Consider the following 57,671-nt stretch of genomic DNA (forward strand, 5'->3'; position numbering starts at 1 on the left):
ACGGTTGGTTACCAAAAGATGCCCAAGAAATCAAAGATCCTGAAGCGGCTCTGAACAATGGGAAGATCGGTGCGATATGGTCGAATGTCCTTAAGATTTCCGAGCGTATCGATGCCTTCAAACAAACGATGCCGGATGGGAAGTTGGAGGATGTATTCTTAAATCCAGAGCAACCGAAGTACGTATTCGATGCAGCTTCTAATCTATTGTCCATCTTCTCAACAAGTAAGAATAGTGAAGGGGCTATGGCTTTTATTAACTGGTTCAGAAGCAATCAAGAAAACTATGACCTGTTCTCTTATGGGGTTAAGGATGTCAACTACAAGCTGGATGGTAATGCCGTGTCACTTGAAGGTATTGCAGATACCGCCACTTATAATCAAGTGTACTGGGCTTGGGATGATATTCGCTTGAAGCATTTCAGTAAGAATGTAGAGTCTAGCTATATTGAGAATTTGAAAACATGGGATTCAGATGCCATTGTCGCTCCAGTGCTTGGGTTCCGGTTCAATGCTGATCCTGTGAAGTCAGAGATTGCTCAGATTGATGCCGTAGGGCAGGAATATGTTGTTGCTGCTTATGCTGGATTTATTGATTATGACAAGTTTTATCCGGAATTCCAAAGCAAACTGAAGTCAGCTGGTATCGATAAAGTGGTAGCTGAGATACAGAAACAATTCATAGAATTCCAAGCCAACAACACAGCGAAATAGGGATTAGAGCAAAGTATAAATTGATCTAATTAAAGGCTGAGGGGGTCCATCTAGTATGAAAAGAGGAAGGAAATATTTCAATCTCTTTCTATGTTTCGCGATTATATCAAGCAGCTTTGTGTCGTGGGGCAATGGCACTAATGAAGTTTCAGCAGCTGTGGATACCGAAGTCGTGAACTTAGCTTTGGGTAAAACGGCGACAGCGAGTAGTTCGCTGTCACAACATTCGCCCGACTATATGGTAGATGGCTCTATAGATACGATGTGGTCAACGAGCGATACCGGTCAATGGACTAGTCCGATTACCGATGAATGGGCAACGGTCGATCTTGGCGAAGACAAAGATATTACTAGATGGGTTGTCAAGAGTGGTGGCCCTGGTGCTTTAGTGACGAGTGATTTCCAACTTGAGTACAGCACTGCTGAGGAGGGTGAGCCTTGGCATACGGCGGACACGGTATCGGGCAATACAGCTGATATCTCAGACCGAACGTTAACAGAGCCCATCCTTGCAAGATATGTTCGGCTTCATGTGACGAAGAAGTCTTCAGATGGTGTGGAATGGCCGGCGGTAAGGATAAGTGAATTCGAGCTCTATTCCACGACCACTGCTGTGGATATCCCTGCGTTAACGGCAGATACGGATTCTGGTACGGTCGTGAAGGGGACAATGGTGAAGCTTAACGCTTCACCACCTACGGCTGTCATCTATTACACGATAGATGGAAGTGATCCTACAACTTCGCTAACGAAACTTATGTATAGCGAACCACTAACCATTGAAAGTGACATTACAATCATGGCAGTCGCGATAGATGAGGCGAGCGGAGCTCAAAGCGAAATCAAGACCTTCACGTACAGTCTAGTTAAAGAAGAAGAAGTGTCAGCGGATAATCTAGCGCTCGGAAAGAGCGTGACCGCCAGTAGCTCACTTCCTCAGCATTCGCCGAGCTTGATGACAGATGGTTCTACCAAAACCATGTGGTCGACAAGCGATACGGGCTTCGGAACCAATCCGATTACGGATGAGTGGGCAGTCGTGGATCTTGGAGCTCAACATAATATAGCCAGATGGATTGTCCAGCACGCAGGTGGCAGCAGTTTGAACACGAGGGATTTCCAACTGGAATACAGCACTGGTGATGGGAATGGACCTTGGCTTACCGCAGATACCGTAATCAATAATACGATGATGGTTACGGATCGGATACTTACGACGCCTATTCATGCCAGGTATGTTCGGCTTCACGTGACGAAGAAAGCTGCAGAAGGGTCAGATTGGCCAGCTGTACGAATAGGTGAGTTAGAGCTGTATGCGACTACAGTTCTTGTACCTAAGCTAACGGCTTCGCCAGAATCGAGTACGGTGAACAAAGGGAAGAAGGTAACGCTTAGCGCAAGCCTTCCTTCGGCTTCTATCTATTACACGGTTGATGGGAGCGACCCGAGCATATCGCCTAGCAGATTACTCTATTCGGAACCACTAACGATTAATTATGATGTGAGCATCAACGCGATTGCCATCGATGAGATCGGTGGAAACCTAGGGGAGATGCAGAGCTTCATTTATAAGGTGCAAGAAGTAGAGGATTTAAAGGACTTTCCTAATCTTGCAAGCGGCGCTGTTGCAACGATGACTGTACCCGCGGGATGGGGCAATGTGGCAGGAAGAGCAATCGATGGGAGCCTGAGTACGTATGCTCAACCGGAGAAATTCGGCCTATGGGATCTGATCGTCGATTTCGGGAAGCTACAACCTGTCAATTATGCTGTTTTACGTAAAAACCCGGACCATCATAACTATATAACGCAATTCACAATTGATGTATCAGAGAACGGGACTGACTGGACCACGGTTGTAACGGAAAACAACAATAAGGATACCGATGATCAATTGTATAAATTCCCTGCACAGAACGCGAGGTATGTCCGATTGCATCAAATGGCTCACGTAGGTGGAGCGGCTGCAATCTGGGAATTCGAACTTTACAACACTTCAAATGCGATGCCAGTTCAAATCGAGATGCTGAACACAGATGTATCAGAGGGCACTCTGGTAGGTTTATCAGCTTCAGAGCCAAATGCATCGATTTACTATACGACGGATGGAAGCGATCCTCTCATATCCGATAGCAGGAAGTTATATGCAGGACCATTCCCGCTAATAGGGAATGCCGTAGATGCTGAAACTGCTGTAACACTCAAAGCATATGCCAAGGTGGATGGAAAAGCAGACAGCATTGTCACATCTCATTCCTATCAAGTAGTGGCTCTGTCTACAAATCCTGCTACGGGGACGGTTGAGGAGAACACGGAAGTTGCCTTGTTAAGTTCTGTTACGAATGCTGTCATTCATTACACGACAGATGGGACAGATCCCAAGACTTCGGCAACGAAACAGACTTATAGCCATCCAATTGTAGTTACGAACGATCTAGCGATTCGAGCTTATGTAGCTGTAGGTTCGACATCAAGCACAGTACTTACCTTTCCATTCAGCATAACGAAGTCAGTCACGAATGCCGCACTTGGAAAGCAGGCTACAGCTTCTTCCGAGGTAGCAGCCAATCCTGCGTCGCATGCGGTAGACGGCCAACTAGAGACATCATGGACTTCTAATAATTCAAACAAGAATAATTGGCTTCAAGTCGACTTGGGTCAGAGTTATGAATTAACAGGTACCGAAGTGACATGGAGAGAAGACAACAAGAATTACAAGTATAAAATTGAAGTGTCCTCCGATGCCTTGAATTGGTATCCAGCGGTTGACCGATTGAGTTATGCAGGACGCAGTGGAGTCCTTACCGATTCTTTCCTTGATGCGGCAAGGAGATACGTTCGCATTACAGTGACTGACTTTGAGCTTGGCAGTAAAGCAGGTATTAAGGAGTTTAAGGTGTTCGGCTATCCAAGTGATGCGATGCCTACTCTGCCTGTTGGGCCCTCAACCAATGGATGGGCAAGACCTGTCATTGCTCCATTGCCGCTTACGGTGGCAGGTGTAAACAATCCGATTATCAATTTGAGCGGAACTTGGAAATTCACACAGACACCCGCACAAGGGTTCTGGAAGAACAACGTAGAGCCTTCTGCTTGGGCAGACGCTAAAGTACCCGCTAACTTAGAGGTTATTGGGTTTGATATCCGTTCGCAGCAGGGCGGGGATTGGTTTCCAGATCGAAATGTTGAGAATGTGTACAAGAAATCTATATTGATACCTGAGGATTATCAGGGGCAAAAAACGATGCTGCGATTTGAAGCTGCCTTTGATGTTGCAAGAGTCTGGGTTAACGGTCATTTGGTTCGAACGCATCGAGGTGGCTTCACAACCTTCGATTGTGATATTACGGATTATGTGACGCCTGGCGAGAGTGCTTGGATTACGGTGGGCATTACCGCAGAGAAGGGTTTTGTTGAATACCAGCATGTTCGGGGACTGGTAGGAGAAGTGAAGATGTTTGCACTACCTGTCAATTATTTGACTAGGCTGCAAGCTGAAACAGAGTTCGATTCTACGTACACGGATGCAACCTTGAAGGTTTCTGCAGGAATGATACTCGACAGTTCACAAGAATCTCTTGTTAATCTTGAGCTTGTTGATCCCGATGGACATACGGTTCCGATTGCACCGGGTGTCATCCCATTAAGCGCACAAAGTCCAGATAGCATGATTAGCATACCCGTGAATAATCCTCAAAAGTGGGACGCGGAGCATCCGAACTTGTATAAGCTGACTGCCAACGTAATGGTAAACGGGGAAATCGTACAGACGGTTGTTCGCAAGATTGGGTTCAGATCCATTAAGGTCGATGGCAATAAAATGCTTGTAAACGGAAAAGAAGTCAAACTGCGTGGAGTCAATTGGCATCAATCATCCGCTTTGACCGGTGTTGCCGTTGATATTGAGCATGATAAAGAGTCGCTGCTGAAGCTGAAGGATGGCAATATCAATTACATCCGGGCTGCACATTGGCCGCAGTTCGAATATGTTCTCGATTATGCGGATGAAATCGGCTTATATGTCGAGCAGGAAAATTCAGTCATGTTCATTAATGATTCCCGATTGAGTAATTCTGATTATTTGAGTTATTTCATGGGGCAGTTCTCCGAGACCATCGAGAAGGATCGCAGTCATCCAAGCCTTGTCATTTGGTCGCTTGGTAATGAAAGCAGTTGGGGAAGTAATGTGGCGGCTACACATGATTATGTAAAAGAAATTGACCCAACAAGACCAGTGAAATTTAGCTTTGGCGTCAATGCACCTAAGCAATATAATGATCTATACAGTGTTCATTATGGAGAGAACGGTTTGAAGTTCGGCGGTGGTGATAAGCCAGATATTCGCGATGAGTATGCACATCTATTCATGTATTATGGTAGCTGGAATAGTAATGATCCTTCCTTCCAAGACTTCTATGGAGAGTCGATCAGACGTTATTGGGATCATATTGATGATTCAGAAGGAGCACTGGGAGGCGCGATTTGGCACTCTCGTGATATAGCTACCTTCTGTGAAGAGAAAGTATGCGGATTTAATGCGAAATGGGGACTTATGGATTCTTGGAATCGGGAGAAGCCAGAGTACTGGAATGTGAAGAAGGCCTACTCGCCTATCCGCATAGAGACCAATACCTTGCCTAACCCTGGCAAGGGACATGAACTCCAAATCCCTATAGATAATCGGTATAACCATACCAATCTGAATGAGATCACAGTCGAATGGACCGTGAATGGACAATCAGAAATGTTAACCGGGCCAGCTATTGAACCTATGAGCAGCGGAAGTTTGGTTATTCCTGCAAGGTCATGGAAGTTAGGAGATACGGTCCATCTGAAATTCTATCAGAGCGATCGGTACAAAACGGACCGATTGGTAGATGAGTATAACCTCACTATTGGTGAGAAGACATTCCATTTCAAGGAAGCGCAAGGGCAAGCACCTGATATTCAGAATAATGATTCTGCCATTACCCTGACAGGGGAGGATTTCAGCCTTACTTTCGACAAAGCTACGGGCATGATCCAAAGAGGCATTTATAAAGGAGAGACGATTCTGACTGGAGGCCCTTACTTGAATATGGGATTCACCTCCTCTCTGGATGATTGGAAGTTATCCAGCATTACCAGCACGAGCGCAGACCATGAGGCGATCGTGAACATAGCTGGAAATTATGGGAATACAGACGTTACTTTCACTCTTCATGTTGACGGGACTGGGTTGATTAAGACGACCTACACAGTATCCCAACTACCTACTACCTATGATGCAATAGGTGTAGCCTTCGACGTCTCTGCTGCTGCAGATCGGATCACATGGAACCGCAATGGCCAGTGGTCATACTACCCAGAAGATCAGATCGGCAGAAATGAAGGAACGGCCTTCAAGACGAGTAGTGAAGGTGTTGAATTATATGGGGTTAAGCCGACACGGGCCTGGTCGCAGGATGAGAAGGATTTCAACGCGCACGGTAAGAATGATAAAGGGCAGCGAGGAACGAATGATTTCGTCGCTTCTAAGAACAATTTCAATATTGCCTCCTTGTTGTTAGGAGAATCTGGCAAGAGACTCACCGTACAAGGAGACGGTAATGGTTCGGTTAAAGGGTCTCTACTTCCAAACGGAACCGTCAGGCTGGCAATCAATAATATATGGTCGCATCCAGCAGCATACCCTGGTTGGTTAGAAGCTAATTCAGTCAGTAAACCTATAACACTAGCGGCTACGTATACGAATAGCGTAAGTATGAGACTCGATGATCATGATGATTATACGGTAAGCTATTCCGATGCCGCTACCTACTTGAGTGATCTGAACTGGGTGAGTGCAACGACAGGGTGGGGCGAGGTGAAGACAAACGCCAGCATCCAAGGAAATGTACTGACGGTGTTCGACGGAATGGGAAGCAAGTCATATGAGAAAGGAATCGGAACCCATGCTAACTCTGAGATCGTCTATGATTTGGACGGAAAAGGATACGAGATATTTGAGTCCTATGTAGGCGTTGATCAGGAAAGTACGCAAGGGTTGGTTACTTTTCAGATTTGGGCAGATGGAGAAAAGTTGTTTGAGAGCGAAAAGATGGGCATTCGTTCCGCAGCACAAAAGGTGAGTGTGAATATTGCAGGTAAGCATGAGTTGAAGCTGATTGTAACCGATGGTGGTAACGGATCGAGCGGCGATGATGCTGATTGGGTTGATGCCAAATTGTTTAAATCACCAGTCGTCGTTGCTCCCAGCACGGATGCAACATTAAACGGTATAGTTATCGGTGATCAATCCCTAGCTGGATTCCAAAAGGACAAATTGACGTATAATATTGCTCTTCCGGCAGGGACAAAAGTGGTTCCATCCGTATCTGCAACGGTTGCAGATTCCAAAGCGGCTCTTAAGGTAACGCAAGCGATAGCTTTACCTGGAACGACAACGATCGAAGTGACGGCGGAAGATGGTATAACCATCCTCACTTACACGATTGATTTCACAGTCACGCCTGGAACGACTAATCCTGACACGGGTAATCCTCCAGACGGGAATACCAACCCTGAAGGCGGTAATCCTCCAGATGGCACGACCAATCCTCCAGCGGGTAATCCTTCAGGTGGAACGACCGATAATAAGTCAGGTGGATCGACCGCGGGACCGAAGTGGCCTTCCACAGAACAACAGGTTGTGGATAAGCTGAAGGTGACTAATGGAGAAGCTGTTGTGACGCTGCAGTTGGGGATCACTGAAGTGTTGATTCCTATTCCATCTGATGCACTGAAAGGCTTAGGCAAGCTTGTATTCCAGGGTGAGGATGTCTCCTTGGAGGTGCCTAGTGCTGTTATTGCTCAATTGATCGGTTTAGCGAGTGAAGGGAAGAAGGGCTATGTATCATTTAAATTCACCAAAGTGTCTGATACAGAAGCACAACGACTTTTAAATAAGGCTGCAAGTGATGCACATGCTGCTATTACACCCGTCGGAAATATCTATGATCTATCGATTGGAATCGTCGGGTCAGATGGGGAAACGTTGAAGTTATTAACGGAATTCGTAGAACCGTTACTATTGAAATGGAAGCCAAATGGAGCTGTTCATCAGAACCTAACAGGCATCTACTATGTGAAGGACAACGGAGAACTTGAGTATGTCGGTGGTCGGACATCTAGTGACCTGGTGGAAGCGCAAATTCATCATTTTAGTAAATATGGCTTACTGACGTATGACAAGAGCTTTACAGATGTCTCTGAACAGCATTGGGCATCAGATGTAATCAAAAGGATGGCCGCTCAACAAGTGGTTACGGGAATAAATGATATCGAGTTTGCTCCGAAAGCAAATGTGACTAGAGCGGAATTTGCAAGCATCATTGTTCGAGCTCTGGGATTACAATCGACAGGAACAACGCCATTTACGGATGTGAAAAAAGATAACTGGTACACATCGGCCGTTGAGGCTGCCTATAAAGCGGGGATCGTAACGGGAAGAAGTCAGACGCAATTTGCTCCTAACGCTACCATTACCCGCGAAGAGATGGCCGTCATGATTATCCGTGCTTATGAAGTGAAGACAGGGAAGCGGGTGGACACAACATCCAAACAAAGCCAGTTCGCAGATGATCAACTAATCAGTGAATGGGCAAGAGGATCTGTTCAAGCTGCCTTTGATCTGTTGCTTCTTAAAGGTCGCGGAAGTAATCAATTTAACCCACAAGGTGTAACAAATCGAGCGGAGAGCGTTCAGGTTATTGCCAATGTATTAGAGTAAAGTAGACGGACAGTTCAAATCCAAAGCGCCTGGCTCTTGCAATTAAAGATGTTCAGGTGCTTTAGATTTGTGCACTGTTCCATGTTCTGTATGGAGGTCCTAGAAATAACGGAGCTTGACGATCATAAGATAAAAAGAGTATATTCGGATAAATAAAAGTGGGACTGCTTTTTACTTTCATATGTTATGCAACCGCTTTCAATTAAAAATGGTAAAACTAGTATACCTATGACAGGGATGATTCTATGTTGATCAAGTCGAGATTGAGTTTCCTTAGTCGAATAATAGTGACCAATGTCGTTATTTTTATGTTCTCGATTATTATGGTTTCCGTTATTAGTTACTATTACAATACACAGATTATCGATAAGCATACATCGGATACGTACCAGCGATTGCTCTCGCAAACCGACTATAATATCGAGACCTTATATGAGAGAGTCTTTCAAATCGGCGAACAGTTTCTCAATGATCCTGAGATCATTAAGGGACTTTATTCAAATGAACTGAGCCCAGCTGATTCCATAAAGGTTGCCACGCGAATAAATGATGTAGTGAATTTGAACTCTTTTATTAATTCGGTCTATTTGTACAATGGGACTATGGAAAGGTTTATCCACTCGATCTCTAAGGATATTGATATCCGAACGATTGATAAAGAAGCTCCGGCATTAATCGAAGTACGCAAAACCATGAACAAAATGACGTTTCTCCCCCACACACAGAAATATACCTATCGATCCAAAGACTACAACGACGATATTCTTTCCTTAATATTCACCTACTCGGGTGGAAAGAATGGCAATGCGATCTTTATAAATTTGAAACTTGACGCCGTTCGAGATCTATTTAATACAATGGAAGGTTCCGAGTACTCCAACTTTATTATTGTAGATAAACATGGGCTGAATATTGTTAACGGCAAACATCCAGAACGATTCATGCAAGATAGTAAGGATCAGGCATTTATTAACCAAGTTATTCATTCTACGGAAGAATCAAATAACTTTATTGCTGACATATCGGGTGAGAAATCATTAATTACTTCGATTTACAATGACAAACTGGAATGGTATCTGATTTATACAACGGACTATACCTATCTTTCCAAAGATAGTTTCAACGTGCTGAAGAATATCATTATCGGCGCTATCATCATTCTATTGATAAGTGTTGCTGCAACTATTTTTATCCTTAATAAAATTTATATGCCCTTTGGTCAGTTCATTAAGATGATCCGATACAGTCATCCCTATGAGCCGCAGTCCGACCATTACGATGATGTTCAATATGTTAGTGATGTATTCAAGGGACTGATCAGTCAAGTGACTACGCTAGAAGATTCAGCCGTGAAGGATCGCAACAAGTTGAAGGAAGGGTTCCTCAAAGACTTGCTCAATAATGAAAGCCATATCGATCAGAGCGAGATAGAGAGTTATTTCAACAAGCTAGGCGTTCAATTGAGGCCAACCCATCTACGCACACTTGTGATAGAGATGGAAGGGGAAGGAGCAATCGTCGAGGGGGAAATTGACGCTAGGAGAGCTCTCGCAAAAGATGCTATGTATGAACTGGCACTTCGGATATTCCCTACTCATAACGATAATGAACTAGAGAGAATAGAAATAGGCAATCCTTCCTTAGTTCTAATCATGAATGATCATGAAGGAAATCCGATGGAAGATCAATTGAATGGATTTATCTATCAAGTCGAGAAATTCATGAGCATTCAAGTGAAGGTAGGAGTGGGCATACATGTCCATATGGCTCAATCCTTATCGCGATCTTTTGAGACGGCAAAAGAGGCACTACGTTATAAGTATGTAAGAAGCCATGAAAGTGTATTTTACTATGATGAGATTCAAGCACGATTAAAGATACAATTCACTAATCCCGTGGAACTCGAACAGACTCTAATGAGCCAACTTAAGATGAATAACTTGGAAGGGGCTCAGGAGGAAGTTGAGAAATTATTCAAGCAACTCAGAGGCTGCTCGATTAAAGAAATATTCGAGATATTAAGAAGAATAGGCGGGAAATTGGATACTGAGTTCAAGGATATCGTAGACTTTTTTCCACTGTATGCAAGTTATCAGAAGGATTCGCTGGTAGACACTATGACTAGCTTTGTTTATATCGAACAAGTATACGAATTTTCCTTAGAACTGGTTGAGTTTATTATTCGCGAATTAAAGGGGAATAGGTATAGAGACAGCAATGTTATCGTCAAAAATGCTTGTGATTTCATCCAAAATCACTACAGGGAAGGCAATCTATCCGCTGATGCAGTAGCTGCTTCACTCCAAATCTCAGTTCCGTATTTCAGTAAATTATTTAATGAGAACATGAAGGTTACATTCTCAAACTATGTAACAAACTTACGGTTGAATGAGGCGGAAGAGCTACTGCTTCATACACCTTTAAAAATTAAAGAAATCAGTGAGAATATCGGTTTCTTGAATAGTACCTATTTCATTACCGTTTTTAAGAAAAGACACGGGGTATCTCCCAACCAGTTTAGACAGATGAAAAAGGCGAATAAGAGTGAGCGAAGTATAAAAGGATAAAAGTAGATAAAGGAGGTCGATAACGGATGACTAATCCGATTTATGATCGATTGCTGCCTGCCCCAGTCAATGGAGGCTATCGTGAGGATGACCATTATATCTGGTGCGGGTCCTGTGTGCGTGGCGAGGATGGACGCTATCATCTGTTTGCTTCCCGCTGGAGCAAAGAGCTAGGATTTGGTGTGAACTGGCTGTTTAATTGCGAGATCGTGAGGGCATCTAGTGAAACGCCCGAAGGGCCCTATAGATACGATGAGACGGTACTTGGAAGGAGGGATAGAGCTTTTTTCGATGGAATGAACCAGCATAATCCCTATATCCAGCAGTGGAACGGAACGTATTACCTTTATTATATGGGAACTACCTACGGCGGACCGATTCCGGGTCCAGGGGATTCGGTTTCCTCTGAACGAGGAGCCGAAGTATGGAATAATAAGAGAATTGGCCTAGCCGTGTCACAATCCGTCTACGGACCGTGGAGAAGAAAGGATACGCCGTTGCTAGAGCCTCGTCCGGGGAAGTGGGATTGCACCATAACCACGAATCCTGCGGTCACGATCCTACCAGATGGAACCACCTATATGATATACAAATCAAGGGAGTATGCCGGGGCTACATTACAATTGGGCATTGCCATAGCGGATCATCCCGAAGGGCCCTTCCTGCGTCTGACAGATGATCCAATCTTGAATTTCTCCGATCCAGATCTGCATGTCGAAGATCCTTATTTATGGCATGCCGATGGTTTATTCCATCTCCTTATGAAGGATGATCTAAAGAATGGCAGTAGCGGTCTGACGGGAGAATGGGGAGCCGGAGTCTATGCGACAAGCGAAGATTGCATCCATTGGAGCATTCATCCGAGTCCAAAGGCGTACTCCCGTATGGTGAAGTGGGATGATGGCACGCAGAGAGAGATGTGTAATTTGGAAAGACCCTATTTATTATTCGAAAATGGCGTTCCGACGCACTTGTTTGCCGCTACAGGTACGGGCGAAGGACCATATTGTTTCGACCATACTTGGAACATGGTTATTCCGTTATCAACCACACAGGGTAAGTAAGACAATTGCTATTATTGTCGGATTTGATAGGGGAGGTTAATAATGTGATGACTTTTGGGATGAAGGCAGATAACGGGATTGGTTGATTGGGAAATAAGAGTAGCGGTAGGTGGAATTCTGAAGAATTTCACCTGCCGTGTTTTTGCATAAGAGAAGCTTACTCTAAATATAGTAGAGATGCAGTTCCCTCGTAAGGGTTACTGTTTTTTATCTTTATACATAAAATGTATTAAAAACGCGAATCTGTAAGAATGATTATTGACCACTGGAATAATTACAGATACAATAAATAATAGAAAAATATGGATTTTGTCGATTCGTTATTTTATGGGGGTGATCTAGTTGGAAGTGAACATCACGATCCGCTCGAAGATAGAGGAATATTTAAGAACGAACGGAAAGACCCTCCAAGCTTTATCAGAATCTATCGGATTGAACAAAGGAATTCTAAGTGCCATCATGAATCGTAATCCACCGAAAGCTATAGCAGTTAGACAGTTGGATCTCATTACAGCAGGTATGGGACTTCCAGAGGGGGCATTATACGTATTATATGTGGAAGAATGTCTCATTACGAATCCACCGAATTGGCGAAGATTAAGACCTTTCCTACAACGATGTGCTGAACTAGAAAAGTACGATTGTATTAAGGATGTACTGCAACGACTTATGGAAGACCTTTCATTTATTCCAGGTATATTCGATATGGCAGAGTTACTCTATCAACAAGGTTGGACTCGATCTGCAACATTGCTCTATGAATGTGTAGCTGAAGGTGAGAAATATCAACATTCTGAGAGACTGGCAATTTGCCAATATCGCTTATTTAAAGTAAAGCTAGGGCAAGATAATATCATGAATTTAAAAGTCGCTAGTCAGTTCGATCCTTACCTGAGTCGGCTTCCTGAAGACGAGCAACTCGATGCATTACGAGATTTGGGTAATGTGTACACGGCACTTCATGAGTGGGAGCGATTAGATGAGATTGCTGATCAACTTGGGATGCTAGTGACAAGTATATATAAATATGAATGCGAGTCTAACAGATACGATGAAGCGAATAGAAGGACGAAGTATCCTTTAGTTGCTTATTACGCGTATGCTTATGTCATGAAGCTAGATGTGTGTGACAGTCGAAAAGATTACAAGTCAGCGAAGCAATATAATCAACAGTATGCGGATTTGAATTGGTTTCAGGGATTAGGAGAAGAAGGGAAGACGTATGTAATCAAGTTTAAAGAGTGGTCACGTGCGAATGCCTATATGATTGATTTAAAAGCTGGATACACAGAGATACTTCCTGAATATGTATCCTATATTGAGAAAAAAGAGTATGAGATTCTTCCGGGCTTAGAAATTATTATGAAGGCTGCGAACCAATATCATTTAAATGTAGATCATATTCTTCAGAAGTTTCAATACAGTATTTCATCTTATGTGTATCTGGATTTTGAGGTCGGAGACTATAACTATCAGTTAAGTATGGATAGACATACCAATTTTTTCTATGAAATTGCCTATTACTATTTCAATAAGTCTAGCTATGTAACTGCATGTAGGTATATTTTGACAAGTCTGGCATCTTCTATTAAAATGAATAATAAGTCAACTATGATTTTGTGTATGAAACTGTTTGAAGAGTTTAGAGAGTTTGTATCGGTTGAATCTTTATATGAATACAAAAATTTAATTAAAGGAGTTTATGAAAATGCGGAAAATGATATCTTCGTTGTTAGCCATTAGTCTATGTCTTATTATTATTACTCTACCAAGTTTTTCAAATTCAGATCAAGGTACAGTATCTCCCTTCGCTCACGGTTCTGGTGGACTGAATTAAAGACATTTCATTTTTACAATGAAACACTAGTAAGAAGAACCACACGACAAAGCCACGTGCCAATGCCCCAATGGGGTCAAGGACGTGGTTTTTTGCTTTAGAGTATCAGACAATTCCATTATTATTATCGGGTAATCTGAAAAAGATGAATCCGTTCTAACTACAACTTATCACGATCCAGTCGCGTTAATATAAGTAATGAATACTATCTTTATCCAGGAGATGAGATGTAATGAGACGGAATCAATGGCTCAAATTCACGGTTGCTTCCGCTCTGATTGGAAGTGTCCTCTTCATGGGTTCATCTGCGTATGCAGCAGCTCCTTCTGTCTTCGTGAACGGGGAGCTTCAATACGATGCGATGATGGTCAAAGGGAATGCAATGATCAAATTACGTGCTCTGTCGGATTCGGCATGGCTTGTTTTTGCATATGATCCGAAGACGCGCGTTGTGATGTTTCATACGAAAGATAACAAGATAATGGTGAAATTACGGGAAGGGGAGAAGAAAGCGACTGTGAACGGCAAATCCGTTCCGATTGACGCCGCAGTCGTGAACAAGAACGGACTGACTTATGTGCCGCTCCGATTCATCAGTGAGACGCTTGGCGCTTACGTGAAGTATAACGCGAAAGACAACCGTGTCGTCGTGCGAACACCTACAGCCCAGCAAGAATATGAGACGCTGATGCACGGCGATCTTACGGAAGCACGCGAGATCGCGTTACAATTGCCAGAGATCTCGGGGGATGCTCCAATGTTGGAATGGGGTGAAGGGTATCATCATTATGCTTTCACGTTCCCCGAAGGAGAAGCCTTGCGATTTATTTTCGATAATGCAGGTTACGACTATGGGTATTACGAGGTCAATGAAGAAGGACTAGCGATCAAGAAATGGCAGTATGATGCTGTAGCTAAGCGTGAATGGGGCATGAAACCGCAATTTACAAGCTCAGTATATTTCTTGAATCACTGGATGGGCGGTGTATATACTTTCGGCAAGATCGATGCGCAAGGGAATAGTCAGGAGCTTGGCAAGCTTCTATCTGAAGAAGTTGCCGGAAGAGTCGTTCCGATTGAAGACGAGAAGCGCACGGATGATTAATAGTCAGGGAGCAGAACATTGTACTTGTTATCATAATATTCATAGGATTGGTAGTTGCCAGAGCCATTACATTACCCGAAGATGGAAATTATCGTATTTATGTTGAGAACAATTCTTTGGATGATGTAATTTTCATTTAATACTAGATAAGAAATTAGAAGGACCTATTGTTTAAGTGAAGAAGAAAATTACTCTAAGATAAAGAGAACTTATGAAGAAAGATAAGAACGAATAATCCCAACCTGTTAAGCTAATAGGTCACAATAGTTTAACTAATGTATCTTTTTCGTTAAAATGGTATAATGTGGGTTATTATCACGAAAAGGAGCTGATTTCCATTTCTGACTTTTTTGATCCTGGATTTAACTCGAACTCGAATATGACTGACCCTGGCGGTCATAAAGCTAATCATGATGTTAATTCGCAAAGATATCATTCAGATGGGGTTCCTGGATTTTGGAGACAGGCAACCAATCTGTTGATTGTAGTAGCAATTATTGCATTCATTATCCTGCTTTTTCGGATCTTTTTATGACGATGGTTGTCAGCTGATAGCTATTAAATCGCTGAATCGTTCGATTGAGAGTCGTTAACTTTGTTACATAATACATCCAGTCTAGTACTTCCTAGAACAACAATCAGGACCGTTAATTAAGGAGAACTCCTTAGTTAGCGGTCTTTTTATATTTATCTGATGGGGACATCACATCACGCTCAAGTATTTTGCAGATCATGAGATAGAAGGTTGTTCCGCCAATGTGGAATATTTCAAATCGAATATAATATTGTACTGGTAAACTATTTTAAATGCTGTCAACAATGTGATTGACAAAATTCCGTTTTCCTTTACTTGTTCAAATAGGTGCTATGCTTTACGCTTTAATCAAGAAATGAAAGCGCTATTATGGGGAGGTAATTAAATATGGCAGAGGTTCAGTTGAAGACTTCAACTCGCGGAGGCGTTCGAGTCAGCGTACAAAAGTTTGGACGTTTTCTCAGTGGGATGGTCATGCCGAATATCGGTGCGTTCATTGCTTGGGGGCTAATTACGGCACTGTTTATCCCAACGGGTTGGTATCCGAATGAGTACTTGGCTAAACTTGTGGGCCCAATGATCACGTACATGCTTCCGCTACTCATCGGATACACCGGTGGAACCATGGTACACAAACAACGTGGGGGTGTCATTGGTGCTCTGATGACGATGGGTATTATTATCGGCACAGATATCCCGATGTTTATGGGCGCGATGATCTGTGGTCCATTGGCAGCATGGGTACTGAAGCAATTCGATCGTTCGATTGAGGGGAAAATCAAACCAGGTTTTGAAATGCTAGTCAATAACTTCTCACTCGGTATTATTGGTGGGATTCTAACGCTAATCTCTTACTCGGGTGTCGGATTTGTAATTGAGCAGATAACGAATTGGTTGTCTTATGGCGTAGAATACCTGGTTAATCACAATCTGATTCCACTGGTGAATGTCCTTATCGAGCCAGCGAAAATTCTGTTCTTGAACAATGCTATCAACCATGGCGTACTGAGCCCGATTGCATTAGATGAAGCATCTAAAGTGGGTAAGTCGATTTTGTTCATGCTGGAGTCTAACCCAGGTCCAGGTCTTGGTATTCTCTTGGCTTACATGGTTGCAGGACGTGGATTAGCCAAACAATCTGCACCCGGTGCTGCAATCATCCACTTCTTTGGTGGGATTCACGAAATTTACTTTCCTTATATTCTAATGAATCCGCGTCTCATCCTTGCAGCCATTGCAGGTGGTGTAACAGGTACGCTTACGTTCACGCTTTTTGGAGCGGGTCTAGTAGGTCCACCTTCTCCGGGTAGCATCTTTGCTTACTTCTTGATGGCGCCTAGGGGCGGAATGCTTGCAGCACTTAGCGGTGTTGTGACGGCAGCAATCGCTTCATTTATTGTCGCTGCACTGCTACTCAGAACGGGTAAACAAGATGACTTAGATGGTGATGATCTGGGGGAAGCAACTTCTAAATTGAAGGAAATGAAATCGGCAGGGTCTCTAGCAGGGAACAACGCTATCGTAGGAAATGCAAGCGTTAATAACAACGCCACTGTGGTAAAGGCCACAATAGATGTGCACACCATTATCTTTGCATGCGACGCGGGTATGGGTTCTAGCGCAATGGGCGCTGCAATCTTACGCAAGAAAATGAAGGCAGCAGGTTCTGATATTTCCGTAATCAATTCGGCTATCAACGATATTCCGAGCGGTGCAGATATTATCATCTCACATAAATCGCTTACCCACAGGGCTCAGCTTAAGGCGCCTGATGCAGAACATATATCTATCGATGACTTCATGAAGAGCCCTGAGTACGACAAGTTGGTTGCTCGACTTACTTGATCAGACATAGTACGAATCTAGAGGCTGTTGTTGATACTAGCGATTTCATAGGTGACGGTCGATCCAATCTGTTGTGTTAGGAGAGTTACGCTAATGAGTGTGTCCAGTAGAACTCGTAACATATTGGAGCTATTGCTTCGGAGTGAGCGTGATCTTACAGCATCAGAAATCGCCACAGAAATCCATGTCAGTTCACGGACGGTTCATCGTGAATTAGCAGCAGTAGCGGATGTGTTACGTGAGCAAGGGATTGAGCTACTTAGGAAGTCTGGTACTGGTATCCGTGTACAGGGTGATAAGGCGAGCTTGGAGAATCTGCATCGGTTGGTCTCTACATCTAATGATATCGAATTCTCATTAGACGAGAGGCAATCTTATATCCTGTGTCTTCTTCTCCGAAATGATGAACCTGTCAAGTTGTTCACCCTTGCACATGAGTTGAAAGTAACCGTAGCGACCATTACGAACGATCTGGATGAGCTTACCGAATGGGTTCAGAAGTTCGATGTGGAACTTGTTCGCAAAAGGGGTTATGGCGTTGAATTATCTGGTAAGGAAGAGCGATTGCGGGAAGTCATTCGACAGCTAGTTAAGCTTAGGATTGACGATGCGGAGCTGATTGCGACCCGTGACGAACGTTCACTTCATCCACTTGACCGGGAGCTGTTCTTGCTTATAGGCAAATCGGAAATGGCGAATATCGAGAATATTTTGTGGAATTGGGAGGCGCATTGGGCGGATCGGATGAGTGAGAATAGCTATACTGATTTACTCATTCGGTTATCCATAGCAATACAGCGTATCCGAGCCGACAGAAGGGTGACTGAACTAATCGCGATAGATCAGACAGTCAATCTTGTATTGCAGGACGTATTGGGAGCACAACGCTTGACTGAAGAGTTGTCTGATGAGTTAGGTCTTCCTATTTGTCCAGCAGAGATAGCTTATATCCTAAGTCTTCTAGAACATGCACGTCAAGAAGATAGTGTTCCATTCCTAGGTGAAGATATAGTACTTGCTCAAATGGTGAGTGAGGTCATCCAACAGGTACAACATGCGATGGGAGTCGACTACAGTGGGGATCTTTCTCTTCGGGATGGCTTATTTCATCATATGAAAGTGAGCTTACAGAGAATCTACGATGGATTGAGTATCCGTAATCCTCTTCTAGACCAGATTCAGAAAGATTATATGGAGCTTTATGGGGTTGTCCGTAAGGCTGTCGATTGTGTATCCCCTAAGCTACATGTGCCTGATGAGGAAATTGGATTTCTTGTTATGCATTTCGGTGCATCGCAGGAACGGATCAAGCAATTACGGAGAGAAGTACGTGCCATTCTGGTATGTACCAGCGGAATCGGATCTTCGAAACATCTACAGATTCGGCTTCAAAAAGAGCTTCCACAGATCGCCATTGTTGATCGGGTTTCTTGGTATGAGGCATCCCGTATTTCGGAGGATACGTATGATCTGATTATCTCTACCGTCGATTTACCTCTAGATCCGTTGCAGTATATCAAGATAAGTCCATTACTTACATTAGCAGAAGTAGAGCAGCTAAGATCATTTATCAAGGTGACGACGCTGGGGAGACAACGCGAGGAGACCATGATTGAGGGGATTACGCCTACGCAGTTCGGATTCGAACAGTTATTGAGTCTGAAGACAACACTGGATGAGATCGTGCTCTTGGTCAAGCGATTTAAGGTCGTTGAGATTCGAGAGCATCAGGTCTACGATCTGACCACTCTATTTGATGAAGCATGCCTAGTTGAGGAAAAAGAGGGCGTACTTATATCTTCATCCTTAGTTGTAGAACGACTAATAGAACGGGAGCGAAGTAGTAGTCAAATGATAACTGGCACCTCTCTTGCTCTGTTCCATACTCGAAGTTCTCACATCCTACGACCCTCGTTGTCGCTTTATCGTCTGGTTCAGCCACTTCCGATGAAGACGACACCACCTAGCCAGTTAAGTCAGTTCTTATTCATGCTTGCCCCTCAGACATTGTCGCGTGAAAGTCTCGAAGTGCTTAGTGAAATCAGTGCCATGTTACTGGAGAGTAGCGTGATTGAATTACTTGAGACAGGTGACGAAATAGCGATTAGAAGCTACTTGACGGTCAGACTGAGAACATTCCTCAGTACTAAAATAGAGAAACGAGTGAGGTTGAAATGAATATTCTCTCCATAGATAAAGTGAAATTGAATGTCACTGCAAAAGATAAATATGAAGTGATTCGTCTAGCGGGTGAATTATTAGTTAACGCAGGACATGTTGAACCAAGTTATATCGATAGCATGATCGAACGAGAAGATTCACTGTCCACGTATATGGGTGGAGGTTTAGCCATTCCACACGGCACAAATACATCTAAAAGGTTCATTAAATCCACGGGATTATCCATCGTACAGCTGCCAGAAGGAGTGGATTTCGGAGAAGGCCATATCGCTAATCTGATCATCGGTATTGCAGCAGTAGGGAATGATCATTTAGAAATTCTGACGAATGTAGGTGTTATTTGTTCGGATGATGATAATCTGGAGCGGATTCTGAAAGCATCCACACCAGAAGATCTAATCGAAATCTTTAATATGAATTTAGAAGAATGAAGGCTGTACATTTCGGCGCAGGTAACATCGGACGTGGGTTTATAGGATTGCTGCTTTCACAATCTGGCTACGAAGTGATATTCTCCGATGTTAATAAGACGCTAGTCTGTGACTTGCAAGAGCGAGGCGAATATACGGTGACGCTGGCAGATGATACGAAGGAACAACTGCTAGTCAAAGGTATAACAGCTATTGATGGAACGGACTTGGAGAAAGTTGCTTCGATTGTTGCAGAAGCAGATATGATCACAACAGCTGTTGGTGTTAACATTCTGAAGCATATCGCGGTTGGTATAGCACGTGGAATTGAACAACGGATTGCGAATGGAGCAGGGAATCTGCATATTATTGCTTGTGAGAATACCATCGGTGGCAGCACCCAGCTGAAAGAGCATGTCTATGGACATTTAGATGAGGCTATCAAGGGGAAAGTCTCCGCAGTTGTAGCCTTTCCGGATGCAGCTGTAGACCGGATCGTTCCCATCCAACATAACGTGGATCCCCTTGCGGTCACGGTAGAGTCGTTCTATGAGTGGGTAGTTGATGCTTCTGCCATGTTGGAGGGTTACGAACCGGTGAAAGGCATTCATTATGTCGATAATCTTAGTCCATTTATTGAACGGAAGCTATTTACGGTTAATACGGGTCACTGTACCGCTGCTTATCTCGGTAACCTCAAAGGGTATGATACGATCCAACAGGCCATGGCAGATGAGTCTATTGTGGATGAGGTAAAAGCTACGTTACAGGAGACAGGAACTGTTCTTGTATCTCGACATCATTTCAACCAGGAGGAGCATGACAAATATATCGATACCATTATCGGACGTTTTGCCAATCCCTACCTTACCGATGAAGTCATCCGTGTAGGTCGATCTCCGATACGCAAGTTATCTCCGAATGATCGGCTCGTCAAGCTAGCCATGCATGCACATGAGTTGGGTATCGAACCGAAACGGCTGGCGAAGGTGATGGCAGCAGCTCTCTGTTTCGATCATGCAGAAGATCCTGAATCCGTTGAGCTTCAACAAGCAATTATGGACACAGGCATCGGGCCAACGATAACGAAGTACACATCCATTCCGGAAGATCATCCTGTATTTTTCCTTGTAGTGGATAGGTATGAACGAATTCTTGCCACACATGCTTAGGAAAGGCTAGAGAGAGGAGAAGTCAATGACTCACATAATGACAGGTGTTGCAGCATCTCCCGGAATTGCGATTGCTAAGGCATTTCGATTAGCTAGTACAGAGCATATTCCACAGAAGCAGACCATTACGGATACGTTAGCGGAAGTAGAACGATTCCGACAAGCGGTTGAGAGAGCGAAGGGCGAGATTGAGGGGATTCGACAATTGACAGTACAAAGGTTGGGAGAGCGGAAAGCGGAAATATTTGAAGCTCACCTGTTGCTACTGGAAGACCCTGATCTGGTTGAAGTTACAGAGGATAGAATCATCGACGAGAAGATGAACGCCGAATATGCGTTGTATGAAGTTACTGTAGGCGTTATGGAAATGCTCCGGGAGATGGATAATGAGCTACTTCGTGAGCGTGCGATTGATGTTAGGGACGTATCTGGACGGGTGATGAGTCAACTCATAGGCAAGCCATATGCTACATTGTCAGGTATTTCTGAGGAGACGGTCATTATTGCGGAAGACTTAACACCATCGGATACGGCACAATTAGATCTGACCTATGTGCTTGGATTCATTACGGAAGTGGGGAGCCGCACATCGCACTCTGCCATTATGGCGAGATCGCTGGAGGTGCCAGCTGTAGTAGGTGCAGACTCAGCGACAGTACTTATCCCCCATGGGGCTATTCTTATTCTGGACGCGACGGAAGGCAAAGTTATCGTGAATCCCTCTGAGCCAGAGTTGATGGAATACCGTGAGAAGAAAGAACGTTATGAAGAACGTAGAGCGCAGTTGAGGCTTCTGTCTAAGCAACCATCGGTTACCTCTGACGGAGTACATCTCGAACTTGCGGCGAATATCGGTAGTGTTGAAGATGTAGCAAAGGTATTAGAAGTCGGAGCTGATGGCATAGGGTTATTCCGTACGGAATTTCTTTATATGGGACGGAGTTCGCTACCAACAGAGGAGGAACAATATCAAGTATATAAACATGTACTAGAGCGATTGGAAGATAAGCGTGTCGTTATCCGGACGTTAGACATTGGAGGAGACAAAGATCTTCCTTATCTGACGTTGCCTAAGGAGAGCAATCCCTTTTTGGGTCTTCGCGCTCTACGATTATGTTTCGATCGACAGGATGTGTTTCGCATCCAATTGCGTGCACTGTTGAGAGCCAGTACGTCAGGTAAACTAAATATTATGTTCCCCATGATAGCGTTACTTAGCGAATGGCATAAGGCGAAGAGCATGCTGGAAGAAGAGCGTACGAAGCTACAGTATGAAGGGATCGCGGTGTCTGATTCTATCGAAGTCGGTATGATGATCGAGATTCCAGCCGCAGCGCTGAATGCCGATCATTTCGCGAAGGAAGTTGATTTCTTCAGCATTGGAACCAACGACCTCATTCAATATACGATGGCAGCAGATCGGATGAACACATCGGTAGCCTACTTGTATCAGCCTTATCATCCTTCTATCTTGAGGCTTGTTCATATGGTTATTAAAGCGGCTAAGCGAGAGGGGAAATGGTCCGGCATGTGTGGAGAAATGGCTGGAGATCCCATTGCGATCCCGTTACTGGTCGGTATGGGTCTGAACGAATTTAGTATGAGTGCTGGCGCTGTATTACCTGCTCGAGAGTTAATTACGCATTTGTCCAAGGAAAAATGGACTTCATTGGTAGAAGAAGTTCTTCTTATGGGAACACAGGAAGAAGTTGGACATTTCGTAGAACAAAGGAGTTTTTTATAATGCTATCTCAAGCCTATACAATTATTCATCCCTATGGGTTCCATGTTCGTCCATCGAAGGTATTTGTCCAAGCAGCAACGAAGTTCCCTTGCCAAGTTCATCTAATAAAAGGGAGTAAAAAAATGAATGGTAAAAGCTCCTTAGGGCTGATGGCTCTAGGTTTAGCAAAAGGCGACGAAGTCACGCTGGAAGTCGATGGAGAGCGCGAGGAGGAAGCACTCTTGGAACTGGGCATCTTACTGACTAGGATATACGAAGAATAGAATCTTAAATGTGAAGAGAAATATTCATGAAGGGTACTCCATCAGATACGTCATCTGTTAGAGTACCCTTTTTGCGTTAACCTGAATAGAAAGTCGATAAAAAGTTGAGATTTGTATACTATCGTCACATGTGAGGTGGTTACATTGCAGACGAAGATACTTATTGTTGACGATGAAGCAGATATTGTGAATTTGCTCCGAGATTATTTTGAGATCAATGGTTATTTGGTTCTAACCGCACAGAATGGAACGAGAGCATTAGAACAAGTAGTGAAGGAACCGGACATTATTCTACTGGACATTAATATGCCAGCAATGGACGGGCTTGAAGTCTGTAAACGAATTAGAAGTCACGTCTCATGTCCTATTCTGTTCTTAACAGCAAAGGTTGCAGATGTAGATAAGATTAACGGATTCCGAATGGGTGGAGATGATTATATCGTGAAACCTTTTTCAATAGATGAGCTTGGCGCAAGAGTGGCTGCGCATTTACGTCGTGAGACAAGAAATCAGAACAAGTCTAAGGTGAACTTTATAGGGGATTTGGTGATTGATTACGGGGAACGTACGGTGTCTTACAATAATGAGTTGATATCTTTTGCCAAAAAGGAATTTGATATCATTGAATTTCTTTCCATGAATAGCGGACAGGTATTTGATAAAGAACGTATTTATGAGTGCTTATGGGGGTTCGATAGCAAGGGAGACAGCTCGGTTGTCGCTGAACATATCCGTAGAATTCGTGCTAAGTTCGCCATGATCAACGAGTTGAATTATATTGAGACCGTCTGGGGAGTGGGATATAAATGGGTAGGATGAAGCGCATGTGGAATAACCTATCGATTCAAAAGACACTCGTTATATACACGATAGGATTTATGTTGTTGGCGACGTTGTTAAGTAGTATTTCTTTTAGTGGACTATATGAATGGAAGAATACGGCTTTGCGAAGCGAGTAATTCATATATATACAATCAAGACCGTTAATTGGGGAGTGATCCTTAGTTGACGGTCTTTATATTCTAATCATTTCTAGGGTAGTCCCTTCTTTTGAAATAAACCATAAAAAACCTAATAGTTAACGTTGACGTTAACTGTGATCAGTAATATAATTTATAAGAAGAGGGTAGAGGTGCGGTGAGTTGAACATATTAAAGATTGAAGATGTGGCGAACCAGACAGGTCTGACGAAACGGGCCATTCGCTACTACGAGGATATTGGGCTCATTCAGGCTGCAGAGAGAACGTCGGGCGGCATACGCATATATTCGAATGAAGATGTGGAGAGAATCAAGAAGATACTGCTCATAAAGGAAGCGCTGGGGTTTTCACTTGCGGAGCTACAGCAGTTTCTTGAATATCGTACGACACTTGATCAGCAGCGAAGCGAATACCGGTCATCTGCTGATCGGGAAGAAAGAAGAGTCAAGCTTGAGAATATGTTATCAAGCATGCGAAAAGAAAAAACGATGATCGATGAAAAGATCAAGCGGATGGAGGATTTTAAAGAGGAGCTGAACAGCATGGAGAAACGTGTGCTGGACGGGTTAGAGAAACTAAAGGAGTAGGAGCACAGTATGGAGACATCACGAGTACAAAGATCAACCTTCTGGACGATCCTAATTGCTGTATTTTTTGGTAACTTTATGGCGTCGCTCAGTACAACAACCATTAATGTGGCTTTACCTGTGTTTATGAAGGATTTTGATGCTAGTCTAAATACGGTGCAGTGGATGTTGTCCGGATTTATGATGGCTACCGGTATTATTGCGCCGATTATAGGTTTTATGGGGGATAGATGGAGCTATAAACGTTTGTACTTGTTTGCTTTAGCTGGCTTTACTATTTTCTCTGCACTATGTTCATTTGCTTGGAGCATTGAATCGCTTATCGCCTTTCGAATCTTGCAGGGGCTGTTCAGCGGGATTATAATGCCTACCACGATGACGATTATTTATCAGACGATTTCGAAGGAGAAGCAGGCGGTTGCCATCAGCTACTGGAGTATATCGGCCATGCTGGCTCCAGCGCTTGGTCCAACCATTGGTGGATGGTTAACCGAGTTATTTGGTTGGAAGTCCTTGTTCTTAATGAACATTCCAATTGGACTTATAGCGGTTATTGTCGCGCTGCGTTACATTCCGAGTTATAAGCTGAGCCGCAGCAGCACGCTTGATTGGATCGGTTTTGGAGCAGTACTGATTGGAACTAGTTCACTGCTCGTTGCCTTTAGCGAAGCTCATAGTTGGGGCTGGACAGGCTGGAAAACACTCGGACTTGCGGCTTTTGGACTGATTATGCTTGCCTATTTCGTGATGAGAACACTGCGTATAAGCAATCCGCTTCTGAATCTGCGCGTATTTATGATACCTCGGTTCACCTATGGGCTAATTATTAACTGTGCTGTTACCATATCTCTATATGCTGCTACGTTATTGGTGCCGATCTATATGCAAAATATTCAGGGCGCATCTAGCTTTACAACAGGGTTGGTTATGTTTCCAGGTGCGCTGGTCATGGTGTTGGTTTCTCTAGCTGTAGGCAGGCTTTACAATAAAGTGGGCCCTGCGCGGCTTATATTTACAGGGTTAATTCTGATGGTAGTGGCCACTTGGGCACTTACCCATGTTGGCTTAACATCGAGTATATTATTCGTTACAGTCTGGCTTGTCGTTCGATATGCAGGGATAGGATTCTGCAACATGCCGGTAACCAATGCAGCAATGTCAGCAGTACCTAGAGAAAATTCGGGTCATGCATCGGCTGTAATGAACTGGATTAGACAGGGAACCGCCGCATTATCGATCAGTTTGTTCAGTTCGATTCTGTCATCTCAGACTTTAGCACATCTGGAAGCAGACGAGGTGACGCTAAATGTTGCGCTTTCGCTCAGTATTCAAGATGTGTTCGTGATTGGAACGATTATTATCATTGTGACGATGCCACTGACGTTGTTGCTCCGTAAGCGCAAAACTAAGGAGCTAGAGGCAGTTTAGTAAGTTAATAGCATCAATCATGTGCTAAGTTATAATGAACAAGAGCTGTCCGGAGAGGTCTATGACCCTTCCGGACAGCTTTATTTTTCGTCGTGCGTAAGGGATTTATAGATTTACATCATTATCTCCAATAAATGAAAGTTGATAAAAAGTTGAGATTTGTATACTATCGTCACATGTGAGGTGGTTACATTGCAGACGAAGATACTTATTGTTGACGATGAAGCAGATATTGTGAATTTGCTCCGAGATTATTTTGAGATCAATGGTTATTTGGTTCTAACCGCACAGAATGGAACGAGAGCATTAGAACAAGTAGTGAAGGAACCGGACATTATTCTACTGGACATTAATATGCCAGCAATGGACGGGCTTGAAGTCTGTAAACGAATTAGAAGTCACGTCTCATGTCCTATTCTGTTCTTAACAGCAAAGGTTGCAGATGTAGATAAGATTAACGGATTCCGAATGGGTGGAGATGATTATATCGTGAAACCTTTTTCAATAGATGAGCTTGGCGCAAGAGTGGCTGCGCATTTACGTCGTGAGACAAGAAATCAGAACAAGTCTAAGGTGAACTTTATAGGGGATTTGGTGATTGATTACGGGGAACGTACGGTGTCTTACAATAATGAGTTGATATCTTTTGCCAAAAAGGAATTTGATATCATTGAATTTCTTTCCATGAATAGCGGACAGGTATTTGATAAAGAACGTATTTATGAGTGCTTATGGGGGTTCGATAGCAAGGGAGACAGCTCGGTTGTCGCTGAACATATCCGTAGAATTCGTGCTAAGTTCGCCATGATCAACGAGTTGAATTATATTGAGACCGTCTGGGGAGTGGGATATAAATGGGTAGGATGAAGCGCATGTGGAATAACCTATCGATTCAAAAGACACTCGTTATATACACGATAGGATTTATGTTGTTGGCGACGTTGTTAAGTAGTATTTCTCTTAACGGATTAGATGAATGGAAGAGCACGATCAATGGGGAATATGACTCAACTGAATTTAGTGACTTTTCGGATGCTAAAGGAAGAACGGTAAGGCTCTCAATGGGGAGAGAATTAGATGAAGAATTGATTACTCCCCAAGATAAAATACTACTGAAAAGCATAGATGTATCTTATACCTTGACGATTCCCTTATTCTTCGGTGGCTGCATCATTCTTGCGGCTTTTTTGTTCTATCGATATAAACTGAAGAAGCCGATTGAACTTATCAATCTGTCCGCGGCCAAAATAGCGAATAACGACTTGGACTTCTCACTAAGAGTTGAGTCCAAGGACGAAATGGGGCGCTTGTGTACTTCACTTGAAATGATGCGGAGTTCACTCGAGAATAATTCTCGTGACATGTGGCGTATGATGGAGGAACGAAGAAGGTTGAATGCTGTATTTAGCCATGATCTAAGAACGCCGCTTACGGTCCTACGAGGATACTCCGATTTTCTTAGCCGTTATGTGCCCGAGAATAAGGTGAGTACGGAGAAGCTACTGTCAACAGTATCCGCCATATCAAAGCATACAGAACGGATTGAAAGTTATGTGGAGACGATGACGGATGTACAGAAATTAGAGGATATTTCGATATCTGCTACCCAAGCAAGTACTCTTGATCTATGCGAGCAGATCACATCCATTGCTCATATGTTGGGCGAACAATCCACGATTCGTGTGGAGGTTGTGAACCGAATGGACGTTGATCGTATCGGCGTGGACACTAGGATGATACTACGAGTGGTAGATAATCTGTTATCCAATGCTCTTCGATATGCCAAGGAGCGCATAGAGATCACTTTACGAATTGTGGGATATGACCTAATCGTTGAGGTATCTGATGACGGTAATGGATTCTCACCAGAGGATCTACAGCAAGGATCGCAGGCATTCTACAGAAATGATACAAATGACAGTATTCACTTCGGGTTGGGACTCTATATATGTAAGTCATTGTGTGAGAAACACGGCGGAGATTTACAGATTTCTAATGGTGAACAAGGAGGAGCAAAGGTAATCGCAAGGTTTAACCTGAATTAGTTGATAAAAAATTGAAAAGTGGACTTTATACTTTCCTTGAGAGCCAAATGAGGAGGGTATTTTTTTTATGAATAACATGCAAATAGAGATTAAGAATCTGAATAAGTATTATGGAAATAAACATGCGCTGAACAATATTAACCTAACGATGGGTCAGGGAATGTTCGGGCTTCTTGGACGGAATGGTGCAGGGAAAACGACGTTGATGAAGACGCTCGCGACCTTGCTGAATAAAAAGAATGGAGATATCACCATATGTGGCGTTCCGATTGAGAATGCCAAAGAAATCCGCCGTATTACAGGGTATCTGCCACAGGAATTCTCGATGTATCCCCATATGGGGGTGTATGAGGCCATGGATTATTTGGGAGTATTATCGGGACTTAGCCTCCGAACACGGAAAGAGAGAATTCCGGAGCTTCTTGAGAAGGTGAATTTAGGTGATCATTATCGAACAAAGGTCAAGGCATTATCAGGTGGAATGAAGAGAAGACTAGGGATTGCTCAAGCTATATTACATGACCCGAAGGTACTGATCGTGGACGAACCAACCGCAGGATTGGATCCAGAGGAGCGGATACGGTTTCGTAATCTGTTGTGTGAGCTTGCTGAGGAACGAATTGTTATCTTATCCACGCATATTGTTGGTGATATTGAAGCGACCTGTGAAAGAATAGCCGTTCTTGACAATGGACAATTGTTATATAAAGGAACCGTCAGACAACTTACTCAAACGGCCGAAGGCAAGGTCTATAGTGCTGAAATAGCTAGAGCGGAGCTAGTTGCATTGAAGGAGAAATATATCGTGACAGGGATGTTAACGATGGGTGAACGTGTTAATGTTCGGTTGATTGCGAATGAACAGCCGACGCCTAACGCAACCTTGTGCGAACCCAACATCGAGGATGCTTATATGCTTCACATGTTTGAAAATGGTGTTGCAACGCACCAACTAGGAGGGATCTCCTAATGTTCTTGAAGGAATGCCGAAAAACGGTCAAAAGTGTCACCTTTGTGATCTATGTTGTTATTCTAGTGTTATTTGCTTACACGCAAATGGGGACAAGCTTTGAGCTAATCGAACCCCCACAGAAGGGGCTCGATAGTTATGGTGTGAAGCATGATGAACATCAAGAGATCATCATCCCAAATGCGGTTGATTCTTTGTATGGTGAATATATGGCCAATTCATTTACAGCATATCCCGTAGGATTCTATAAAGTTGTGAAGTTAAGTGACCAAGAGCAAGGTGAAATGGCTACTATTCTATCCGAATTAACTGGACTGTCGTCAGATGAATTGATGGCAGCTACTGGCATGGATGACTTAGGAATAACAATTAACGAGAACAATACGGTCATAAACGAAAAAGGTGAGATGACCATTGTAGTCCCGGAAAAGGGGGAAGACGTGTCACTTTCGGACGTTTCCATTGAGCCAAAGCTGACCTACGAACGTTTCCATGAGCTGATGAAGCAAGCAGACAGTCTCATTGGGGGCGGTTCAAAATACAGTGATATGTATTTGACTCAATTCGGTGCAGTACCAATGACATACGACGATGCATTGGCAGATTATAACGAAGTCGTTGGAAAAGATAAAATAACGGGGGCTTTAGCACGTTTATTCTGTGATTACTTAGGTATCTTTCTCTCGATATTTCCCGTTTTTATAGCCGTCGCTTTAGGTTTGAAAGATCGTCGAGCAAAAATGCAGGATTTAATGTATACGAGACGAGTATCTTCCTTTAGATTGATGTTTACTCGTTATTGTGCCATGGTAGCGGTCATGTTCTTGCCTGTCCTTCTGCTAGCATTGTATGCAACCGTTAGTACGGCAAATCAATATACGGGAGTTGATATAGATCTCTTTGCCTTTATCAAATACTCACTCGGATGGCTTCTGCCTTCCCTTATGGTATCAACAGCAGTCGGTGTTTGCTTGACTGTGTTAACAGATACTCCAATAGCTATAGCAGTTCAGGGGTTGTGGTGGTTCATTGGGCTTAACATGGGAATGCAACATATGGAGGGTGGTTACGGGATGGATCTTGCCGTACGACACAATAAGATCGGAAATACAGGGACTTACTTGGACAATTTTAATACGCTGGTGATCAATCGGTTCAGTTATGTACTTATGGCCATGGTTCTAATGATCGTATCCGTGGGCATCTATGAACTGAAAAGAAGGGGGAAACTCGATGTTCTCGGTCGTATTAAGAAAATATTCATTCATCGCTAAGTCGAATCTAAAACATAACTTTCTTATTCATATCATAGTGGCATTACTACTTCTATGTCTAACACCCTTGATCTTCGGAATAAGCAATCTGGACGCAGCAGCATCAGCGGGTCCTCTTGAGATGTTTGTTTCATTGATTGGAATCATGCTATTAACTCCTGTCTTTATGCCAGAACAACATAAGGATTTACGCGATCTTGTTGAGACGAAATACACCTCGCAGACGGGGATTTATTTCGTTCGAACGTTCACTGCAGTGGTCGCCATGTTGGTCATGATTCTCTGTTTTGTTGTCTTTATGAATGTTAATGGTAGCACATTTCCTTTATTCAAATACCTGATAGGTACCTTTTCCAGTGCTTTGTTCCTTGGTGCTGTGGGAATGTTCTTCTCTGGAATTAGTGATAATATAGCCGTCGGATACATGATTCCACTCTTCTATTATGTTTTTAATATATCGGCAGGAAGTAAGTACGTAGGGAATCTATATCTCTTCTCGATGTCTTCCAAGGACAGCTTCGAGGAGAAATATTGGCTTATGGGTACTGCTATATTACTTATCATAATCACGTTGTTCATCAAAAAGATGACTAGAAAGGCAAGATAACATTTACTTGGAACCAAAGCCCATCCATTACAAGATGGGCTTGAATTCCATCAATCTACAGGCAACTTTACCGTGAAGGTAGAACCTACTCCAAGTTCACTTTTAACCTCAATCGTACCGCCGCATAAGTTGATAATACGATAGACTAGGGGGAGCCCGAGTCCGTTCCCTTCAGCGTTGCGGGCATGATCTCCTTGATAGAACTTCTCAAATATATGTTTCCGAACACTCTTCGTCATACCAATACCTGTGTCGGTGATGATCACAGCTATACAGTGATCCGTAGTAGTAAGACTAACTGATATTTCTCCGCCTTCTGGCGTGAATTTAATCGCGTTTCCGAGCAGATTCAACCACACTTGCATCATAAGTTCTTCGTTTCCGTGATACATACACTTCTGGAGCTCAATGTTCAGTGTCAGTTGTTGTGGTGTCCATATCGATTCTAGTAGTAGTAAGGCTTGGCGGACTTGTTCATCTAATCGATACTCTCCTTTATTCGTGATCATTTCTTGGTTTTCAAGCTTGGATATTTTGAGGATATTACCAGACAAGGTTGACAACTGCCGAGCACTATTCACAATCATTCCGGTATATTCGTCATGTTCTTCCTTCGTAATGGTCTTATCTTGCAACAGCGTGGCATAACCTTCAATGGCTGCGATCGGCGTCTTGAATTCGTGTGACACGTTGACAACGAAGTCATTGCGAAGTGTCTCTATACTTTGTAGTTCTTGGACCATGATATTGAAATGATGTGCGACTTCACTAATTTCACGAACACGATGGGATTCATTCAGATCAATGTTAAAGTTTCCTTTTGCTATTTCTTTAGCTGCGTTACTGAAATCTGTAATAGGGGACAAGATTTTCTTTCCTACATACATAGTGATGATGTAACCCGTCACGAGGCTAAAAAACATCATGAATAGAATGGGTACAAAATGAGTATTACCATGAATAAATAAATTCCCGTAGCGGACATAGACAAATGCTAAGATGGCCATCAGGAAAGTGGATACTAGCATGCTAAAGAAGATTAAGGATACGAAAGACCACCATAGACTTCGATTATTTTTTTTGATCATGTCCATTTCACCGCTTTATATCCTAGACCTCTGACCGTAATGATCTCGAAATCGGGACATGCCTTAAAACGTTCCCGCAAGCGGTTGATATGCACAACCACGGTGTGTTCGTCCGATTCTGTATCCATCCCCCATATTTCATCCATTAACTGTTGTTTGGTGAAGATCTTATTCGGATAAGATAGTAATTTATATAACAGATAGAATTCTTTCTGCGGAAGAATAATCTGCTCTTCATGTTGAACGACCGTTAGTGAATCATATTCGAGTAGGCTATCGCCGCATATAATCTTGCGATCACTGATAATCTGGGCACGACGAAGGAGTGCGCTGACACGCAGAACCATCTCGTTCACATCAATGGGTTTAACCATGTAATCATCAATTCCAATGAGGAAACCTCGCTGCTTATCCGTGAAGCTTTCTTTGGCCGTTACCATTAAGATCGGAAGGTTATAGTTCGCTTCTCTAATGGTTCTAGTAAGGTCATAGCCATCCATACGAGGCATCATAATATCACAGATCATTAGATCCACGTATTCTTTATCTAATATAGCTAGTGCAACCTCTCCGTCTTCCGCAGCTTGTGCGCGGTAACCATTTCTGGTTAGAACAGTGCAGAATAGTTGGCGCAATGTAGGATCATCCTCGACTACAAGGATATTAAACATATCGTTACCTCCAGAAGCTCTGATATAGTAAGTTTCTATAAAATATAAGAATGCATAAGTTTCACTTGATAATTTTTTCCTTAAGTATAACCCATAAATATAAAGTGAATATCAACCAGATTAATTGCGTCATTTCAATGACGTTTAGATTCAGTTTAGGTTTAGTTTACAAATCGTTGATATACTTAGGGAAGTTAGTACATTAGATAAACTAATAAAGAGAGCCTACGTATTGGAAGGGGAGAGGTACCGATGTTGCAATTGAAAGATATCACCAAGAGTTATAAGACTGGGGATTTCACGCAGGTAGCACTGAACAAAGTAAGCCTTAATTTTAGAGAAAGTGAATTTGTAGCTATTCTTGGACAGAGCGGGTCTGGTAAGACTACGTTACTAAATGTGGTTGGTGGACTGGATCAGTATGACAGTGGAGAGCTAATCATTAACGGACAATCCACCAAACATTTTCAAGATAGCGATTGGGATGCATACCGTAATAATAGTGTTGGCTTTATATTTCAAAGTTATAATCTGATTTCGCACTTAAGTATCGTGGATAACGTAGAGATGGGGATGACACTGAGTGGTGTATCTTCATCTGAGAAGAATAAGAAGGCCATGGAAGTGCTAGAGAAGGTTGGATTGAAAGACCATGTACACAAGAAACCGAACCAGTTGTCTGGGGGACAGATGCAACGTGTGGCCATCGCTCGCGCGCTAGCCAATAATCCAGATATTATTCTCGCAGATGAACCGACAGGTGCCTTGGATTCAGAGACTAGTGAACAGATCATGGATTTAATCAAGACGATTGCGGAAGATAAGCTAGTTATTATGGTTACTCATAACCCTGAATTGGCGGAACAATACGCGGATCGCGTTATCAAGTTCTCTGACGGTAATGCGGTATCGGATAGCAATCCACTAGCTAATCAAAAGACAACGTCCAAATATACGCTTAAGAAAACAAGCATGAGCTTCTTCACGGCATTGAAATTGTCGGGCAAGAATATTGCGACGAAGAAGTGGAGAACGGGATTGACTGCTTTTGCATCCAGTATTGGGATTATCGGTATTGCGTTAATTCTATCCTTGTCTAATGGGTTTGATAAGCAGATCAGTTCTTATGAAGCAGGTGCAATGTCGAATTTCCCGATCACGATAAGCCAAAATGCGATGAGCGTTGATATGTCTGACCATGCAGCTATGAGTGGCACGAATCTTCCGACTTATCCGACAGAGAAGACATTAATTCCATATGATCCAACGGAGAATTCAATCATTCATAAGAATGTACTGACAACGGAATATTTAGCTTATCTGGAGAAGATCGATCCTAAGTTAATCGATGGCATTTCCTATACACGAACCGTGAATATGAATATGTTAACGTCCAACGGAGACAAGGCAACGACTGTCAATAAGGGGAATATTAGCTTTTCACCTTATCCTAGCAAACAAGGGGACGAATCTGGAAGTTACTTAGAACAGTACTATGATGTGCTCGAGGGAAGTTTCCCAACGAAGATGACGGATATCGTATTGATCGTGGATGAGTACAACCGGTTGAACAATGCGGCACTTGATGCGCTCGGTATTAACTACGATGTAGATAGTATCAATCTAACCGAGCTCATTGGACATGAATTGAAGCTCATAAAGAATAATGATTATTACGTAAAAAAAGACCAGCAGTTCGTAGTGAATGGAACAGCATCGAATTTAATGGATATGTATCATAGTGACGAAGCTATAACCTTAAATATTGTCGGGGTTATTCGTGGCCAGGAAGAATCCAAAATGTCTACATTACCTGCTGGAATCGCATACTCTGATGAACTTGCAACCATGTTCATTGAAGATGCTAAGAATTCAGAGATTGTAAAAGCCCAACAGACAGCAGACTATAACGTGTTAACAGGGCAAGTCCTGTCTGAAGGTATAGCTGGAAGTGGTATGGCAGGGATGAGTCAAGCGGGGATGCCAACGATGGATCCAAGTATGGCTGCTGCTATGGCATCAGTAACTCCAACGATGTCCACCAAGGATGATATTCTTGCCTCTCTAGGAGCAACCGAGATTCCAACATCGGTGTCTCTATATCCAATAGATTTCAGTTCGAAAGAATCGATTACTGCTTACTTAGATAAGTGGAATACGGACTTGGCAACGGAAGATAAAGTGTTATACACGGACTTGGCCGCTATTGTGACAAGTATTTCGGGAAGCATCATGGATGGGATTACGATGGTCCTCATTGCATTTGCTGCAATCTCTCTTGTGGTATCACTTATTATGATTGCAATAATCACTTATATTTCAGTCATGGAAAGAACGAAGGAGATTGGTGTTCTTCGTGCCTTGGGCGCAAGAAAGAAGGATATTACGCGAGTATTTAATGCAGAGACCTTTATTATTGGTACTTGTTCAGGAGTTCTTGGTATTGGGATCACGTATTTGTTGACAATTCCGGTCAATGCAATCCTGTATAATATGACGGAACTTTCGAATGTTGCACAGCTTAATCCGCTACATGCTCTAACACTTGGCATTATTAGTGTAGTACTTACGATGATTGGTGGGTTCATTCCTGCTAAGATGGCATCGAAGAAGGACCCTGTGTCCGCTCTTCGCAGCGAGTAATTTAAATAGACACAACAAAGACCGTTAATGGGGATTACTCCTTATTAGCGGTCTTTTTAACATATAAGAATTTATAAGTATTTCTCTTATAAATAGACTTATATTTCAACGCTAAACGTTTCTTCGCCGCTAAAGGACGGTGATGCCGTTTATGCTTGAATATCTATTCATTTAGTCCAAAAAAGTATGGATTTTGTCTAGAACTTCTCGGGTAACAGAGCTCGCAGCTTGGCCGACAATTTCACAACGCCTTGCTTTCCAATCAAGCGTTTTTATCTGATCGCTTAGTATCACACCCGTAATAGTATCCTCTTCCGTCAATTTCACTTCGAAAGGATATCCCTTTATATGATTCGTGATGGGGCAGAAGGCAGCAAATCCAGTAGCTTGATTGAATGCCTTCGGAGATAATACGATAGCAGGTCTTCGCCCTGCCTGTTCGTATCCTGCTTGTGGGTCAAAGCATAGATAAACCAAATCACCGCGTTCTGGAATACTCAAAGAGATTCATTCCCTTCAGATTTTCCGAAATCTATTTCGTTATGTCGATTCGTTGGAGTAATCTGAGATAGTAATTCTTCTAATGTCGGTTTTTGTTTCACAGGCATTAGGCTTAGCCCACCCTTATCATCGAAATCTAACTGCACTTCAGTACCTTCACCAATACCTAATTTCGAGGTGAATTGCACAGGAATTCGTAGAGCGAGACTATTCCCCCACTTCTGAACTTTAACAGACATGGCGCTCATCCTTTGTTCATTTGATTCCTCCATTATAGCATTACCTCCTTATCGGGTAGATACATAGTATATACATGAAAGGGAGATATATTCCCTTATATGACGCCTAAAACAACTAATGCAAGATGATCTAGTCTATGGTAACCTTTTACTAATTCTAATTTAAAGTATATTAGTAATCTCTATGATGAGTTATTTTCAGAGTAACATAGAAGAGGGAGTGTTATCATAACGGGATCTAAAAGTAGGTTGAAACGATATCTCTATGATTATCTGACGTTAAAGAAAAGGATCATTATCATTTTCCTGATTAGTTCATTGATTCCTTTTATTACGATCATTCTAATATCTTACTTTACGATCTACTCTATTCTCACCAATAAAATTCAAACCGGAATTCAGAATAATCTAAGACAAGTGAAGCTTTCTTTAGAGAATTCCATCAACAATCTAAATCATGTATCACAACAGTTTGCAATTGGAGGAATCGTTGGGAACAAGCTCGATAAGTTACAGTCCACTAGCGAGCCTTATGATCGATCGCAGTTGATTAGTGAACTGAAGGAAGAATTGGGCCTGATCACCTTTACGAACCCGAGCATAGGACTTACGCTATATTATTTTCAAAATGATGACAGGTATGAACTTGAGAATTCAGGTGTGAAGGATCATTTTTCTCCGAAAGACCTACCCCTACTAGCAGAATATAGTAAAATTTCTTATTATGGACCGCATGTTAGTAACAATCGCTTCGACAATCAGTATGTATTATCTGCACTGAGAAAAGTAGACTTATCAAGTCTTGAGGATGTTTATATTTATATTGAAACGGGGTTCAAGTTAACCCAGAACATTCTGCATAACGATGCGATTGGTGGTGCCACATCTCATATATTTTTAGATAACCATGGGAGAATTGCCTATAGCGATGCTACGGATGCTTTCCAGATGGGTACGTTCTTTCCACATTTCGATAAAGAGCAATTGTCAGGTACACAGAGTGGGTATTATTGGTTCAGAGAGGTAAGTAATCAAGGTTGGAGCATCATATCCCTCACCCCGAAGTCGGACTATAACAAAGAAATGAATCGATGGTTTATCCAGATCGCTTTGTTCTCCCTACTATTCCTTGGAATGGCTCTATTCCTGGCTTGGTTACTGTGGACAATGATATATCGACCTCTAAAAGGATTTAATAAAGAAATACAACTTATGGCGCAGAATAATGTTCAGGCCACAGTTGTGCAGACGAGAATACCGGAGTTTGATCTGCTATTGCATCAATTTCAACATATGAAGAACCAGATCTGGGACCTATTTGCTGAAGTCGAGACCAAAGAAAAGCGCAGAGCCGATCTTGAAGTGGAGAAGTTGTTATACCAGATCAATCCACATTTCCTAATGAATACGCTCGACACGGTGCATTGGCTAGCTGTCATGAATGGCCAAGATGAGATTGACCGTCTGGTCTCCTCATTAAACAAATTGTTACATTACAACCTAGGCAAATTAGGTCAATCCTCAACGATTCACGAAGAGATTGAAGCAGTCAAACAATACCTGATTCTACAGCAGGTTCGCTATGATTTTCAATTCGACGTACATATTCATGTGGATCAAGAAGTATTGGATATTCCTATTCCACGATTTATTCTGCAACCGCTTGTGGAGAATTCTCTCTATCACGGGTTAGATGATGATGGTTATATTGAAGTAGATGTTCGGCTAACCGATTACATTGACATCTCCATTCGGGATAACGGTTCGGGGATGTCTCAAGAGAAGATTCAGCATTTACTTCACACCACAGAGACGGAGAATCGCAAGGTCGGTATGGGAATTGGGATGAACTATGTGAAGCGTATGATTGAGGTCTATTATGGCGGACAGGCTGAACTAAGGGTAACTAGTGTCATCGGTACAGGAACAACCATTCACCTAAGCTTACCTATTGGAGGTGCAGTCCATCATGATTAGAGTGATCGTCGTTGATGATGATAAGCTGGTTCGCAAGGGATTGATATCGGCCATGCCATGGCAGAACTTCGGGATGCAAGTTATTGGAGAAGCGAGTAATGGGGAGAAGGCACTAGCTTTCCTCGCTGAGAATGAAGTTGAGTTAATGCTTACAGATCTGTCCATGCCTGTCATGTCAGGTATTGATCTAATGAGAGTGGTTCGGAAAGAGTATCCCCATGTGCATATTGTTGTACTGACACTTCACCAGGATTTCGAATATATACAGGAAGCTATGAGGCTTGGAGCTATCGATTATATTGCGAAGGTTCAGTTAGAGAAGGAGAAATTCGAAGAGGTTCTTGAGAGAATTCATAATCGAATGATGGAACAAGATCTGCTGAGCAGTAAGGGGAAACACGATATTCCTGATCACGAGGTTTTCACCATGAACGAAGGGTATGTGTTGCTCTCGACAAATCCTATATCTAGTAGTAACAGGGTAAGAACATGGATATCCTGCCATCATGGCCGCGTAGCGGAAGTGGGTTTTAATCTATTTTTTTGTCTACCTCCAAGTCATCCGGAAAGTGACATTTGGCTTGAGAGTCTATTGAAAGAGTTAGATACCTATTCGGATTGGGTGATGATGAGGCTGAGTGGAATTCAGAATGTAAGGAAGGAAGAAGTCTTTGCGTGGATTCGAGAATATAAGGAGAAGGATTTCTTCTACGATTACAATCCAAGGATGAGAATCTTGGACAGATCCATGGACGCTGTAGAATGTGCAGAACAAGAGCGTACACAAGAAATCTTGACGTTACTAAAGACCAATTGGCATGCTATGGAATGGATTTATCAGGATACTTTATATCAGACAAATATACAGGAACTGAAACTTCAACGGATGTCTCAAGCCAAGTTAATTGGGTTCATGTATGTACTTGTGGATCGTTGGAACCATCTCTTTGTCAAAATCATCCCTGTGTCTCTGCAACTCCAAGATTCTTTCGATTCCTGGCAACAAGTTGAACGCTGGATTGATCAGACACGTCATCATATTCGCCATGCCTTGGATAAGGTTGAATTCTCACCAGAGGTCATGAAGTGTATTATGAAGGCGGTTGATCTAGTCCACGAAGAGCTTGACCAACAGATAACAGCTACAGAGATAGCTAAAAGGGTCAATATGAGTCGCAGTTATTTCAGTCAATGCTTCAAAGAGATCGCTGGCGATAACTTCAATGTTTATCTACGACAAGTAAGAATGGATAAAGCGAAGCATTACCTTCATTACACGAATAGAACCATTACGTGGATCGCCAATAACGTTGGATATGAGGATGATAAATATTTCAGTCGTTCCTTTCGTGAGCACACAGGGATACTTCCTAGTGAGTACCGTGTGAAGGTGCAAGAAGGTAGACATATGTCTACAGATTAGGTAGGGGAATGTTGGGATATGAAATAGGGAGAAGCGACGGCTGAGGACATTCAAGGTCATCTCTCTATCTATAAATGTAACCGCTTTCTATCTAATGGGAGTTGAATTCTATGTTACCTTAGGGGTGTAAGAAATATATGGATGAAAGAAGGGGCGAATATGAAGAACACGAAAAAAGTCATGGTTGCAACACTAGCAACCGTCATGTTGATCCTGTCTGCATGTGGAAATGGTAATAATACTTCCAGTAAAGAGGACGTCGTTACCCAAGACCCAATCGACCCATTCGGTAAGTATAGTCAGCCCATCACGATTAATATTGGTAAAGAAGTAGACTCGGCGGACAAAAGCTTACCATCCGGAGACACACCTGAGAATAATACCTATACCAGATATGTGAAAGAGAAATTGAATATCGATACGAAGATTATTTGGCAAGCTGGCGTAGGGAAGGATTACACACAGAAGGTTAATCTATCGATTGCCAGTAATGATTTGCCAGACGCGCTTGTTGTCACAGACACCCAGCTAAGACAGATGGTGAAGAGCAATCAGCTTGCTGATCTGACGGAAGTTTACGAGCAATATGCTTCACCTACACTTAAGGGAATTATCGAAACAACCGAAGGACTCGCTATGAAATCCGTTACGTTTGACGGTAAAATGTATGCTCTACCTAACGTGACAGCAGAATCGGATATGCAGCATATCATGTGGATTCGTAAAGATTGGTTAGATAAACTAAATCTTGAAGTGCCAAGAAATTTGGATGATTTGGAAAAGGTTGCGAAAGCATTCGTTGAACAAGATCCAGATGGTAATGGCAAAGCAGATACGATAGGTATCACCGGTCCACAATCGGGAGGTCTACTTAATGCAGACTTTATTAATCCCAATAACAATAACTATGGTTTCGACCCAGTCTTTGGTGCTAATCATTCCTACCCAGGCTTCTGGTTAGAAGGTGCTGATGGCAAGCCAACGTACGGTTCGATTGAGCCGGAAACCAAGGTAGCCCTTGCCAAGTTGAGAGATTTATATGCGAAGGGATTAATTGATCAGGAGATGAGTATCCGTAAGGATGCACAGGAATTAATCAAGAATGGAACTTCCGGTATTTATTTCGGACTATGGTGGGCGGGTGGTTATGGTCCATTAGCAGATGCTATAAAGAACAATCCCGAAGCCAATTGGCAGGCTTACACTTTATTAGATAGTAATGGGGAATTCACCCCTCATATGGGGACACCGTCGAATCAATATCTTGTGGTTAGTAAGGACTATAAGCACCCAGAAGCAGCGATTAAGATGGAGAATCTCTTGTTAAGAGATGAATCCACATTTGATGTGAATGTAGGCATTGGTAACTATCCATTGCGTATTGTCTTTGCTCCAATGGATGAGATGTACGTTACCTATAACATGATGAAAGAAGTATTGGCAGGTACGAAGACCGCAGCAGATTTAGATCTTCCGGGCTATAAACTACTGAAGTCAGACGCTGAGAATATTAAGAAAGTTAAACTTGAGCCTTATGATAAGGTGGATATCCAGTATTGGGACCCTAATGCAGATAATGGGGCGTGGAAGCGACTTTATTCCACAATGGTCGGTATAGCACCACTTATGGAGCCGTATAAGAAAACCTACAGCTTAACATACTCGCAGACGAAGACCATGGAGAGTAAATGGGCTACGCTAGATAAGATGGAGAAGGAAACCTTCCTTAAGATTATTATGGGGGCAGCTCCGCTAGATTCATTCGATAAGTTCGTCGTGGATTGGAAAAAACAAGGTGGAGATGAGATTTTGGCTGAGGTAGCGGAATTAGCGAAGTAACATGGATTCAAGGTAGAGCTGGCATCAGAGAGTCTTGGCTCTCTGGTGCTCTTCTATCAACAGATGAGAAAGGAAGAGTGATGAACCATGGTAAACAAGGGATTCGCTAAACATTACTACCTCATGCTTCTCCCCGGCTTCATCTGGTTGACCTTGTTCAGTATTGTTCCTATGTTCGGGATTGTGATGGCTTTTCAAGACTATAATCCTGGACTTGGTATACTCCAATCGGAGTGGGTTGGACTGGATAATTTCAAATACATGTTCTCGCTTAACGATAGTGGGACGATTCTTTTTAACACAATCTTTATAGCCGTTATGAAGATTATCGGAAATCTATTCATTCCACTCCTTTTTGCGCTATTGCTGAATGAACTAAGGATCAACTATCTAAAAAGATGGATTCAGACGATCGTTTATTTACCTCATTTTATCTCATGGGTTATTCTATCAGGCATTTTACTAGATGTATTTGGATACACAGGACCGGTGAACCAGTTGCTTTCAGTGTTTGATATGAAACCAATCTTATTTTTTGGTAGAGCAGATTTATTTCCAGCCCTGGTGGTAGGGAGTGATGTCTGGAAGGAATTCGGGTTCAATACGATTATCTATCTAGCAGCCTTAACAGGAATTAACCCTTCTTTATATGAGGCTGCAGCCATCGATGGAGCATCACGGTTACAACGAATAAGAAATATCACGATTCCAGGGATCGTATCCGCTATTATACTTCTGTCCGTACTTAGTTTAGGGAATGTCTTGAACGCAGGGTTCGAACAAATCTTCAATCTGTACAACCCACTTGTCTATTCCAGTGGCGATATTATTGATACGTGGGTATATCGAACGGGGCTTGTGAATTTACAGTTCAGCTTAGCAACAGCAATGGGCCTACTCAAGTCGGTGGTCAGCTTCACAATGATTACTGTGTCTTACTACTTAGCAGCCAAGTTTGCCAATTATCGTATCTTTTAATATAAAGGAGCTACGTCTATGGTCAAAGATAATACAGCAGGCTCCAGGCTGTTCGATATCTTTCTTATCATCATTCTGGTGGCTATTGCGCTCTTATGTATACTTCCTATATGGTATACGCTTGCCGTCTCCCTTAGTGATAATGCAGCAGCAAGCTCAGGTAAGGTAGGATTGTGGCCGGTAGGTTTTAACTTTAGTTCCTATAAAGAGATTATGGGAGATCGCAAATTTTTCAATTCATTCTGGATTTCCATCCAACGCGTGGTCTTAGGATCAGGTCTGAATTTTGTTATTATTCTGCTGATGGCCTATCCGTTATCCAAAGGGGCTAAGGAGTTACCTTTTCGTAATGTATTGATGTGGATTCTTGTCTTCACAATGCTCTTTAATGGGGGACTAATCCCTTGGTATATGACAATCAAATCATTGGGGCTTATCAACAATATTTGGGCACTTGTTCTAGGAAGTAGTGTTCCTGTGTTTAGTGTTATCCTCGTTATTAACTTCTTCCGTAATTTACCCAAGGAGCTTGAGGAGGCTGCGCTAGTAGATGGAGCGGGACCTTGGCGAATGATGATTCAGATCTTTGTTCCGCTCGCAGGTCCGGTTATTGCTACAGTAACCTTGTTTAGTATTGTGTATCACTGGAATGAATTCTTTAATGGGTTGGTGCTGATGTCGACCGCAGATCACTATCCGCTACAAACCTATATTCAGCAGATGGTCGTTGTGATTGATGCCAATACGATGAGCGCTGAGCAAATTCAACGAATGAGTGAGTTATCTAATCGGACCTTGAACTCAGCCAAAATCTTTATTGCGATGATCCCTGTACTTGTGGTGTATCCGTTTCTGCAACGATTCTTTATCACAGGCATCACATTGGGCTCTGTTAAGGAGTAAGACGAAATAAGTATGATGACTGATGACTAAACGAAAGGCGAAAGCGCGAGGGATTCTCGCGTTTTCGCTTTTTTGTATGTGAGAAAGCCAGTTCTTCGAGCTAGCGTTCTTTGAAATATTTCTTTGAAATTGGCATATTCACAGTCATAAATACTATATAAGAATGGAAGCTTGTTACAGATTACTAGCTAGATAGGGGATAGATATATCTGATAAAGGGTTCTTTTTGGAGAGAGATGTAGGTGTTATTTCTGGTGGGAAAGAGATGAATGATTTGGATGGTAAATGATTTACTTTATTTATGTTTATTTAGAAAATAATATTCTGAAAGCATTTACATTTTGGTTGTTGTTTGTTAATCTATGTTCAAGAATTATTGATAAATATTACCAGAAGGGGAGTGAAGCAGATTGAATCATAATCAGAAATATGACGTTGTCGTGATGGGTGGAGGTATCTCTGGTGCAATGGCGGCGATTGCTGCTTCGAGTACAGGAGCAAGGACTTTAATTGTAGAATCGCAAGGTTTCTTAGGAGGAACGTTAACGGCTAACGGAGTAGGACCCATGATGACGTTCCATGCAGGTGAGAAGCAAGCCATTCAAGGATTTACAGACCAACTGATTGAACGCCTGAAGCGACTGAATAAATCGCCAGGGCACATTTTTGATACGGTAGGGTTCACTTATTCGGTTACGCCATTTGATGCAGAGGCAATGAAGCATGAACTGGAGTTAATGGTGGTGGAGAATGGCGGAGAGATTCTATATCATACGATGCTAGCTGGAGTGAAGACAGAGGATGGTAAGGTGATTAGCATCACGGTATGCAATAAATCGGGACTTAGCGATATTGAGTCTACAGTGTTCATAGATGCCACGGGTGATGGTGATCTGTCCGCTAAGGCAGGTGTGGAATATACGAAAGGCAGAGAATCCGACGGGGCAACTCAGCCGATGACACTTAATATGAAGATGTATAACGTGAATATTCCTAGAGTGAAGCAATATATCCATGCACATCCGGATGACTTCCCACTATACAACGGTGACACTTCCATTATTGAGAAATCTTCACGTTTATCTGTAGGTGGCTTCGATAGTCTATTCAGAGAAGCGAAGGAGAAAGGAGAAATATCAATCCCTCGTGAGAACATTCTATTCTTTGAGACGAACAATCCTGGGGAGGTCATTCTGAATACGACTCGGATTTTAGGTCATGATGGCACTGATGCGTACAGCTTGAGCAAAGCAGAAATGGTAGGACGGAAACAATGCCGGGAGCTTGAATTGTTCGTACATAAATACATTCCTGGTTTTGAGAATGCCGTTGTAGAATCTACGGGTCCATCTATTGGAGTTAGAGGTTCCAGACAGATCAAAGGGATCTATACATTAACGGCAGAAGACCTTCTTGAACAACGACAATTCGAAGACACGATTGCCCACTCGGGATATCCAATCGATATTCATAGTCCAGATGGCGAAGGAACGAAACATCAGAAGTTGGTGTGGGGTGGCATGTACAGTATTCCGTACTCTTGCATGATTACCGAATCCGTGAAGAATCTGATTGTCATTGGTAGATGTATCTCAGCGACCTTTGAAGCGCAAGCAGCGATGAGAACAACACCTACTACAGGAGCCATTGGTCATGCCGGAGGAGTTGCTGCCGCGATGGCGGCCAAGATGGGGACTACGGTTCAAGATGTGAACATCAAAGATGTGCAGACGGTACTGAAAGAACAGGGTGCCTATCTGGAAGTCTAGCAGAATATAGGTAACGAAGGTATTGGCATGTAATGTAACCAATGTGAGAGGGGAAATGTTTGTGACATCTTTAATGTGGTTTCAAGCTATCGGAATTCTGGTCATTTTCTTAGTGTTTATAGGTTTAATGATGACGAGGAAGCTACCAACGATTCTCGCACTCCCCACGATGGCGATACTGTTTGCGTTGATAGCAGGGGTGCCATGGATGTCGAATGATCCAGAAGCGACTACCATCGCGAAGACCGTTCTATCTGCTGGCTCGATGCGGTTGTCAGGCGCAATCGCAGGCTTAGTGTTCGGTGCTTGGTTCGGTCAGATTCTCAATAAAGTTGGCATTACGAAATCGATCATACGCAAAGCTGCTGAACTTGCGGGTGATAAGCCGATGATGATTGCAATTCTATTCTTTGTTACTTCTTCCATTATATTTTCTGCAGCTGGCGGCCTAGGTATGGTAATCCTCGTCGGAACGATCGTGATTCCGATTATGCTGACAGCTGGAATATCACAATTCGTTGCTTCAGTCGTCGTGCTATCGTCCGTTGGTGTGGGTGCTCTATTCAACGTATCTAACTGGGCGGTCTATGTAGATGTACTGGGTCTACCCGTTGACACAATTGCCAATTACACATTGGTTGCAGCATTGCCATTAATTATTGTTTCCTTAGCTATGATTGTCTTTTATATCAGGAAAGACGGGAAGGGAAGAAGAGCATGGTCGATGCCAACGAACACCAGTGGGGATGGAGGCAAAAAGGTACCTGCGATTTCTCTAATTAGCCCCATTGTACCCGTTGTTCTCGTATTTGCATTTAAGTTAGATATCGTACCTGCTGTTATTATTGGTGCGATTGTTACCATTATTCTGACCTTACCGAAACGACCTATTCATATTCTATCGAGTGCTCTTGTCGAAGGAATACAAGATATCGCTGGGGCTCTGGCCCTCATGATTGGTATCGGAATGTTACTTAACTCTGTTATGGCGCCACAAGTCGCAGCACTTATTTCTCCACTCATTGAGAGTGTTCTTCCAAGTAGTCCTTTAATGTTCGTTATTTTCTTTACCTTATTATCACCACTCGCGATTTATCGCGGGCCTCTAAATGTATGGGGACTTGGTAGCGGTATTGCGGCTTTATTCGTAACGGCTGGCATGACCCCTGTAGCGGCTATGTTAGCATTGCGTGTCGTAAGTAATGTCCAAGCGGTATCCGATCCGACGAACTCACACAATGTCTGGGTAGCGGATTTCACAAAGAGTGACATTAATGAAATTCTGAAAAAGACGTTGCCATGGATGATGGTTGCTGTCCTTATTTCCGTGGTATTCGGAGCATTTATGATTTTTTAGAGGGGTGAGATTAACTAAGGGCAAGAGCCTTAAGGGGTTCTTGCCTCATTTTAGGAGGAGAATATGGACAGAAGAAAAGTTCGCGTCGGGATCGACGTTGGAGGGACGTTTACAGATGCTGCTGTAATAGACAACGAAACCTATGAAGTGATTGAGAAGATGAAAATACCGACTACTCACCACGACGAAGATGGCGTGGCGAAAGGGATCGTTCAAATTTTGAATCAAATTCTAGAGAGCCGGGGTATTCTGCCAGACGATGTTACCTTTATTGCACATGGAACCACTCAAGCAACGAACGCATTGCTAGAGGGTGATGTGGCACGAGTGGGTATTATTGGGATGGGTTCCGGGTTAGATGGGCTCAGTGCGCGTTCAGAATCTAATCCGGGGGATATTGAGCTTGCTCCGGGCAAATATTTGAAGACTTATCATACGTATCTGGACTCAAAAGATCTGAAAGAAGAACAGATTGCTACAGCGATTGATGAACTTGTGAGACAAGGAGCGGAAGTTATTGTAGCTTCTGAAGCATATAGTGTGGATGATCCGAGGAATGAACTTCGCGTAGTTGAGATTGCGAATAAGAAAGGGATATACGCGACAGGTGGTCACGAAATTTCTCAGTTGTATGGGTTGAAGACACGCACTAGGACTGCGGTCGTCAACGCGTCCCTTATTCCCAAAATGATGGAAACGGCTAACATGACGGAAAAATCCGTTAAGAATGCGCATATTACATCACCGTTAATGATTATGCGATGCGACGGTGGAGTCATGAGTATTGAAGAAGTACGTAAACGTCCAATTCTAACCATGCTGTCTGGGCTTGCGGCAGGTGTCGCTGGAGCGTTGATGTACGAGAAGATCTCCGATGGGATATTCTTCGAGGTTGGGGGTACAAGCGTAGATATATCCGTGATCAAGAACGGAAAGGTCATGATAAAGAATGCACAAGTCGGCGGACATCGAACCTATCTACAATCTTTGGATGTTCGTACCCTCGGGATTGCAGGAGGAAGCATGGTTAAGGTAGTCGATGGGAGAATTACCGATGTTGGACCCCGAAGTGCGCACATTGCGGGCATAGAATATGAGGCATTTGCGGTAAGGTATCACATCGTGAATCCTAAAGTGAAATTCATTAGTCCAAGAGCTGGAGATCCACAAGAATATATCATTTGCGAAAGTGAGAATGGAAAGGATTATTCCTATACGTTGGCCGGTGCAGCGAACATCCTCGGATATATTCCGGATGGAGATTATGCTAAGGGAAATAAGGAAGCAGCGATCACAGCGTGGGAGGCCCTTGCCAAGCATATCGGATTGACAGTGGAAGAGGCAGCCAGACAGGTGATGAATATATCAATCGACAAGACGATGAAGACCGTGAATGACATGATTGAAGATTATGAATTGGATCGATCCTTCGTCACTTTAGTAGGTGGAGGAGGAAGTGGGGCGGTGCTTGTTCCAGCGATGGCTGAGCGGGAGAAGATGAGCTTCCAAATCGCCAATAATGCACCCTATGTGTCCACTATCGGTGTTGCTTTGGCGATGGTAAAGGAGCAGCTTGAGCGAACGGTTGTCAATCCGACTGAGGATGATATTAAGCGGATTCGTTCCGAAGTCGTGGAGCGAATTGTTAAATCAGGTGCTAGTGAGGAGACGGTAGAAGTTACGATTGAGATCGATAGTCAGAAGAACATTCTGCGTGCCGTAGCTACAGGTTCGACGGAACTTCGATCTAAAGATTTAGGGCAGGAGACGATGTCTATTGAGGAAATGCGTGCGATAGCCGCTAAATCGGTGGACCAACCCTTGGAATCCATGGTGATATCAGCACAGACAGGGAGATGGAATCTTTTCAGTAGTGAAAGTATGAAGAAGTCGTTCTTCGGGCTACTGAAGAAGAAATCGACTTATGCCAGTGTGCTCGACCGCGAAGGGGTTGTGCGATTTAAGAAGGGGAACATACAATTCACGCAAATAACCAAGTCCCAATACGGAGGGCAACTCGGAGAATTTCTAGATGACAATACGATTTATTCAGATGCCAATGCGACTCTCCCTAAGGTATTTGTATTCTATAAAGAGAAAATGCTAGATCTGACAGGGATGCAGACGAAAGAGCAGCTGATGTCGATTCTGGAGATTGAGACGGAAATGCTGAGTGCAGACAACGAACTACTTATCATAGCTTACCAGTAAGGAAGGGGAGGAGGGCAACGTCGATGCAGGAAATGATAGACTCACTCTCAGACGAAATGCTAGCTTGTGCAGAGTTGGAACAAGATCCTCTATTTCACCGAATACCTAAGGACCGAATTCCATATTATGTGGAATCTTCATTAGATAGAGGCAGACAGATCAGCGCGGAATATACCGGCGTTTCAGTAAGGTCATTATGTCAGCGCGAGGGACTAAAATATGAAATCGCGAGTAAGTCTGGTAGATTCCATCACGTCTCATTTCGTGCACAGATCGATTTCGCGAAGAAACCACCCGAAATTGTAATTTATTCCTCTTCCTTGTCAGAGATGCAGCAGTCTCTGGAGACTGTGTTGGGACATCAGATGAGTCCGGATATGGATCGGCTTATTGATATTCATCTGGCACATGAATTCTATCATTATCTTGAATACAAAGCAGGTCGATTTACGAACGAATTGCTAGAACCCATAGATGTGTTTAAGGTTGGCTTCTTTACCAAACGGTCAAGTGTTGTGAAGTGTAGTGAAATAGCAGCCCATGCCTTTTGCAAGGAGATTATTGGGCTGTCCTACCTACCGAATTTACTAGACTATGTCTTCCTGATCCAGAATAAGACGATGTCTATGGAACAATTTAGAGCTAGAATGGAAGCTTGGAATCGTTGGATGTAGGTTACTTTTTGACACTCTCAATACCTCACTTGGTATGATATAATGAAGGATGCTAACGGGGATACCGGATAGCCATATTCCATCGTTAGATCAGGAGGAGAGGTTCATGTCTTCACAGGTTCCCGCAGTTATTGCAAAGATCGTATCACAAACTCAAAAGTTAACATATGGAGAGAATCAGATCGCCAATTTTGTCATTCACAATCCGGAATTTATTACTAGCAATACGATTACGGCTATTGCAAATGAGATAGGCGTATCGGAGACGAGTATTAATCGCTTCTGTAAGAAGATAGGATTCAAAGGATTTATTGATTTCAAAATTGCCTTTGCTCAGGATGCCTTTTACCGGGAAATGCAATCTAAGAAAAAAGAGAGACGTGAGATCAATCCCATTGATGCGCTCGCATTAGATTATAATGAATTGATTCTGAACACGTCAGCGCTTATTACGGAGGACCAACTCCATCAGGTGGTGGATATTCTGAAGAAGGCGCGAAGAATTTACCTATTCGGTCTGTTCGACTCTTACCTGGCAGCGATTGCGCTAAAGAATCGGTTAGCCATCATTGGCATTATGTCCGAAGCGATCAGTGATAGCCGAGCGATGAAGATTGCAGCCTCTCAGTGCAACGCTGAAGATGTTGTCATTGCTTTCTCTCGTTCTGGCTCTACCAAAGAGATTGTTGAGGGTGTGACGATGGCTCAGGTGAATCAGGTGAAGACAATCGCAATTACCTGTTATGATTCCTCTCCTATTACGGAGAATGCGGATGTGGATATGATCGTGCCTGACAAAATATCCGTTAATAATAGCGCGTTGATGTCCAACCATATTACATTCTTGTTCGTTGTGGATCTGATTATGAGTGTATTCATTTCCTCCGACAAAGCTTATCTGAAGAAGAAGCTGGATAGTGAAGCGGTACTAGCCCGTGAACCATCCATTACGAATTATTTCTCATAGATAACGAAGACTTCATTTAGACATGTTGTCCTAAAAAAAGAGATGAACCCAAACGGTTCATCTCTTTTTTTTTTATTTGAAATATCTTTTTTAAAGGTTAAGATCTTTCAATCCAGGACTATGCTCATTGGCCAGTTCTGGTAGAAGGGGTACTGGGAATCCCTCAGGCGGTGGAACAACTTCCAAGGTTCCTTTGTTACGACTCGGAGATTCTCCCTGAAAAATCTCACCGATTCTTGTATCATCTAATCTGTAATTGAATTGAGCATTGTGATAACCCATATCAACAAATTTTCGGCATTCCGGGTATTTATTAATGTCATAATTGGGAATAGGGAATATTTTCCCCCAATTCACTCCTAGTGTTTCTAATGCTTTTGCAAATGCATTCTGATGAGCATTGTCCCGAACGATTAGAAATCCAAGCGTTTCACGAAATGTTTTATTAGAGCTCATCTCATAAATTCGTGTCTTTTGCAATACGCCAGTTGATTCAAGTACGACATTATTTAGCATGTCACTAATTAGATTTCCATGATTATATACATAGTTACCTAACCAAGGATTACCAGCAGCATCAACAGGTAAAGATGCTTGTGCTGCCATAATGTAGTGATGTGGATTGGCATGTTTAACAGCTTCATCCAACGGTGCTCCGTCTGCACCACTGTCCCCTGCCTCATCATAACCTGAACCATTTAGCAATTGATTGATCGTGTGCTGAACAAGTTCTACATGCGCAATCTCCTCTAAGAATACCCCTCTTAGTAAATCACGGAATTGAGTTTCCTTACCTCTAAAGTTATTACTTTGAAAGAAGTACTGCATCATGGTACGCATTTCGCCGAATTGTCCACCAAGTATTTCCTGTAGCACTTTAGCTGCTGCTGGATCGGGCTTATCTGCCACAATATCATTAATTAAGCTCTCTTTATAGAAATACAAATGAAATGCCTCCTCGTAATCATAGATTCATGTCCTATGTAATTTGCCCAAAATAGTTTAAGTCATACGAACATAAGTGGATTGAAGATGGATTGTGTTTAAATATCAAGATCTCCCGCTCATGGAGCGGGAGATCTTAGATTGTGAAGAGAACTATTCAGGTCTCTTCACTAATAGTGGGGGAGGAATTAGCCAACCTTTTTCTTTATTCATTTTGAGGATTCTAAGCCCTAATGCTGTTTTGGTAAGGTGATATTTAGCGAATAAAGCGCCGACATCTTCTCTGATACACTGTCCCATTACTTGGCTGCAAGCAACCAATCCTATAGAAGTGTCTGCTGCAATTTTGGCAGCAATTTCAGGATCAGTAAACCTTGCCCCTACAGGGATGTCTTCGAGTTTTACTGGAGGACGATCAGGCATTACTGGAGCGGAAGCAATTCCGTTATCTGACAGCAACTTATCCAGTTCCTTAATTTCCAGTTTGGCTTGATCAATAAGATCCTCTAATACTTTTTTTAGATCTTTGTCTCCAGCATGATTTAAATAAGCCTGGTAGCAGGATACCATTCCTTTAGCTCCCATAGAACTCGTCCAAATACTAAATATTTCACCGTAATGCAAGGGTTCGTCTTTCGGATTACCATTCAGAATTCCCATGTATACACATCCTTTTCTCATATTTCAGAACTGTTTTATTATGCGTTAAGAACACAAAAATAATGTATGTGAATCAATATCATAAATCTAACTGCATTATGAAATTGATTCATGTATGGTACAATTTTATTAATTTTATTCCATCATATCGGAGGGAGTTCATATGATCATTCAATTAGGTGATTTTGAAGTGACATCTGGTCAATTGGTCGTTTCAGATCCTTGTTATGAATTAAATAAAGAGAGCATCATTATGGGGGTCTTAGATGATGTGTTACTGGGAACTTGGGTTGGTCAGGTAGAGAAGGCTGAAGTAAGAGATTGGGGCGAAGCCTGTGCCAAATTAACGGCTTACCATCGTTCGGTCGCGGAGCAAATAGAGCATTTGGAATGGGTGAAACGTCCATTTATCGTGGGTGTCGATAGTGGGCAGGCAGGGATATTTGACTTGAATAAGTATAGGATCCCTGATTCAGATGCACTGGAGACGAATACAGATTCAGATAGCGATTGGTATTTTACTTGCTGTGATATTACTGAGAGTGGTCATGAAGCTGGCGTGTTAGATGGAGGTGTTGTGTCTCGCACAGGGATGGGAGACGGTACCTATGGAGTCTATACCGCTACGAATCAGCAGAATCAAATTGTGGGTGTGAAAATTGTGTTTCTTAAGACAGCTGATTTCTAGAAGTTCCACAACAAAATGAAACAAGCGGATTAGATATCTAATCTGCTTGTTTCATTTTGTTCTCTACACTGATTGAGCTGATTAAAGACTAGTAATCCAACGCTGTCTGTTTCAGGTAAGTCGTATATTAGTTTTATTGTCTGAAACGGCATTAAGATTAATAGGTTTGCCATACGTTTTATTTCTGCTAAGGTAGGTTTTTCCTTGTTCTGACGGTATATAACCCTTATTGATTCGTTTCTATAAGAAACTATTAAATGAACGACCATTTTAAGAGATTTTACTTAATAACCAGTCCCAACTGTTTAAGTCTTGAATATAAATGTAAGTAAGTAGAAGGCGATGAAAGGAGTTGTTTTTTACAGAGGTGTTATGAAGGGGGAATAAGTATGAGTTTTGGAATTGGAATTACTATATTTGTGTTCTTGATGACGATGCTAGTGATTTTCTGGAGACCAGGAGGTTTAAATGAAGCTTGGCCAGCGTCCATCGGAGCAGGGATGATATTACTTACCGGAATTGTATCAGGGGAAGACCTTGTAGATATATTAAGTAAGATCGGGGGAGCCTCGGTCACCATCATGGCAACTATTGTAATGGCAGTGATATTAGAGAGTTTTGGTTTTTTTAACTGGGCAGCTGCGCGGTTAGCGGTATTATCTAAAGGATCAGGATATCGTCTATACTGGTATATTCAATTTTTATGTTTCTTAATGACGCTACTATTTAATAATGATGGTAGTATATTAATCACTACGCCCATCCTGATATTACTTCTACGAAGTCTTCGGCTTAAACATCGCGAGATGATTCCCTATTTATTAAGTGGAGCCTTGATCGCGACCGCTTCTAGCGCACCGATTGGAGTAAGTAATATTGTAAACTTGATTGCACTAGAAATTGTTCATATGACGCTATATATGCACACTGCGATGATGTTCGTACCCGCAACGATGGGGTTGTTATTCATGTCTTGGTTCATGTTTATTTTGTTGAAGAAGAGATTACCCACTACATTGCCAGACCCTGCATATGATATAGAGGAGGACTTCTTTAGCAAACATGCTTATGCATCTAAGAGAAAGGGTTTTGTTAACACCTCAAATAATCGTACGAAGTCAATGTTATTATTGCTATTGTTTGTCTTCGTAATGCGGAGTCTCATCTTTGTAGCTTCTTATTTTGCGATACCCATTGAATGGGTAGCTGTATTGGGTTCTTTAACGTTACTGTGTTGGAGATGGTATCAATTAGGCACGATCCCTTTGGATATTTTGAAAAAGGTGCCTTGGCATATATTTATATTCGCTTTCTCCATGTATGTTATTATCTACGGATTGCATAATGCTGGACTTACAGCTATGTTAGTAGAGATATGCGAACCGATTGTAAACCAAGGACTAATGCAAGCGAGCCTTACGATGGGCGTACTAGTCTCAATTCTATCGAATTTCTTTAATAACCATCCTGCATTAATGATCGGAACCATAACATTAACAGAAATGGGACTTGATCCAATAACGTTGAAGACCATCTATCTTTCTAATATTATTGGTAGCGACATAGGATCATTATTATTACCAATTGGAACATTAGCTTCTCTTCTATGGATGAATATTTTAAAGAAAAATAAGATTGATATGTCATGGAAAACATATTTGAGACTTACATTGATTGTAATTCCAATAACAACTATTGTAACCCTGATTCTATTATTTTATTGGGTGCAGATGTTCTTCGCTTGATATAAAAAATATATCCTGACTTATTAATTCTATACTGCAACTAAAACGAATAAATTACGTTTATGTAGAAGAAGGATTAGTAGTTAATTGAAGCTTAATTTATTGATGTGTGACCATGGAAAGGAATGGAAGTGCATTGGAGGCGCTACCATATCAGGTCTACTGGATTAGAAATATATCAAAATATTTCTTTTGAAAAGAAACATTAATTTAAAGTATTGTGGTATATTTTGTATAGGTTGAATGACAGTTTCAAAAATTCAAATGAAGTCGTATTCATCAGTTTCTAATGATTATACACAGTCAACTAATAACGATTAATGGTGGATTAACTGGTTATCAAGAGTACAACATCGACACCTGTGTAGTTTGATGGGAAATAGAATTTGATCATGATAAATTCCATCAATCTATGAATGTGCTGTCCCGACGTAGTCTTAATCTACGAGAGGAATGGCTTGTTATTGTCCTTTTTTAGGATCCAGGTGGAGAGAATATTGATCTATTCATGGAGGTCGGTAGGAATTGATGAAAGTTAAACAAATATGGAGAGTAATATTAACCTCTGATCAACTGGAAGATTGCGTAGTTTCCAAAAGCATAGTGGAAATATTCTTTGAAGACGACTTGGATTATATAGGGGAAATTATTGGATACTCAGATTACAGAATAGATGTAGAAGGGGGCAGTTATTTAAGGGCTAACTGTAAAGTAAGGAAGGAAATGAACTTAATGAAATGTGCTTCACTTGATTTGACATATGAATAACTAATAGAGCATATGTCATGTGTAAAACGGTAAACAAGAACAATCCTCCTATCCAATACTGGATAGAAGGATTGTTTATTTATGTCTGTTGATATTTATAAGACTTACATTTATACAAGTTTACCATCCGGGTTGAATTTCATCCGTTCCTTCTTCACTTTTCCTCGAACAGGAGGTTTAAGTTTGATGATGAGAATAAGGGAGATGATACATAGGACTCCAATGACGATAAACGTTGGTTTGAATCCACCTGCGATAGAGGCGATGAATGATCCAGATAATGCACCTAGTCCGAAACCTTGGTAGATGATCCCGTAGTTCTTGTTGTGATTCTTCAGACCGAAGAAATCTCCGACGATTGCTGGGAATACGGTAATGTTACCACCGAAGCAAAATGCGATTGCAGCTACACAAGCAAAGAAGATACCGAAGTTTAGTGAAACGAAACTTAATACGAGTACCGAAGCTGTTGTAGCAATCAGAGTACCGATAACGACCCGCAAGCGACCTACCTTGTCCGACAATGCACCAAGAATAATACGCCCTGCGGTATTGAATATAGCAATCATTGCCACAGCATTAGCGGCACTACCAATAGATAGACCGGCTAATTGAACACCAATGTCTTTTACGATACCGATGAGGTAAAGCCCACTCATACAAGCGGTAAAGAAGATAATGAACAAGATATAGGCTTCTTTGGTTTTCAACATTTCTTTGACTGTGAAATTTCTATCCTCACCATGTGAAAGTTGATCCGCACTTGTTGTATCCACCACAGGTGCTTCACGTAGAATCTGTGCACCCATCATAACCATGATCATGACGATAAGACCCCAGAATAAGAATGCTTGTGATACACCGACAGAGTCAATGAATCCAGAGTTGATGTATTTGAAAATAAGACTACCCATTCCGTAAGCACCAACAGAAACACCTGAAATCAGACCCTTTTTGTTTGGAAACCATTTGATTAGATTAGATAGTGAAGTAATGTAAGCTGTACCATCTGCGAATCCAACGACTACACCAGCAAGGATGTAAATCAATGTTAATGAATGAACCTGGGAGCTAGCAATGAGACCAAGACCAAGTACCAGTCCTGCAATGGTGATGAGTTTACGAATACCCCATTTGTCTTGAAGTTTCCCTGCCACAAGCGTCGCAAGGGCTAGGGAGAAGCTTGTAATAGAGAACGTCATAGCGACCGAACTGAGATCCCAGCCGAATTTGCTTACGAGAGGTTGATTGAATAAGCTCCATGTATAGATCGTTCCAAGACCCATTTGAACGATAATTGTACCAAGTACGATAAGCCAACGATTCACAGGTGTATTTTTCATTATAGTTTTGGCCTTCTTTCTCATGATGGTAATGTAACCTTATAACCGAATTATAATCCTTGTAGAAGTTGGATGGTCGGTTATAGCATGAGATGCTGAGAAAGCGGTACCAAATGCATTTAGATATTCATGATCTGCCTAAATTCTTTGACGTTGCTACGACTAACAGGGACTTCATAGTCTAGATCTTTCATTTTCAAAAGATACGTATTGTTAAACCAAGGAATGATTTCTCTAATCTTAGAGATATTGATGATGTAAGAACGATGACAGCGGAAGAATAGATCTTGCGGTAGACTATTATGGAACTCCGAGATACTCATGGTTAACGTATATTCTTCTGTTCTTGTATATACACAAGTGACTTTTTCCTGAGCAGAAGCGTAATAGATATCATCTATATCAGTCACTATAATTTTCTCGTTCTTCCATAGGTTGATTTTGTTCTTGATTCCAGGATGCTCTCCTGTTTGTTCTAATGTGGGTACCTGTTCGATGTCGTTACTTCTATGATGAGCAACTTGTAACCTTTGTAGCATAGAAGTAATTCGTGACTCGTGGTATGGCTTCAATATATAGTCAAAGGCCTCAATCTCAAAAGCCTCAAGGGCATGCTCCTTATAAGCCGTAATGAAGACGATCAAAGGTTTCACTGCAAATTTACTAATGCTCTTACCCAATAGGACGCCATCTAAGGATGGAATATTAATATCTAGAAAAATAACATCAACTTTCGTGTCCTGCACAAACTTGAGTGCCTCTATGCCATCTTCAAATCGTCCAATGATTTCGATATCACTGTGTGATTGTATTAAGTATTCTAATTCCTCACGTGCTAAGTACTCATCTTCCACTATAATCGCGTTCATCGGATCTCCTTCTGTATTACAAAATGTATGAGTGTACCTTTATCGAGTCTGCGAATGATTAACCCTTCGCCATAGATGAGTTTCACGCGTTGATGAACATTATATAGGCCGATCTTATTCTCGGGGACTTGTCCTGTATATATGTTATTGATTATTTCTTCTTCGATTCCTTTTCCGGTATCTTCAATAGATATTCTGACATGGTCAGTCTCATCCTTGACTCGAATGGTAACCGTTCCAACACCTTTAGATTTCAATATACCGTGTACAATTGCGTTCTCGACTAAGGGCTGAATGATCAAGCTTGGAATCATAACACTAACATCATCAATATC

Annotated in this window: 44 protein-coding genes (2 of these 44 cut by a window edge); 35 read left to right on the forward strand and 9 right to left on the reverse strand. The window is 42.3% G+C overall.

Translation table 11 applies throughout. The annotated features are described in order from the left end of the window. The 21 genes from AC1D69_RS20620 to AC1D69_RS20720 all read left to right on the forward strand — a co-directional run. A protein-coding gene (locus AC1D69_RS20620) for an ABC transporter substrate-binding protein (RefSeq protein WP_495458016.1) crosses the window boundary here: on the forward strand, window positions 1-713 show its 3' end. Its footprint begins 856 nt before the window's first position; the window shows 713 of its 1,569 coding nt (coding positions 857-1,569); the start codon falls outside the window, past its left edge; its stop codon occupies window positions 711-713. Window positions 714-768: 55 nt separating this feature from the next. Next, window positions 769-8,463 (forward strand): discoidin domain-containing protein, encoded by a 7,695-nt coding sequence (locus AC1D69_RS20625; RefSeq protein WP_495458017.1) that lies wholly within the window; start codon window positions 769-771, stop codon window positions 8,461-8,463. A gap of 245 nt (window positions 8,464-8,708) precedes the next feature. Then, on the forward strand, window positions 8,709-11,030 hold the full coding sequence (locus AC1D69_RS20630; RefSeq protein WP_495458018.1) for a helix-turn-helix domain-containing protein: 2,322 nt from the start codon (window positions 8,709-8,711) through the stop codon (window positions 11,028-11,030). A 26-nt stretch (window positions 11,031-11,056) separates the two neighbouring features. After that, a complete protein-coding gene (locus tag AC1D69_RS20635; RefSeq protein ID WP_495458019.1) occupies window positions 11,057-12,094 on the forward strand; it encodes a glycoside hydrolase family protein in 1,038 nt (345 codons plus the stop codon). A 342-nt stretch (window positions 12,095-12,436) separates the two neighbouring features. Beyond that, window positions 12,437-13,837 carry a transcriptional regulator gene (locus AC1D69_RS20640; protein ID WP_495458020.1) on the forward strand — a complete coding sequence of 467 codons (1,401 nt, stop codon included), beginning with the start codon at window positions 12,437-12,439 and terminating at the stop codon, window positions 13,835-13,837. A gap of 326 nt (window positions 13,838-14,163) precedes the next feature. Beyond that, window positions 14,164-15,036 (forward strand): copper amine oxidase N-terminal domain-containing protein, encoded by an 873-nt coding sequence (locus AC1D69_RS20645; protein WP_495458021.1) that lies wholly within the window; start codon window positions 14,164-14,166, stop codon window positions 15,034-15,036. Between the two features lie 922 nt (window positions 15,037-15,958). Continuing rightward, complete coding sequence (locus tag AC1D69_RS20650; RefSeq protein WP_495458022.1) at window positions 15,959-17,416, forward strand: PTS mannitol transporter subunit IIBC; 1,458 nt, start codon at window positions 15,959-15,961, stop codon at window positions 17,414-17,416. 93 nt (window positions 17,417-17,509) lie between these two features. Next, window positions 17,510-19,594 carry a BglG family transcription antiterminator gene (locus tag AC1D69_RS20655; RefSeq protein WP_495458023.1) on the forward strand — a complete coding sequence of 695 codons (2,085 nt, stop codon included), beginning with the start codon at window positions 17,510-17,512 and terminating at the stop codon, window positions 19,592-19,594. Continuing rightward, entirely contained in the window at window positions 19,591-20,028 is a 438-nt protein-coding gene (locus AC1D69_RS20660; protein WP_495458024.1) for a PTS mannitol transporter subunit IIA, read from the forward strand. Before AC1D69_RS20655 ends, AC1D69_RS20660 begins: the two co-directional genes overlap by 4 nt. Then, window positions 20,025-21,179 carry a mannitol-1-phosphate 5-dehydrogenase gene (locus AC1D69_RS20665; protein WP_495458025.1) on the forward strand — a complete coding sequence of 385 codons (1,155 nt, stop codon included), beginning with the start codon at window positions 20,025-20,027 and terminating at the stop codon, window positions 21,177-21,179. Before AC1D69_RS20660 ends, AC1D69_RS20665 begins: the two co-directional genes overlap by 4 nt. Window positions 21,180-21,204: 25 nt before the next feature. Further along, window positions 21,205-22,923: a phosphoenolpyruvate--protein phosphotransferase gene (ptsP, locus tag AC1D69_RS20670; protein WP_495458026.1), complete on the forward strand. Its 1,719-nt coding sequence runs from the start codon at window positions 21,205-21,207 to the stop codon at window positions 22,921-22,923. Next, window positions 22,923-23,186: an HPr family phosphocarrier protein gene (locus tag AC1D69_RS20675; RefSeq protein WP_495458027.1), complete on the forward strand. Its 264-nt coding sequence runs from the start codon at window positions 22,923-22,925 to the stop codon at window positions 23,184-23,186. The genes ptsP and AC1D69_RS20675 overlap by 1 nt, the downstream gene beginning before the upstream one ends. A gap of 144 nt (window positions 23,187-23,330) precedes the next feature. Beyond that, window positions 23,331-24,005 carry a response regulator transcription factor gene (locus AC1D69_RS20680; RefSeq protein ID WP_495458028.1) on the forward strand — a complete coding sequence of 225 codons (675 nt, stop codon included), beginning with the start codon at window positions 23,331-23,333 and terminating at the stop codon, window positions 24,003-24,005. Next, window positions 23,993-24,145: a hypothetical protein gene (locus AC1D69_RS20685; protein WP_495458029.1), complete on the forward strand. Its 153-nt coding sequence runs from the start codon at window positions 23,993-23,995 to the stop codon at window positions 24,143-24,145. Before AC1D69_RS20680 ends, AC1D69_RS20685 begins: the two co-directional genes overlap by 13 nt. A 183-nt stretch (window positions 24,146-24,328) precedes the next feature. Next, the gene (locus AC1D69_RS20690; protein ID WP_495458030.1) at window positions 24,329-24,754 is read left to right on the forward strand and encodes a MerR family transcriptional regulator; all 426 of its coding nucleotides are present in this window, start codon (window positions 24,329-24,331) and stop codon (window positions 24,752-24,754) included. A 9-nt stretch (window positions 24,755-24,763) separates the two neighbouring features. Then, window positions 24,764-26,182 carry a DHA2 family efflux MFS transporter permease subunit gene (locus AC1D69_RS20695; RefSeq protein ID WP_495458031.1) on the forward strand — a complete coding sequence of 473 codons (1,419 nt, stop codon included), beginning with the start codon at window positions 24,764-24,766 and terminating at the stop codon, window positions 26,180-26,182. Window positions 26,183-26,374: 192 nt separating this feature from the next. Next, window positions 26,375-27,049, forward strand: coding sequence for a response regulator transcription factor (locus tag AC1D69_RS20700; protein WP_495458028.1), 675 nt, complete (start codon window positions 26,375-26,377; stop codon window positions 27,047-27,049). Continuing rightward, window positions 27,037-28,227, forward strand: coding sequence for a HAMP domain-containing sensor histidine kinase (locus tag AC1D69_RS20705; RefSeq protein ID WP_495458032.1), 1,191 nt, complete (start codon window positions 27,037-27,039; stop codon window positions 28,225-28,227). The genes AC1D69_RS20700 and AC1D69_RS20705 overlap by 13 nt, the downstream gene beginning before the upstream one ends. Before the next feature lie 67 nt (window positions 28,228-28,294). Next, window positions 28,295-29,197 (forward strand): ABC transporter ATP-binding protein, encoded by a 903-nt coding sequence (locus tag AC1D69_RS20710; RefSeq protein WP_495458033.1) that lies wholly within the window; start codon window positions 28,295-28,297, stop codon window positions 29,195-29,197. Beyond that, window positions 29,197-30,471, forward strand: coding sequence for an ABC transporter permease (locus AC1D69_RS20715; RefSeq protein ID WP_495458034.1), 1,275 nt, complete (start codon window positions 29,197-29,199; stop codon window positions 30,469-30,471). Before AC1D69_RS20710 ends, AC1D69_RS20715 begins: the two co-directional genes overlap by 1 nt. Then, complete coding sequence (locus AC1D69_RS20720; RefSeq protein WP_495458035.1) at window positions 30,431-31,078, forward strand: hypothetical protein; 648 nt, start codon at window positions 30,431-30,433, stop codon at window positions 31,076-31,078. Before AC1D69_RS20715 ends, AC1D69_RS20720 begins: the two co-directional genes overlap by 41 nt. Before the next feature lie 50 nt (window positions 31,079-31,128). Here AC1D69_RS20720 and AC1D69_RS20725 read toward each other — a convergent pair whose 3' ends face one another. Together AC1D69_RS20725 and AC1D69_RS20730 are read right to left on the reverse strand one after the other, a co-directional pair. After that, entirely contained in the window at window positions 31,129-32,166 is a 1,038-nt protein-coding gene (locus AC1D69_RS20725) for a HAMP domain-containing sensor histidine kinase (RefSeq protein ID WP_495458036.1), read from the reverse strand. Continuing rightward, window positions 32,163-32,837 (reverse strand): response regulator transcription factor, encoded by a 675-nt coding sequence (locus tag AC1D69_RS20730; protein ID WP_495458037.1) that lies wholly within the window; start codon window positions 32,835-32,837, stop codon window positions 32,163-32,165. The genes AC1D69_RS20725 and AC1D69_RS20730 overlap by 4 nt, the downstream gene beginning before the upstream one ends. A gap of 252 nt (window positions 32,838-33,089) precedes the next feature. Here AC1D69_RS20730 and AC1D69_RS20735 point away from each other — a divergent pair, with 252 nt between their 5' ends. Continuing rightward, window positions 33,090-35,480: an ABC transporter ATP-binding protein/permease gene (locus AC1D69_RS20735; protein ID WP_495458038.1), complete on the forward strand. Its 2,391-nt coding sequence runs from the start codon at window positions 33,090-33,092 to the stop codon at window positions 35,478-35,480. Between the two features lie 171 nt (window positions 35,481-35,651). On the opposite strand, the gene AC1D69_RS20740 is transcribed toward AC1D69_RS20735, so the two are convergent. Both AC1D69_RS20740 and AC1D69_RS20745 read right to left on the reverse strand, forming a co-directional pair. Further along, the gene (locus AC1D69_RS20740; protein WP_495458039.1) at window positions 35,652-35,981 is read right to left on the reverse strand and encodes a type II toxin-antitoxin system PemK/MazF family toxin; all 330 of its coding nucleotides are present in this window, start codon (window positions 35,979-35,981) and stop codon (window positions 35,652-35,654) included. Next, window positions 35,978-36,253 (reverse strand): AbrB/MazE/SpoVT family DNA-binding domain-containing protein, encoded by a 276-nt coding sequence (locus AC1D69_RS20745; protein ID WP_495458040.1) that lies wholly within the window; start codon window positions 36,251-36,253, stop codon window positions 35,978-35,980. The genes AC1D69_RS20740 and AC1D69_RS20745 overlap by 4 nt, the downstream gene beginning before the upstream one ends. Window positions 36,254-36,493: 240 nt before the next feature. Between AC1D69_RS20745 and AC1D69_RS20750 the strand changes: the two genes are divergently transcribed. The 10 genes from AC1D69_RS20750 (at window position 36,494) to AC1D69_RS20795 (ending at window position 50,318) form a co-directional block, all read left to right on the forward strand. Next, on the forward strand, window positions 36,494-38,197 hold the full coding sequence (locus AC1D69_RS20750; protein WP_495458063.1) for a sensor histidine kinase: 1,704 nt from the start codon (window positions 36,494-36,496) through the stop codon (window positions 38,195-38,197). Continuing rightward, entirely contained in the window at window positions 38,190-39,620 is a 1,431-nt protein-coding gene (locus tag AC1D69_RS20755; RefSeq protein WP_495458041.1) for a response regulator, read from the forward strand. The genes AC1D69_RS20750 and AC1D69_RS20755 overlap by 8 nt, the downstream gene beginning before the upstream one ends. A 159-nt stretch (window positions 39,621-39,779) precedes the next feature. Then, window positions 39,780-41,459, forward strand: a complete 1,680-nt coding sequence (locus tag AC1D69_RS20760; protein WP_495458042.1) for an extracellular solute-binding protein — start codon at window positions 39,780-39,782, stop codon at window positions 41,457-41,459. Between the two features lie 87 nt (window positions 41,460-41,546). Then, window positions 41,547-42,437 (forward strand): ABC transporter permease, encoded by an 891-nt coding sequence (locus AC1D69_RS20765; protein ID WP_495458043.1) that lies wholly within the window; start codon window positions 41,547-41,549, stop codon window positions 42,435-42,437. A gap of 18 nt (window positions 42,438-42,455) precedes the next feature. Next, entirely contained in the window at window positions 42,456-43,340 is an 885-nt protein-coding gene (locus tag AC1D69_RS20770) for a carbohydrate ABC transporter permease (protein WP_495458044.1), read from the forward strand. Window positions 43,341-43,750: 410 nt separating this feature from the next. Beyond that, a complete protein-coding gene (locus AC1D69_RS20775) occupies window positions 43,751-45,109 on the forward strand; it encodes an FAD-dependent oxidoreductase (RefSeq protein WP_495458045.1) in 1,359 nt (452 codons plus the stop codon). Between the two features lie 55 nt (window positions 45,110-45,164). Further along, the gene (locus AC1D69_RS20780) at window positions 45,165-46,466 is read left to right on the forward strand and encodes a citrate transporter (RefSeq protein ID WP_495458046.1); all 1,302 of its coding nucleotides are present in this window, start codon (window positions 45,165-45,167) and stop codon (window positions 46,464-46,466) included. A gap of 63 nt (window positions 46,467-46,529) precedes the next feature. Beyond that, the gene (locus AC1D69_RS20785; RefSeq protein WP_495458047.1) at window positions 46,530-48,677 is read left to right on the forward strand and encodes a hydantoinase/oxoprolinase family protein; all 2,148 of its coding nucleotides are present in this window, start codon (window positions 46,530-46,532) and stop codon (window positions 48,675-48,677) included. Between the two features lie 23 nt (window positions 48,678-48,700). After that, window positions 48,701-49,351: a hypothetical protein gene (locus AC1D69_RS20790; RefSeq protein WP_495458048.1), complete on the forward strand. Its 651-nt coding sequence runs from the start codon at window positions 48,701-48,703 to the stop codon at window positions 49,349-49,351. Between the two features lie 106 nt (window positions 49,352-49,457). Then, window positions 49,458-50,318 carry a MurR/RpiR family transcriptional regulator gene (locus AC1D69_RS20795; protein WP_495458049.1) on the forward strand — a complete coding sequence of 287 codons (861 nt, stop codon included), beginning with the start codon at window positions 49,458-49,460 and terminating at the stop codon, window positions 50,316-50,318. 90 nt (window positions 50,319-50,408) lie between these two features. Here the strand turns inward: AC1D69_RS20795 and AC1D69_RS20800 are convergent, their stop codons facing one another. Continuing rightward, entirely contained in the window at window positions 50,409-51,263 is an 855-nt protein-coding gene (locus AC1D69_RS20800) for a manganese catalase family protein (protein ID WP_495458050.1), read from the reverse strand. A 153-nt stretch (window positions 51,264-51,416) separates the two neighbouring features. Then, on the reverse strand, window positions 51,417-51,923 hold the full coding sequence (locus AC1D69_RS20805) for a DUF3231 family protein (RefSeq protein ID WP_495458051.1): 507 nt from the start codon (window positions 51,921-51,923) through the stop codon (window positions 51,417-51,419). Between the two features lie 163 nt (window positions 51,924-52,086). On the opposite strand from AC1D69_RS20805, the gene AC1D69_RS20810 reads away from it, so the two are divergent. The 3 genes from AC1D69_RS20810 to AC1D69_RS20820 all read left to right on the forward strand — a co-directional run bounded on the left by AC1D69_RS20810 (window position 52,087) and on the right by AC1D69_RS20820 (window position 55,124). Further along, window positions 52,087-52,611 carry a DUF4241 domain-containing protein gene (locus tag AC1D69_RS20810; protein ID WP_495458052.1) on the forward strand — a complete coding sequence of 175 codons (525 nt, stop codon included), beginning with the start codon at window positions 52,087-52,089 and terminating at the stop codon, window positions 52,609-52,611. A 389-nt stretch (window positions 52,612-53,000) separates the two neighbouring features. Beyond that, on the forward strand, window positions 53,001-54,356 hold the full coding sequence (locus AC1D69_RS20815) for an arsenic transporter (RefSeq protein WP_495458053.1): 1,356 nt from the start codon (window positions 53,001-53,003) through the stop codon (window positions 54,354-54,356). Between the two features lie 525 nt (window positions 54,357-54,881). Continuing rightward, window positions 54,882-55,124, forward strand: coding sequence for a hypothetical protein (locus tag AC1D69_RS20820; RefSeq protein WP_495458054.1), 243 nt, complete (start codon window positions 54,882-54,884; stop codon window positions 55,122-55,124). A 110-nt stretch (window positions 55,125-55,234) separates the two neighbouring features. Here the strand turns inward: AC1D69_RS20820 and AC1D69_RS20825 are convergent, their stop codons facing one another. The 3 genes from AC1D69_RS20825 to AC1D69_RS20835 form a co-directional block, all read right to left on the reverse strand. Continuing rightward, window positions 55,235-56,467 (reverse strand): L-lactate MFS transporter, encoded by a 1,233-nt coding sequence (locus AC1D69_RS20825; protein ID WP_495458055.1) that lies wholly within the window; start codon window positions 56,465-56,467, stop codon window positions 55,235-55,237. A 119-nt stretch (window positions 56,468-56,586) separates the two neighbouring features. After that, window positions 56,587-57,336, reverse strand: a complete 750-nt coding sequence (locus tag AC1D69_RS20830; protein ID WP_495458056.1) for a LytR/AlgR family response regulator transcription factor — start codon at window positions 57,334-57,336, stop codon at window positions 56,587-56,589. Beyond that, window positions 57,333-57,671, reverse strand: partial view of a LytS/YhcK type 5TM receptor domain-containing protein gene (locus AC1D69_RS20835; protein ID WP_495458057.1) — the 3' end only. 1,323 nt of this gene lie beyond the right edge of the window; only the last 339 of its 1,662 coding nucleotides appear in the window; its start codon lies off the right edge, out of view; the stop codon is at window positions 57,333-57,335. Before AC1D69_RS20835 ends, AC1D69_RS20830 begins: the two co-directional genes overlap by 4 nt.

This window comes from Paenibacillus sp. Y301, from assembly GCF_059445505.1.

Excerpts from the sequence above, each read along its gene's own strand:
- AC1D69_RS20695 (WP_495458031.1), top strand. The coding sequence starts at position 24,764 with ATGGAGACATCACGAGTACAAAGATCAACCTTCTGGACGATCCTAATT.
- AC1D69_RS20785 (WP_495458047.1), top strand. The coding sequence starts at position 46,530 with ATGGACAGAAGAAAAGTTCGCGTCGGGATCGACGTTGGAGGGACGTTT.
- AC1D69_RS20745 (WP_495458040.1), bottom strand. The coding sequence starts at position 36,253 with ATGGAGGAATCAAATGAACAAAGGATGAGCGCCATGTCTGTTAAAGTT.
- AC1D69_RS20830 (WP_495458056.1), bottom strand. The coding sequence starts at position 57,336 with ATGAACGCGATTATAGTGGAAGATGAGTACTTAGCACGTGAGGAATTA.
- AC1D69_RS20760 (WP_495458042.1), top strand. The coding sequence starts at position 39,780 with ATGAAGAACACGAAAAAAGTCATGGTTGCAACACTAGCAACCGTCATG.
- AC1D69_RS20810 (WP_495458052.1), top strand. The coding sequence starts at position 52,087 with ATGATCATTCAATTAGGTGATTTTGAAGTGACATCTGGTCAATTGGTC.
- AC1D69_RS20625 (WP_495458017.1), top strand. The coding sequence starts at position 769 with ATGAAAAGAGGAAGGAAATATTTCAATCTCTTTCTATGTTTCGCGATT.
- AC1D69_RS20665 (WP_495458025.1), top strand. The coding sequence starts at position 20,025 with ATGAAGGCTGTACATTTCGGCGCAGGTAACATCGGACGTGGGTTTATA.
- AC1D69_RS20710 (WP_495458033.1), top strand. The coding sequence starts at position 28,295 with ATGAATAACATGCAAATAGAGATTAAGAATCTGAATAAGTATTATGGA.
- AC1D69_RS20660 (WP_495458024.1), top strand. The coding sequence starts at position 19,591 with ATGAATATTCTCTCCATAGATAAAGTGAAATTGAATGTCACTGCAAAA.
- AC1D69_RS20815 (WP_495458053.1), top strand. The coding sequence starts at position 53,001 with ATGAGTTTTGGAATTGGAATTACTATATTTGTGTTCTTGATGACGATG.
- AC1D69_RS20795 (WP_495458049.1), top strand. The coding sequence starts at position 49,458 with ATGTCTTCACAGGTTCCCGCAGTTATTGCAAAGATCGTATCACAAACT.
- AC1D69_RS20825 (WP_495458055.1), bottom strand. The coding sequence starts at position 56,467 with ATGAAAAATACACCTGTGAATCGTTGGCTTATCGTACTTGGTACAATT.
- AC1D69_RS20635 (WP_495458019.1), top strand. The coding sequence starts at position 11,057 with ATGACTAATCCGATTTATGATCGATTGCTGCCTGCCCCAGTCAATGGA.
- AC1D69_RS20630 (WP_495458018.1), top strand. The coding sequence starts at position 8,709 with ATGTTGATCAAGTCGAGATTGAGTTTCCTTAGTCGAATAATAGTGACC.
- AC1D69_RS20715 (WP_495458034.1), top strand. The coding sequence starts at position 29,197 with ATGTTCTTGAAGGAATGCCGAAAAACGGTCAAAAGTGTCACCTTTGTG.
- AC1D69_RS20720 (WP_495458035.1), top strand. The coding sequence starts at position 30,431 with ATGTTCTCGGTCGTATTAAGAAAATATTCATTCATCGCTAAGTCGAAT.
- AC1D69_RS20790 (WP_495458048.1), top strand. The coding sequence starts at position 48,701 with ATGCAGGAAATGATAGACTCACTCTCAGACGAAATGCTAGCTTGTGCA.
- AC1D69_RS20725 (WP_495458036.1), bottom strand. The coding sequence starts at position 32,166 with ATGATCAAAAAAAATAATCGAAGTCTATGGTGGTCTTTCGTATCCTTA.
- AC1D69_RS20705 (WP_495458032.1), top strand. The coding sequence starts at position 27,037 with ATGGGTAGGATGAAGCGCATGTGGAATAACCTATCGATTCAAAAGACA.
- AC1D69_RS20765 (WP_495458043.1), top strand. The coding sequence starts at position 41,547 with ATGGTAAACAAGGGATTCGCTAAACATTACTACCTCATGCTTCTCCCC.
- AC1D69_RS20685 (WP_495458029.1), top strand. The coding sequence starts at position 23,993 with ATGGGTAGGATGAAGCGCATGTGGAATAACCTATCGATTCAAAAGACA.
- AC1D69_RS20735 (WP_495458038.1), top strand. The coding sequence starts at position 33,090 with ATGTTGCAATTGAAAGATATCACCAAGAGTTATAAGACTGGGGATTTC.
- ptsP (WP_495458026.1), top strand. The coding sequence starts at position 21,205 with ATGACTCACATAATGACAGGTGTTGCAGCATCTCCCGGAATTGCGATT.
- AC1D69_RS20675 (WP_495458027.1), top strand. The coding sequence starts at position 22,923 with ATGCTATCTCAAGCCTATACAATTATTCATCCCTATGGGTTCCATGTT.
- AC1D69_RS20780 (WP_495458046.1), top strand. The coding sequence starts at position 45,165 with ATGTTTGTGACATCTTTAATGTGGTTTCAAGCTATCGGAATTCTGGTC.
- AC1D69_RS20805 (WP_495458051.1), bottom strand. The coding sequence starts at position 51,923 with ATGGGAATTCTGAATGGTAATCCGAAAGACGAACCCTTGCATTACGGT.
- AC1D69_RS20730 (WP_495458037.1), bottom strand. The coding sequence starts at position 32,837 with ATGTTTAATATCCTTGTAGTCGAGGATGATCCTACATTGCGCCAACTA.
- AC1D69_RS20755 (WP_495458041.1), top strand. The coding sequence starts at position 38,190 with ATGATTAGAGTGATCGTCGTTGATGATGATAAGCTGGTTCGCAAGGGA.
- AC1D69_RS20650 (WP_495458022.1), top strand. The coding sequence starts at position 15,959 with ATGGCAGAGGTTCAGTTGAAGACTTCAACTCGCGGAGGCGTTCGAGTC.
- AC1D69_RS20770 (WP_495458044.1), top strand. The coding sequence starts at position 42,456 with ATGGTCAAAGATAATACAGCAGGCTCCAGGCTGTTCGATATCTTTCTT.
- AC1D69_RS20645 (WP_495458021.1), top strand. The coding sequence starts at position 14,164 with ATGAGACGGAATCAATGGCTCAAATTCACGGTTGCTTCCGCTCTGATT.
- AC1D69_RS20655 (WP_495458023.1), top strand. The coding sequence starts at position 17,510 with ATGAGTGTGTCCAGTAGAACTCGTAACATATTGGAGCTATTGCTTCGG.